This is a genomic window from Parapedobacter sp. ISTM3, from assembly GCF_016533505.1.
GTDB classification, from domain to species: domain Bacteria; phylum Bacteroidota; class Bacteroidia; order Sphingobacteriales; family Sphingobacteriaceae; genus Parapedobacter; species Parapedobacter luteus.
In genome coordinates, this window is sequence record NZ_JAENGN010000018.1 from 57,672 (window position 1) to 103,914 (window position 46,243).

The 46,243-nt window shown below is 48.4% G+C and carries 38 protein-coding genes (1 of these 38 running past the window's edge); 17 read left to right on the forward strand and 21 right to left on the reverse strand.

Annotated features, from left to right (window positions below; all coding sequences use genetic code 11):
- The 4 genes from JHJ32_RS19415 to dxs form a co-directional block, all read right to left on the reverse strand.
- On the reverse strand, positions 1–929 hold the start of the coding sequence (locus JHJ32_RS19415; protein WP_079718396.1) for a TonB-dependent receptor. The gene continues 2,062 nt to the left of window position 1, outside the view; the window shows 929 of its 2,991 coding nt (coding positions 1–929); its start codon is at positions 927–929; its stop codon lies beyond the left edge, outside the window.
- A 232-nt stretch (positions 930–1,161) separates the two neighbouring features.
- Positions 1,162–2,787 (reverse strand): DUF6377 domain-containing protein, encoded by a 1,626-nt coding sequence (locus JHJ32_RS19420; RefSeq protein ID WP_200122097.1) that lies wholly within the window; start codon positions 2,785–2,787, stop codon positions 1,162–1,164.
- 139 nt (positions 2,788–2,926) lie between these two features.
- Positions 2,927–4,576 (reverse strand): alkaline phosphatase PafA, encoded by a 1,650-nt coding sequence (gene pafA, locus JHJ32_RS19425; RefSeq protein WP_200122098.1) that lies wholly within the window; start codon positions 4,574–4,576, stop codon positions 2,927–2,929.
- A gap of 101 nt (positions 4,577–4,677) precedes the next feature.
- A complete protein-coding gene (gene dxs, locus JHJ32_RS19430) occupies positions 4,678–6,606 on the reverse strand; it encodes a 1-deoxy-D-xylulose-5-phosphate synthase (protein ID WP_079718393.1) in 1,929 nt (642 codons plus the stop codon).
- Between the two features lie 210 nt (positions 6,607–6,816).
- On the opposite strand from dxs, the gene JHJ32_RS19435 reads away from it, so the two are divergent.
- Entirely contained in the window at positions 6,817–7,560 is a 744-nt protein-coding gene (locus JHJ32_RS19435) for a ScpA family protein (protein ID WP_079718392.1), read from the forward strand.
- Positions 7,561–7,591: 31 nt separating this feature from the next.
- Here the strand turns inward: JHJ32_RS19435 and aat are convergent, their stop codons facing one another.
- The gene (aat, locus tag JHJ32_RS19440) at positions 7,592–8,221 is read right to left on the reverse strand and encodes a leucyl/phenylalanyl-tRNA--protein transferase (protein ID WP_079718391.1); all 630 of its coding nucleotides are present in this window, start codon (positions 8,219–8,221) and stop codon (positions 7,592–7,594) included.
- 5 nt (positions 8,222–8,226) lie between these two features.
- On the reverse strand, positions 8,227–8,598 hold the full coding sequence (gene rbfA / locus JHJ32_RS19445; RefSeq protein WP_079718390.1) for a 30S ribosome-binding factor RbfA: 372 nt from the start codon (positions 8,596–8,598) through the stop codon (positions 8,227–8,229).
- Positions 8,599–8,822: 224 nt separating this feature from the next.
- Between rbfA and rpmB the strand changes: the two genes are divergently transcribed.
- The 6 genes from rpmB to bshC all read left to right on the forward strand — a co-directional run bounded on the left by rpmB (position 8,823) and on the right by bshC (position 13,565).
- Positions 8,823–9,056, forward strand: coding sequence for a 50S ribosomal protein L28 (gene rpmB / locus JHJ32_RS19450; RefSeq protein ID WP_079718389.1), 234 nt, complete (start codon positions 8,823–8,825; stop codon positions 9,054–9,056).
- Between the two features lie 51 nt (positions 9,057–9,107).
- Positions 9,108–9,290: a 50S ribosomal protein L33 gene (gene rpmG, locus JHJ32_RS19455; protein WP_079718388.1), complete on the forward strand. Its 183-nt coding sequence runs from the start codon at positions 9,108–9,110 to the stop codon at positions 9,288–9,290.
- A 45-nt stretch (positions 9,291–9,335) separates the two neighbouring features.
- Positions 9,336–9,521, forward strand: a complete 186-nt coding sequence (locus tag JHJ32_RS19460; RefSeq protein ID WP_079718387.1) for a DUF4295 domain-containing protein — start codon at positions 9,336–9,338, stop codon at positions 9,519–9,521.
- 87 nt (positions 9,522–9,608) lie between these two features.
- Positions 9,609–10,571, forward strand: a complete 963-nt coding sequence (gene ftsY, locus JHJ32_RS19465) for a signal recognition particle-docking protein FtsY (RefSeq protein WP_079718386.1) — start codon at positions 9,609–9,611, stop codon at positions 10,569–10,571.
- Positions 10,572–10,592: 21 nt separating this feature from the next.
- Entirely contained in the window at positions 10,593–11,927 is a 1,335-nt protein-coding gene (gene rimO, locus JHJ32_RS19470; protein WP_079718385.1) for a 30S ribosomal protein S12 methylthiotransferase RimO, read from the forward strand.
- Positions 11,928–11,975: 48 nt separating this feature from the next.
- On the forward strand, positions 11,976–13,565 hold the full coding sequence (bshC, locus tag JHJ32_RS19475; protein ID WP_079718384.1) for a bacillithiol biosynthesis cysteine-adding enzyme BshC: 1,590 nt from the start codon (positions 11,976–11,978) through the stop codon (positions 13,563–13,565).
- A gap of 14 nt (positions 13,566–13,579) precedes the next feature.
- Here bshC and JHJ32_RS19480 read toward each other — a convergent pair whose 3' ends face one another.
- From JHJ32_RS19480 to JHJ32_RS19490, 3 genes are all read right to left on the reverse strand, one after another.
- Positions 13,580–14,899, reverse strand: a complete 1,320-nt coding sequence (locus JHJ32_RS19480; RefSeq protein WP_200122099.1) for a PepSY domain-containing protein — start codon at positions 14,897–14,899, stop codon at positions 13,580–13,582.
- A gap of 104 nt (positions 14,900–15,003) precedes the next feature.
- Positions 15,004–15,696, reverse strand: a complete 693-nt coding sequence (locus JHJ32_RS19485; RefSeq protein ID WP_079718382.1) for a protein-L-isoaspartate(D-aspartate) O-methyltransferase — start codon at positions 15,694–15,696, stop codon at positions 15,004–15,006.
- Positions 15,693–16,301 carry a DUF4833 domain-containing protein gene (locus JHJ32_RS19490; RefSeq protein WP_079718381.1) on the reverse strand — a complete coding sequence of 203 codons (609 nt, stop codon included), beginning with the start codon at positions 16,299–16,301 and terminating at the stop codon, positions 15,693–15,695. Before JHJ32_RS19490 ends, JHJ32_RS19485 begins: the two co-directional genes overlap by 4 nt.
- A 510-nt stretch (positions 16,302–16,811) precedes the next feature.
- On the opposite strand from JHJ32_RS19490, the gene JHJ32_RS19495 reads away from it, so the two are divergent.
- The 8 genes from JHJ32_RS19495 (at position 16,812) to JHJ32_RS19530 (ending at position 33,941) form a co-directional block, all read left to right on the forward strand.
- Complete coding sequence (locus tag JHJ32_RS19495; RefSeq protein WP_200122100.1) at positions 16,812–19,595, forward strand: M14 family zinc carboxypeptidase; 2,784 nt, start codon at positions 16,812–16,814, stop codon at positions 19,593–19,595.
- A 343-nt stretch (positions 19,596–19,938) separates the two neighbouring features.
- Positions 19,939–20,835, forward strand: coding sequence for a hydroxypyruvate isomerase family protein (locus JHJ32_RS19500; protein ID WP_200122101.1), 897 nt, complete (start codon positions 19,939–19,941; stop codon positions 20,833–20,835).
- 187 nt (positions 20,836–21,022) lie between these two features.
- Complete coding sequence (locus JHJ32_RS19505) at positions 21,023–25,135, forward strand: two-component regulator propeller domain-containing protein (protein WP_200122102.1); 4,113 nt, start codon at positions 21,023–21,025, stop codon at positions 25,133–25,135.
- A gap of 122 nt (positions 25,136–25,257) precedes the next feature.
- Positions 25,258–28,341 carry a TonB-dependent receptor gene (locus JHJ32_RS19510; protein ID WP_233632767.1) on the forward strand — a complete coding sequence of 1,028 codons (3,084 nt, stop codon included), beginning with the start codon at positions 25,258–25,260 and terminating at the stop codon, positions 28,339–28,341.
- A gap of 22 nt (positions 28,342–28,363) precedes the next feature.
- On the forward strand, positions 28,364–29,857 hold the full coding sequence (locus tag JHJ32_RS19515) for a RagB/SusD family nutrient uptake outer membrane protein (RefSeq protein ID WP_200122103.1): 1,494 nt from the start codon (positions 28,364–28,366) through the stop codon (positions 29,855–29,857).
- 5 nt (positions 29,858–29,862) lie between these two features.
- Positions 29,863–30,912, forward strand: a complete 1,050-nt coding sequence (locus JHJ32_RS19520; RefSeq protein ID WP_200122104.1) for a glycoside hydrolase family 130 protein — start codon at positions 29,863–29,865, stop codon at positions 30,910–30,912.
- Between the two features lie 19 nt (positions 30,913–30,931).
- Positions 30,932–32,188: an MFS transporter gene (locus JHJ32_RS19525; protein WP_079718377.1), complete on the forward strand. Its 1,257-nt coding sequence runs from the start codon at positions 30,932–30,934 to the stop codon at positions 32,186–32,188.
- A complete protein-coding gene (locus tag JHJ32_RS19530) occupies positions 32,181–33,941 on the forward strand; it encodes a hypothetical protein (RefSeq protein WP_233632768.1) in 1,761 nt (586 codons plus the stop codon). The genes JHJ32_RS19525 and JHJ32_RS19530 overlap by 8 nt, the downstream gene beginning before the upstream one ends.
- A gap of 130 nt (positions 33,942–34,071) precedes the next feature.
- Here the strand turns inward: JHJ32_RS19530 and JHJ32_RS19535 are convergent, their stop codons facing one another.
- A complete protein-coding gene (locus JHJ32_RS19535) occupies positions 34,072–34,398 on the reverse strand; it encodes a hypothetical protein (protein WP_079718376.1) in 327 nt (108 codons plus the stop codon).
- 202 nt (positions 34,399–34,600) lie between these two features.
- Here JHJ32_RS19535 and JHJ32_RS19540 point away from each other — a divergent pair, with 202 nt between their 5' ends.
- Together JHJ32_RS19540 and JHJ32_RS19545 are read left to right on the forward strand one after the other, a co-directional pair.
- On the forward strand, positions 34,601–35,101 hold the full coding sequence (locus JHJ32_RS19540; protein ID WP_079718375.1) for a GNAT family N-acetyltransferase: 501 nt from the start codon (positions 34,601–34,603) through the stop codon (positions 35,099–35,101).
- Positions 35,102–35,134: 33 nt separating this feature from the next.
- The gene (locus JHJ32_RS19545) at positions 35,135–35,581 is read left to right on the forward strand and encodes a hypothetical protein (RefSeq protein ID WP_139378777.1); all 447 of its coding nucleotides are present in this window, start codon (positions 35,135–35,137) and stop codon (positions 35,579–35,581) included.
- A gap of 9 nt (positions 35,582–35,590) precedes the next feature.
- Here JHJ32_RS19545 and JHJ32_RS19550 read toward each other — a convergent pair whose 3' ends face one another.
- The 11 genes from JHJ32_RS19550 to JHJ32_RS19600 all read right to left on the reverse strand — a co-directional run.
- A complete protein-coding gene (locus JHJ32_RS19550) occupies positions 35,591–36,487 on the reverse strand; it encodes a DMT family transporter (RefSeq protein ID WP_200122105.1) in 897 nt (298 codons plus the stop codon).
- A gap of 41 nt (positions 36,488–36,528) precedes the next feature.
- Positions 36,529–36,780 (reverse strand): hypothetical protein, encoded by a 252-nt coding sequence (locus tag JHJ32_RS19555; protein ID WP_079718372.1) that lies wholly within the window; start codon positions 36,778–36,780, stop codon positions 36,529–36,531.
- 343 nt (positions 36,781–37,123) lie between these two features.
- Positions 37,124–38,056, reverse strand: a complete 933-nt coding sequence (locus JHJ32_RS19560) for a DUF4097 family beta strand repeat-containing protein (protein ID WP_200122106.1) — start codon at positions 38,054–38,056, stop codon at positions 37,124–37,126.
- Positions 38,057–38,085: 29 nt separating this feature from the next.
- A complete protein-coding gene (locus JHJ32_RS19565; RefSeq protein WP_079718370.1) occupies positions 38,086–38,904 on the reverse strand; it encodes a hypothetical protein in 819 nt (272 codons plus the stop codon).
- Positions 38,901–39,458 carry an RNA polymerase sigma factor gene (locus tag JHJ32_RS19570; protein ID WP_176146262.1) on the reverse strand — a complete coding sequence of 186 codons (558 nt, stop codon included), beginning with the start codon at positions 39,456–39,458 and terminating at the stop codon, positions 38,901–38,903. Before JHJ32_RS19570 ends, JHJ32_RS19565 begins: the two co-directional genes overlap by 4 nt.
- A gap of 170 nt (positions 39,459–39,628) precedes the next feature.
- Positions 39,629–40,087, reverse strand: a complete 459-nt coding sequence (locus tag JHJ32_RS19575) for a VOC family protein (RefSeq protein ID WP_233632769.1) — start codon at positions 40,085–40,087, stop codon at positions 39,629–39,631.
- 53 nt (positions 40,088–40,140) lie between these two features.
- Positions 40,141–41,190 carry a type IX secretion system membrane protein PorP/SprF gene (locus tag JHJ32_RS19580; protein WP_370584550.1) on the reverse strand — a complete coding sequence of 350 codons (1,050 nt, stop codon included), beginning with the start codon at positions 41,188–41,190 and terminating at the stop codon, positions 40,141–40,143.
- Positions 41,166–42,752 (reverse strand): gliding motility-associated C-terminal domain-containing protein, encoded by a 1,587-nt coding sequence (locus JHJ32_RS19585; protein WP_200122107.1) that lies wholly within the window; start codon positions 42,750–42,752, stop codon positions 41,166–41,168. Before JHJ32_RS19585 ends, JHJ32_RS19580 begins: the two co-directional genes overlap by 25 nt.
- Positions 42,753–42,762: 10 nt before the next feature.
- A complete protein-coding gene (locus JHJ32_RS19590) occupies positions 42,763–44,670 on the reverse strand; it encodes a hypothetical protein (RefSeq protein ID WP_200122108.1) in 1,908 nt (635 codons plus the stop codon).
- Positions 44,651–45,631, reverse strand: coding sequence for a hypothetical protein (locus tag JHJ32_RS19595; protein WP_200122109.1), 981 nt, complete (start codon positions 45,629–45,631; stop codon positions 44,651–44,653). Before JHJ32_RS19595 ends, JHJ32_RS19590 begins: the two co-directional genes overlap by 20 nt.
- Positions 45,632–45,668: 37 nt before the next feature.
- Positions 45,669–46,243 (reverse strand): hypothetical protein (locus JHJ32_RS19600; protein ID WP_200122110.1); only part of this gene is annotated, 575 nt, incomplete at its 5' end.

Genomic DNA, 46,243 nt, shown 5'->3' on the forward strand with positions numbered 1-46,243 from the left:
CCGTCGGAGATGGACATTTGATAATTTTGGATATGCCCGGTGTTATATGCTTCGTCGAACCAGTTGGTTTGGTCGGTGAGTCCTTCCGGCAGGTTTATCAGGCCGATTTCGTTTTGTAGCTCACGGTATTGTTCAGTGTTTAGCGGCTCGATTTTATTCGTAACCCGGTTTTGTGTTGCCTGTGCACTTAAAGAAATTTTTGCGCCACCCTCAGCTCCTCTTTTGGTCGTGATGAGGACTACGCCATTGGCTGCTCGCGACCCATATATTGCCGCTGAAGATGCATCTTTCAAAATCTGCATGTCAGCGATGTCCTGCGGAGAGAGAAAGTTGATGTTGTCTACGGGTACGCCGTCTACGACGTAGAGGGGGTCGTTACTGCCGTTAAACGACGTCGTCCCCCGGATACGGATGGATGTTTCGCCTCCCGGTGCGCCATTAGGCTGGATAACTGACACACCGGCTGCCCTGCCTTGTATTGCCTGTGCCGCTGATACGATGGGCCGCTCGTTGAGGTCATCCATCGATACACTTGAGATGGCGGTTGTGACATCTTTCCGTTTCACCGAGCCGTAACCTATGACGACCACATCTTCCAGCATGTTCAACGACGGGCTTAATTGGACGTTCATTGGGTTGTCGGTTGCAGGTAGTTCTAATGGGTCATAGCCGATAAATGAAATAGCAACGATCGCTCCTTCCGGTACGTTGTTTAATACAAATTGTCCATTGTCATCTGTTGTAGTGCCATTGGATGCCCCCTTTTGGGACACTGATACCCCAAACATCGGCTCCCCATTGCTGGCGTCAGTCACCGTTCCTGTAACGCGCAGATTGATCTGGGCAAGACTTGGCGAAGCATTGAACCAGGTAAATAGTAGAAAGATAGGGAAAATACCCCTTTTTAGTTGGATAAAGAAAAATTCCATATCGTTGATTTTAATACAGGTTAAATTGGGTTTTTAATTGGCTATCCCAACCATGGCATAAGCGACCATCACTTATGTCTGACAAAATTAGAAACACGCAATGGCAGAAATCTATACTACCGCAGAAGTGAAGCGAAAAAGTAAAATCTGAAAATGAATATTTAGCTAATAATCAGTTATTTAATGTGATCGCGGAAGGTTGAAAAAGTAACTATTTATCCCATCAGTTGGCTTAGATAATCTGTCTTAAGGTGCCGATTTGCCTGACCTGAGCCTCAAATTCCTCACGTGAAACGGCCGCTTTATGCCGAATCTTGGTGCGGTAATTATACACGGTGCGTAAAGAATATCGCAGGAAACCGGCAATTTTTACGCTGTCTGTAATGCCCAAGCGCATTAACGCAAATATCCGTAGCTCGTTATTGAGCAACTCACCGGATTTCGGAAGTATGTGTTCGTTGGGTAAAAGAAGGCTATTAAACTCAGATACGAACGTAGGGTAGAGGTTGAGAAAGATGGTGTCAAAATTATGATACAGTTCTGCTAACTCATTTTCGGCGAGGTTTGTAGATTTCAGTTCTTTTAACAGCAAATCGTATTGGTTATTAACCGCCTTTTTGTGAAGGGATTTCCTATAGTTTTCCAGTTTCTCAATGTTGGCCGAGCAGATGTCGAAAAAATGAGCGATATATTCTTCTTTGATATGGTTGGCTTCAAACAAATTGTCGTTGGCTTTTTGAAGCGCTAGGTTTAGTTGGCTGAGTTGCTGGTTTGTCAGATAAAGTGCTTTTCGTGTCTTCGCGAGGCGCTTCATTTGTATATAACTATAAACAATGCCAATGATGAGTCCGATGGATAAAACGCTGATTAACACCAAATATAATCGGAGTTCAGCTTTCTGTTCGCGTTCCAGTTCTCTGAAGGAAGCATTGATGATGGGATAGTAAATCGTGCTTTCTACGGTGCGATACCGTGCGTTGCAGAAAATGGCATCATTGATAGCGGCTTCCATAAACTGATATGCTAGTGCTATGTTGCCCATGTCATAGTATGTAAGCGCCAAGCTTTGGAGGGAAGCGTTGTCCTTGATAGCATTTATCATGTCGGTAATGGCAGACATGGCAAAATAATGCAGTTGTTGTGCAATATCACCTCTGTTTTTACTGATGACACCAAGCAGGTAGGTAATGAGCGCCTGTTCGGGGTTTTGGTCGTCAGTCTGGCCAAGCAAGGCCAGTAACATCGCTTCTGCCTCCGTTTGTTTCCCTTCGTAGAGCGTTCGGGTAGCTGCTGTAATCTGATATTTTAGGGACGCTGTATCAAGAACAGCTAATAGCGAATCACGGTATTGTTCGCTTTTCTGGTAATATGCGTTGTTGCCGTTACTTTGCCCGTAGTGACTGCAGAAGGCAAGGTACGTTTCATAATACTCCGGCAAGAGCCGGTCCGGCAATGAAATACGGTCGATTCCTTCCAGCAGTTTTTTTGATTCGATATAAAGGCCTCCGGATGAGTATAACCAAGCCAACTGAATTGCTGTTTCATTCTTGAAAAATGAGTTAGCTAACTTTGTCGCAATCTGGTGGTTTTGCTTCGCATAGAATACAGCAGAATCCGCTCTGTATTTTTTATAGGCTTCAATAAGTTGCCGATTTACTTCGTATTGCTTGGCCAGGCTCAAGGAGCTATTTTGCAGGTGCTGCTTGATGGAGTTGATCTTGCGTTCTTTCGTGCTATCGTACAACGCCTTATTGCGCAATACTTGCTGAAGTTGCACCAATACCGTGTCGTTGGCTTTAGTGGGACACACAGCCAGGGCTATCAGGGATAGCAAAAACAGGGCGGGCCTGAGCTTCATCTTTGTAAAAGTATAAAAACGGCTGAGCTCTTAGGGGTTTGGCGATGCGCAATATTAAAAAACCCAGAACATTTGAGGTTTTCAATCGGCCGACGATTGTTAACTTTGATTACGATAACCGATGCCTTTCCCCTGGTTATTAGTCATTCAACAACTCGACCACTGGATTTCCGATGTTTCCGTTGGGCTCCTCAATGTGCAATAGCGCCGCCACAGTGGATGCGATATCGGTCATATGTGTTTCGCGGTTAGTCGTGCCGTGTTTGATACCCCAGCCCATCCATACCAATGGAATGTGGGCATCATAGGAGGCCCAGGTGCCATGGGTGGTGCCGCGCGAGCGGGGCGAGCCGCTATACCACTGCGGTTCGAGGATAATTTGGATACATCCACTTCGCTTGGGGTTGTATCCGTTGGCAATCCGTTCGCGTATACGTGCAGGGATGCTTGATGATCCTGCCTTCTCCATGTCGGTCACAAAAGCCACGCCGTCTAAGGTTCGTAGAAATTTAATGGCCACTTCTTTGATGTCTTCTTCGTCCAAATCGTTTGCTTCAATAACTTCGTAATTGAGGTGTACCTGATAATTCATCAGGCTGCGGACGATTTTCTCCTGCCCGAATTTTTCGGATAGGAGGGTATTGAGCCCTGTGAGTGCGTTGCGTTCGTCAAAATAACCGGCGTTGCCCCGCTTATCCATAAAAAACAGCGGGTTGTGCGATGCGCCGTGGTCGGCAGTAAGGAATAGGGTATACTCACCTGGTCCGACCTGCTCATCGAGATAGGCGAAAAACGCTTCCAGTTCCTTATCAAGCCGCAGGTAGGTGTCTTCGATTTCAATAGCATTCACGGAAAACTGGTGTCCGACATAATCGGTAGAAGAGAGGCTCAGGCAAAGGAAATCGGTAACTCGTTGGGGGTTGCGGCCCAACTGTTCGTTGGCAATGGCTGCCTTAGCCAAGTCAAGGGTCAGGGTGTTGCCGAATGGCGTGGTACGTATCAACCCCAGGCCATTGTCTTTCATCAAAGACGCGAGTCGCTTCGGAAATACGGGCGATGCTTCGCCGCGGTAAGTGGCTTCATAGGCGTTGTCATCTTCGATGCTCTGCTCATAGGTTTCAATGGGGTAAAGCGTATTCCAATCTTGCTGAAGATATTTTTCAGCTAGCTTTTGCGCATTGAATTGCTGCACCCATTCGGGCAATTCCTGCATATAAAAGGTGCTGGATACCCAATTGCCCGAATTGCCTTCAAACCAATAGGCCGCATCGGCGAAGTGCCCCGCCGGAAGGATACCGCCTCTATCTTTGATGGCGATGCCGATGACCTTGGAGCGAAAGTTGGTAGCCAGCTTGAGCTGGTCGGTGATTGTGGAAGTAAGCAGGTTGCGAGGTGATTGTTTGCCTTCGGCTTCATCGGTACCAACACCGCTTACATTATCGTCCTGGGTGCAATACATCCGCTGGCCGGTTTGCTGGATGATGAAATCATTGCCGGCTATGCCATGTATGGCTGGGACGCTGCCTGTGTACACCGTACTGTGGCCAATGGCTGTATATGTGGGTACATAGGGTATGTAGGTGTTTTCACAGGAAAATCCTTCGCTAAGTAAGCGCTTGAAGCCTCCTGCGCCATAGCGATCGTAAAAGCGGTAGAGATAATCCCAACGCATTTGATCAACCATAAGCCCGACCACCAGTTTTGGGCGTGGCACCGATTCTTGAGCGTTGGCTTGTACGGAAAATAAGGATATCGCTAAAAAAACAACGCGCAGCTTCGTTATATTCATGATGCTTTATTCTGAGAAATGGATGTCAAATACCAATGTGGTATGGGCGGCTAAATTAGTAAATCCTGAATCGAAACAAAAAGCTGGGCGTAACAAACGCGTTATCCAGCCAAGCTGTCCGTTTTACGGCTCACTGCTATCTTCCGTACGGTTTGGACAATGGATTCACTATCATAACCGCATAGTCGCCAGAGCTCTTGCTGTTCACCGTGTTCCACGACTTCATCGGGGATACCCAGCCGGACTACCGATGCCTGATAACCATGGTCTGCCATGAACTCAAGCACAGCGCTGCCCATGCCGCCCTGGATGCATCCGTCCTCTATTGTAACGACTTTTTTGAATTGACCGAATACTTCATGAAGAAGGGCCTCATCCAGTGGTTTTACAAAACGCAGGTCATAATGCGCAGGGAAAATACCTTCCTCATTTAGGGTAATACATGCTTTCGTAGCCTCATTGCCAATATGGCCGATGCTGAGCAAAGCAACGTCTTCGCCATCGCAGAGCTTGCGGCCCTTGCCCACGTCTATTGCCTTGAGCGGTCTACGCCAATCGGGCATAACACCCTGCCCACGTGGATACCGGATGGCAAAGGGCCCTATGCCGTCCTGCTGTGCGGTATACATGAGATTCCGTAACTCTTCCTCATTCATAGGAGCTGCCACAACAAGGTTAGGAATGCAGCGCATGTAAGCAAGATCATAAGCGCCATGGTGAGTAGGGCCATCTGCTCCGGCGATACCAGCACGATCAAGGCAAAAAACCACGTGGAGATTCTGGATGGCTACATCGTGTATAACTTGATCATAAGCGCGCTGCATGAAGCTGGAGTAGATGTTGCAAAAGGGGATCATACCTTGTGTCGCCAACCCGGCAGAAAACGTCACCGCATGCTGCTCGGCGATGCCAACGTCAAAGGCCCGGTTGGGCATGGCCTTCATCATGATGTTCATGGAAGAGCCTGAAGGCATAGCCGGGGTAATGCCCATGATTTTGTCATTCACTTCGGCTAACTCGACCAATGTGTGCCCAAAGACGTCCTGGTATTTCGGCGCAACAGGTTTATCTGCCTTGGATTTTTTGATTTCACCGGTGATCTTATCGAATAAGCCCGGGGCATGCCATGTTGTCTGGTCTTTTTCAGCCAGCGCATAACCTTTGCCTTTCACCGTGATGCAATGTAAGAGTTTAGGGCCAGGAATATCGCGTAAATCATCCAAGATGTGCACTAGGCGCTTGACGTCATGCCCGTCGACCGGCCCAAAATAGCGGAAGTTGAGCGACTCAAACAGGTTGCTGTTTTTGAGAAGCGTGCCTTTTATGCTTTTTTCAATTTTTTTTGCCACGCCTAATGCATCTGGCCCGATTTCCGATAACTTGGTGAGCACATAAGCAATATCATCGCGGAATCGGTTCCAAGACTTAGAGGTGGTAATGCTTGTGAGGTATTCCTTTAACGCCCCTACATTGGGGTCAATGGACATGCAATTGTCATTGAGGATGACCAGTAAGTTGGACTTCTCAATGCCGGCATGGTTGAGCGCTTCGAAAGCCATGCCGGCAGTCATGGCACCATCACCAATTACAGCGACGTGCTGGCGGTCGGTCTCGCCTTTGTAGTGGGAGGCTACAGCCATCCCCAATGCCGCCGAAATGGATGTTGACGAGTGACCCACGCCGAACGAATCATATTCGCTCTCACCCCGTTTGGGGAAACCGCTAATGCCTCCCAGCACGCGGTTGGTATGAAATACATGGCGCCTGCCCGTGAGGATCTTGTGACCATAAGCTTGATGGCCGACATCCCAGACGAGTTGGTCGTATGGTGTGTTGAGCACATAATGCAAGGCCACCGTGAGCTCTACAACGCCAAGGCTAGCCGCAAAATGCCCGCCGTGGACGGACACGGTGTCAATGATGTATTGGCGTAATTCGCCGCATAATTTGACCAAATCGGCTTGGCCAAGTCGTTTGAGGTCTGCGGGTGTATTTATCTTCCTGAGTAGTTCTCCGGCTTCAATCTCCATAGTGTCCGGTTTGGAAAAACGGTACAAAGTAACTAATAATTATTCAATGGTGGTGTATCAAATTGTCCATTGCTGCTGTTTAATTGGCAGGTGTCCTTTTTTAACAAATCCAGTCGAAACAAAAACAAGCAGCAAACCACATTGTTTGGCGGCACGGTTAAATTACCAACTTGCATAGCATGCGTAAGTTAAGTAAGTTTGCAAAGCAAGATGCAAGTGGAAGGATACGAAATAAAGCTCCCGCAGTTTGAGGGGCCATTTGACTTATTGTTGTTCTTTATTGAGCGCGATGAGTTGAATATCCATGATATACCGATTGCTAAAATTACGAACGATTTCCTGGATTATATCCTGCATATGCAGGCGCTTAACATGGAGTTGGCCAGCGAGTTTATTTTTGTAGCAGCAACGCTGATGCGTATCAAGGCCAAGATGTTGCTCCCCAGGCCCGAGCTGGACGAAGAAGGTAATGAAATCGATCCAAAGCAGGATTTAATACAAAAGCTGGTTCTTTATAAGCAGTTCAAAGAGGTGTCTGAGGAACTGCGCTTATTGGAAGAACAACGGTTTATGCAGGCCAAGCGCGGAAATATCTCGACAGATTTGCGTATCATCGGTGAATATGCAGGACAGGGGGAGGAGCTTACCTCCTTTGATCTCTATAAGCTTATGCTCGTATACGAGAAGTTGATGTATAATTACACCGCCAGAAGTAAGGAAGTACGGCACACTGTGGTAAAATATCCTTATACGATAGAACAGCAGAAGAAAGCCATCGCTTCCTTGCTAGCAATCAATAAAAAACTGGATTTTAGTGTTATCGTCAAAAACTCTGAAAACAAGGTGCAGTTCGTTTATAACTTCTTAGCTATCTTGGAGATGCTCCAACAGCAGCTGCTGGAGTTGCAGAGTGGACTCGGATTCAATAATTTCTGGGTGACTGAAAAAGGGTAACCCAACTAAGCACTAAGTGGTATGTGAAGTGCTATGAGAGCAACGCCACATATTCTTCCCGTGAGATCATTCTGGCGCCCATCGAAGCAAGATGCTCTGTATAGACCTGGCAGTCAATCAGCTTATATTCGCCGGATTGGCAGAGCGAAACCAATGCCACCTTGGAGGCATTTGCTTCCCGACTAAACATGCTTTCGCCACAAAAGACCTGACCTACGGCTACACCGTAAAGTCCGCCGACCAGTTTGCTGTCGCGCCACACTTCCACTGCATGGGCAATTCCGAGGTCATGCAGCCTGATATAGGCTCGCCGCATATCATCCGTAATCCAGGTGCCATCTTGCCCGCGACGCGGCTGCGAAGCACAGCTGGCGATTACATGTGCAAAAGCTTGGTCGTAGGTGACAGTAAACCGGGTGGAACGCAGCACTTGCCGCATACTCTTGCTGATCTTCAATTCGCTGGGGAACAGCACAAACCGTTCGTGTGGCGAATACCAAAGAATGGGGGTGTCATCGCTATACCAAGGGAATATACCCCTTCTGTACGCTGCTATGAGCCGTTCGGGGCGTAAGTCACCTCCGATAGCCAAGAGCCCATCTGGTTCAGCAAGTGCTGGATTGGGGAAGTGGATATCATTGGGGTTAAGCTCGAAAATCATCCGGTCTATTCCGGTTGTCGGGGTTCTTTACTGATTTCATCAAACAGCTTATCCATGTGTTCCACATACTCGTTGGTGTCGTCTAAGAAAAACTCAAGCTGCGGAACAATCCGTGCCTGGTTTTTGATGCGGGCACCTAACTTATAGCGAATCTCATTTACGTGGGATTTGATGCTGGCCAAATGCTCCTTAGCCTGTTTTGTGTTGAGGAAGCTGAGATATACCCGCGCAATTGCTAAATCGGGAGTTACCCGAACCCGGGTGACCGTAATGAACGCCCCAGGAGCCCATGCACTGCCTTCGCGCTGGAAGAGCTCTCCCAAATCCTGCTGGATTACTCCAGCAAACCGTTGTTGCCTTTTGCTTTCTGTGCTCATGGTATAGGTGCTTTACATTTAGAGGTAGTAACCAATACTCAACACAAAGGTAACAAATTTTATTGAACACTAATCCCCTCATCGTTCTCCGTCCGCAAAAAGCGGTCGGTGATTAATGTTAAACATGCAATTTAAAAAAAAAAATTGTATAATAAAAAACAAATACCGATATTTGCAAGCTCTTTGCAAAAAGGCGATTAATAAGATAAAAACAGCATACAATCATGTCAAGAGTTTGTGATTTAACAGGAAAAGGGGCGATGAACGGATACAACGTTTCCAATTCAAACGTGAAAACGAAACGTAAATTTTATCCTAATTTGCAAACCAAGCGGTTCTTCATCCCCGAAGAAAACCGTTGGATTACCCTGAAAGTATCCACCTCGGCGATAAAAACCATCAATAAAAACGGTATTACGGCCGTCATTAACAAGTTTATCAAAAAAGGATACGTTTAATTATACAAGTATACGCCCGCCTGATTTCAGCGGATAATAACATATAAAGCAATGGCTAAAAAAGGAAATAGGGTACAAGTGATTTTGGAGTGTACCGAGCACAAGGAAAGCGGTCTTCCTGGGATGTCGCGTTATATCACGACGAAAAACAAGAAGAACACGACTGAACGGTTGGAGTTGAAGAAATTCAATCCCGTTCTGCGGCGTGTGACCGTTCACAAGGAGATTAAGTAAATCCGCAATTGCTTTCCAAAGCAATTTGCATAACTCATTAACGATATGGCAAAGAAAGCAGTAGCATCACTCAAAACAGGTAAGGGCAAGGACTATACAAAGGTAATCACTGCCGTGCGGTCTCCGAAGACCGGTGCATACACCTTTAAGGAACTGATTGCGCACAATGACCACGTCAAAGAAGCCATAGAAGTGGCTCGCGAAACCGTAACAGAGACGGCCGCACAGTAGTCTTTGTGTTTGTAGCATTTTAGAAAGCCGTTTCGGGGGTCTACCGGAAGGGCTTTTTTTGTTATGTTTGTCACTTAGGTTAGAAGCATGGGACTATTTGATTTTTTCAAAAAAAAGCAGGAGACCCCTGAAGCACAGGAGGCCCTTGACAAGGGGTTGGAAAAGACCAAAGAAGGCTTTTTGTCGAAGATTACTAAGGCGATGGTGGGTAAATCCACTGTAGATGACCAAGTGCTGGATGAGCTGGAGGAGGTGTTGGTCACGTCTGATGTAGGGGTAAGTACGACGCTCAAAATCATTGAGCGTATCCAAGCGCGTGTAGCACGCGATAAATATGTAAACACGAGCGAGCTGAACGCTATCCTGCGTGAGGAAATCCAAGCACTTCTTGCCGAAAACAACAGCTCAGATTTTGAGCATTTCGAATACGGGGAACACAAGCCGTATGTCATCATGGTGGTGGGGGTCAATGGCGTAGGCAAAACGACGACTATCGGAAAACTAGCCCATCAACTTAAAGAAGCCGGCAATAGCGTGGTGCTGGGCGCCGCAGACACCTTTCGTGCTGCCGCGGTAGACCAAATCAGACTCTGGGGCGAACGGGTAGGGGTGCGGGTGGTGGCGCAAGCCATGGGTTCGGACCCGGCTTCCGTGGCCTTCGACACCGTAAAATCTGCCGTAGCAAACGGAGATGACGTGGCTATCATCGATACCGCTGGAAGGCTTCACAACAAAGTGGCCCTGATGAACGAGCTGACCAAGATCAAACAGGTCATGCAAAAGGTAGTGCCCGGTGCCCCGCACGAGATACTACTCGTGCTCGATGCTTCAACGGGGCAGAATGCCATTGAACAATGCAGACAATTTACCCAGGCTACCGATGTCAATGCGCTGGCACTGACTAAGCTGGATGGTACGGCCAAAGGTGGCGTGGTCATCGGGATCTCGGACCAATTCAAAATTCCTGTGAAGTATATCGGTGTGGGGGAGAAAGTAGGTGACCTGCAGTTATTCAACAAAAAGGAATTTGTCGATTCATTATTTAAGTAATTAAGGGGCGACGTATAGCGGATGAAGACAAAACTTGTTAAACCAGCCCCCCAAGCTGGTTCACCCCGTGTAAATGTGGTGACTTTGGGCTGTTCGAAGAATATCCATGATAGTGAAATCCTCATGGGGCAATTGCGAGGTAATCGCATGGAAGTGGTGCATGAAGCAACCAACATTCGGACAGATGATATCGTGGTCATCAACACCTGCGGCTTTATAGACAACGCCAAGCAGGAGTCCATTGATACCATTCTGCAATATAGCGCACTCAAGAGTGAAGGCCGGGTAGGCAAGGTCATCGTAACAGGATGCCTTTCCGAGCGGTACAAGCCCGAATTGCAAGCCGAAATTCCCAATGTGGACGCATACTTCGGAACTAATGACCTGCAAAATCTGCTTGGAACCATCGGGGCTGATTATAAACATGAGTTGTTGGGTGAACGTATGCTTACTACGCCTTCGCATTTTGCGTATTTTAAGATTGCCGAAGGCTGCAACCGGCCTTGCTCGTTTTGTGCCATCCCGCTTATGCGGGGAAAACACATATCCAAACCGATGGAGAGCTTGGTGGATGAAGCCCGGTACCTGGCTAAAAATGGTACGAAGGAGCTTATCCTTATTGCGCAGGACCTGACGTACTATGGACTGGATTTGTATGGCAAACGCAATTTGGCGGAACTCTTGCGTAGACTCTCAGATGTGGAAGGTATTGAATGGATACGGCTGCAATACGCTTACCCCTCAGGGTTCCCCATGGATATCCTTGATGTGATGAACGAACGTAGCAACATCTGTAACTACCTTGACATGCCGCTGCAACATATCAGCGACAACATGCTGCGTTCCATGCGCAGGGGTATCACGAAACAAAAGACCATTGACTTGGTCAACGCGATCCGTGATCGCGTGCCAGCGATCTCCCTACGCACAACGCTTATTTGCGGCTATCCGGGCGAAACGGAACAAGATTTTGAGGAGCTGCAACAGTGGGTGGCTGATACGCGATTCGACCGTTTGGGTTGCTTTACCTATTCGCATGAGGAAAAAACGCATGCGTATAATTTGCCGGACGATGTGCCGGATGATGAAAAAGCCGCACGCGTAGAACAGATCATGGAGATTCAGCAGGATATTTCATATACTATCAATCAAACGAAAGTAGGAAAGACTTATAAGGTGTTAATCGATAAAGTGGATGGGGCACACTTTGTAGGGCGTACTGAATACGACTCACCGGAAGTGGACAACGAGGTGCTTATTCCTACCGATGGCCACTACGTCGCTCCGGGAAGTTTTGCCCGTGTGCATATTGAGCATGCCGAAGACTTCGACTTGTATGGAGCGATTGTCAAATAATCGTTATTAGTCGTCGCTTTTACAGGCAAGCATTATCTTTGTTTACCAATGAAGGCGACTTACATAGACTATCGCGATACGAACAGCTTTTCTAAAACGCTGTTGGCTTATTTAGATAACGACTCTGCGCTGGAACCATTTACGGGCAATAGGCCAGATATCGCCGGCTTTGCTAACCAAATACAAGCCAAAGCGGGCAAGACCGACCGGATGTTGTTGGTGCAAAGTTTGAGGAGGCAGTACGGCACGTTGTTGGAAGAGGGATCCCAAGTCGCTTCCAGCATAGCGGCATTGCTGGATGAGCGAACCTTTACCGTCACTACGGGCCATCAACTCAATATTTTCACTGGGCCACTATATTTCATTTTTAAGATTGTCACCACCATCAAACTGGCTCGGGATCTTAAAGAGGCGTTTCCGGAATATACTTTCGTGCCGGTATATTGGATGGCCACGGAAGACCATGACTTTGCCGAAATTAACCACGTGCGGCTCCACGGCAAAAAAATTGCGTGGGACGCTCCGGCACAGGGTGCCACTGGCCGGTTAACGATTTCGGGAATGGCTGAAGCCGTGCGTCAATACCAAAGCTTCCTTGGCCTGTCGGTCAATTCTTCAAAGTTAGCGAAGCTAATGGAAGAGGCTTACCTACGCCAAGATAATTTGGCGACAGCTACCCGTTATTTGGTCCATGCGCTGTTCGGAAAGCATGGGCTTGTCGTTATGGACGCCGACGACACGTCGCTAAAGCGTTATTTCGCGCCGTTGGTTGAACAAGATATATTGAGTGAACATAGCCATGCGGCAATAACGCAAACTTCAAAGGCTCTTGAAGCGGCGGGCTTTAATACCCAGGTGCACGCACGTGAAATCAACTTTTTTTACCTAACTGAGGCTTTTCGGGAACGGATCGTCAAATTGGACGATGGACGCTACGAAGTACTCCATCAAAACATGTTTTTTACGGAAGAAGAGCTCAAAGTAGAGATACAAAACCATCCTGAGCGATTTAGCCCAAATGTGGTAATGCGTCCGCTATACCAAGAAGTCATTTTACCGAACCTCGCCTATGTTGGTGGTGGAGCCGAAATGGTGTATTGGATGCAACTAAAGGCCTGCTTCCAACATTACAAGGTAGACTATCCCATCCTTGTGCCTCGCAACTCGGCCATGGTGACCGACGACAATATGGCGGTGAAAGTGCTTCGCCTCGATTTGACGTTTAAGAGTATCTTCAAGGATACGGAAGAGCTAAAAAAAGAATATGTAAGGAGGCACACGAAACATCGACTCAATCTCAACGATGAGTGGATGGAGCTTAATGCCATATTCAGTAGGCTGCGGTTGCGGGCGCATAAAATTGACCCCAGCCTGGGCCCAAGTACCGATGCGGTAAAGGCCAGACTCAAAAAAGCCATCAACAACCTGGAAAAAAAATTATTGAAAGCAGATAAACGAAACCACGAGGACGCGTTGATTCAGATAGATCGCATTAAAGACAGGCTTTTTCCTGACGGAGCATTGCAGGAGCGGTCCGAAAACTTTGGGCTACTTTATGTCAAATATGGAGACCAATTGATCGACGAACTGTTGCGGCATTTCCGGCCATTGGACTTCAAGTTTACTATCATCTATTGATTAGTATTAATGCGCTATAAGGCCGAGCGCGTGGTTAACGGAGTGCTGGAAGCCCTTCCGGCGACGTGAACCTTCCTTGCGCGTTTTGACTTTTTCTTCATTTTATTAATCCAGATAAGCGTTCCGGTGACGGGCAGTGAAGTAGCAATCAGGCAAGCGAAGAAGTAAAGTATTTTCGAAAACGTCCCGTATACGTTGCCGACATGAAGCGCTTTGATGGAGCCCGCAATGCGTTCGTTGAAGGGCTTCTGGGAAAATATGTCCAACGAAAGGAGCGCGCCGGTCTGTGTGTCCAACGAAATCTTATCGCCAGCGGCTGGTGCAAAAAAGCCCACTTTGGTCTTGGTGATTTGGGTGGGAGCATCTGGGCTTGTTGGGAGGGAAATAGCGTAGTCTCCGGCATATGGCAAATGAGTGTCAGCCGAAGCGATCAACGCTGGTAAGGCCAAGGGCGGAGCCTGCTGCGCCGTATCTGCGGCTGCAAATTGGGCGGCGATATCCAATGAGCCATCGCGATGAGTCGCCGATCCGTGCTGTGACCTTGGCCCTCCGCCCGAGGAACCCCCTTCGGGCTTGTAAGTGCCGAGGGTCTTCTGTAATCCGGTGCGGTACCAGGGAAATGACCACTGTGGTCCCGTGATGCCCATTATCAAAAGCAATGCCAGCGCATAGAAAGCCAGCGAATTATGTAGGTCGTGGTTGGTGCGTTTCCAATTGCCGCTAACCTTTATTTTAAGCCCTTGTTTCCAGTTTTTCACTTTTGGAGGAAACCAGATGACCAGACCGGTGATGCATCCCAGCGTAAAGATGATGGTGGCCCAACCACTGATGATGCTGCCCAGCCGCCTGTTTTCAAGGCCGTCAATAATAGGCTGCTCAATTTTGTCCAATAGCAGCCACCGGTGAAGGCTGAACATCATACTCATGAAATCCTTGACTGTATTTTTGTCGTTGGACGATCCGAGGATCTCACCAGTGTAGGGATTTACCATGTAGGCTGTGCCAAAGCGGCTGTTGTCACCGGCTACTTTTACCATGTACGTATAACTTCTTTTTGGATCGTGCGGGACGTTTACAGACGTAATTTTTCCTCCGGAATGCGCTTCTACCTGCCGTAAAAAGGCATCGGGGGATTTTCGTTCGGCATCTGGCTGGATGTTGACGTTATAAAGATGGGGAGCGCCCCATTCCGTAAGCTCGCTGTTGAAGACATAAATGGTGCCGGATAGGCAGACTAAAAAAATGATTAAGCCGCTGGTTAAACCTAGCCAAAGATGGATGTCATTAAAAAGCTTTCTGATTTTTTGCCAGGTGTTTGGGGTTGCGCTTGCCATGGAAAGGTGTTATTCTCGCTGAAGCCATTAATATTGAAACAATCTAAATAAAGATGCAAATAAAAGATATTTAGATTAAAAAAAAGAAATCTGTCGTGTACTTTTTACTTTTCCCGGGTGAAAGGGACAAACCGTACTGCAGAGAGCTCCGTCCGAATAACCTTGCCGCGCTTCTTTTCGATTAATACCAATGTTTGTACGGCGGTAGGGGGGCCTACAGGCACAATCATTTTTCCGCCGTCCTTTAATTGTTCAATTAATGCAGGAGGTATTTCTTCTGGCGCGGCTGTAACTACAATGGCATCAAATGGGGCTTTGGGTTCAAGCCCCTTGTAACCGTCGCCAATGATGACCGTTACATTGTCGTAACCCTGTTGCTGCAGCAGGTTTTTGGCTCGATTGCCCAACTCAGGGACAATTTCTATGGTATAAACTTCCCTCACAATTTCTGCTAGCACCGCTGCTTGGTAGCCAGAGCCTGTGCCGATTTCAAGTACCCGATCGCTAGCCTTTGGGGCTAGTAACTGTGTCATGTAGGCAACGATGTACGGTTGGGAAATCGTTTGGTTATATCCGATGGGTAGCGGCGTATCGTCGTAAGCGTGTTTTCGAAGTGACATTGGCACGAATAGGTGCCTTTCGACGGTTTGCATGGCTTTTAAGGTGGCCGGGTGACTGATCCCGCGTGTGGTAAGCTGGTTGCCCACCATGTGGTAGCGTAAGTCTGTATAATTTGAAGAAAGTTGGCCATGGCAAGCCACCTGCATGATGGATAATATGGCGGTTAGTACCTTCATGGTTTAATCCGTTCGGTTACCTTGGCCATGGTCGCGGTATCACGTCCAACGAGTTCGAAATAAGCTATATCGGGCTTAAACATGCTGCCGCCATTGATGCGGACGAAGATTCGCTCTAGAATCGCTTCCCGATTATTGATAGGGGCGTAGACAACATATGCTTTGCTTTTACTGCAGTATGACAGGCGTAAAGGAAGATTCTTATATGCAGTTAGACGCAACTCGAAGTCCCCGTTGTCGAGCGCTTTGTGGATAATGCCATAGGCCATCGTACGTTGTACGAAATTCAGGTCTTTGCGTACGCCTCCTTCTGCGTATCGTATCCAATAGACATTTACCGGCTCATCAGCATCCACCATGTTGCCTTTCATGTTGAGTTGATATACGACCGTATTTTCGTCCGGGTCGCGTTGCAGGTAAAAAAGCTGTTTCTTTTCCTTGGGTACAGGCAGATTTTCTAAGACAACCTTTTTTTCAAATTTGTTTTCTTGCGCTATAAGGCCCAGCGCGGAAAAAAGGAAAGCAATGCTAATCTTGCTCTTGAGCCAGATGTACTGTTTCGCGTTTTTCAGTGTATGTTGTTTAAGAAACAAACTTGATAGCATAGTACACCTCTTTTTTCAAAAATAATGAAAATTTCTTTAATCGCTCTTACCTATACGAACCATCTTGCCGGTTCTGGGAGTAGCATGGGCGCGATAGCGGGCTATGCATTAGCCTTTAATGATTAACTAAGATGACGGAAATATGTTTTTCTTTAAACTTATGTAACTTAGTTTGTTGGGACGCTTGGAGTACGGAAGCCACTTTGTATGACCGTCCATGAGTCACGTTAAGCGGAAGGTTGGGCGGCCTAAAAAATGAAAGGTTTCCAAACGGGGAGAATGGAAACCTTTACTAACCAATTATAAACCTAAATTATGATGTAACAAAGATAGTGTATTTTTTACACTAACCAAAGAAAAATTGAAAATTTATCATTGATGGCATGACCGAAATATTTGTCGCTTTTTATCTCTTTGTTTGAAGTCAATGCAAACGCAAATGCCCTGTAAAACGAAGCGTATAAAAATGAGCGGTGTAATGTGTATATTGCTCCCAAATTTCCCAAAATTATGAAAAGGCCATTTATTCTATTAACCTCTGGCATGTTGCTGGCGTACATCGTTGGCTATGCGCAACCGATCGATGAGGTTTACAATCAAAAAATTAAGGAGTATACGACTGATGGGCGTTTTTTGCCTTCATCAGTGCTCAACCTGCTTGATGATCCTAGGGTGCCGTCGCCTTTGAAGCACTTCGGCGAAATTATCGGAGCGCCTGGCATCATGTATAATACAACACAGATTTATGGTTATTTCGATAAGCTTGCACAGACCTCTGGGCGAGTGAATATGATGCAAATCGGCATGACGGAAGAGGGCCGCCCATTACATTTGGTGGTTATTGCCGACGAGCATACAATGGAAAACCTGGATCAATATAAAGCCTTGCTCGCCAAATTGGCTGATCCCCGAAAAGTACAGGCTGGGGAAGCTGCCGCCATTATCAGTCAAGCCAAGCCGGTTTATTTCCTCAACGGCGGCTTGCACTCTCCCGAAACGGGATCCCCGCATATGCTCATGGAACTGGCCTATCGCTTGGCTACCGATACCGCTGCATACATAAAGGACATCCGTGAGCGGGTCATCACTATCATCAATCCAGTTTCTGAACCGGATGGCTGGGATAAGCAGACCGACTGGTACAACCGTTACACCAAATCCCGTACCGATTGGGATGACGGGATGCCGTCGCGGCCACCGTATTGGGGGAAATATACCGTGCATGACAACAATCGAGACGGCTTACAAATTTCCCAAGAACTCACTAAAGCTGCTTACCGAGTATATTATGAGTGGCATCCCACCGTGTTGCTCGACCTCCATGAATCCGTGCCTTTGCTTTATATTTCGGTCGGCACAGGGCCGTATAACGCTGATCTTGACCCAACGACGATCAATGAGTGGTCGTTGCTGGCTCAATATGAGATGACCCAGCTCGCGGCCCAAGGCCTTCCTGGCGTGTTTACGTGGGGTTTTTACGATGGATGGTATCCGGGATATCTCTTCTGGATAGCTAATAATCATAATAGTATTGGTCGCTTTTATGAGACATTTGGCAATGCTGGGTCAAATACCTTCTTGAGGGATATTGCCACAAGTAACTACGCCGGCAAGCCGGCAACGAGCCGTGAATGGTACCGACCTGAGCCCGCCACGGCAAAGGTCATCTGGTCCTTGCGGAACAACGTTAATTATATGCAGGCTGGCGTACTTGCTGGCCTGCGGTTTGCATCAATTAATGGAAAGACTTTGCTCGAAAATTTCTATCAAAAAGGAGTGAAAGCTATAGAAAAAGGTAAAACGGATACCTTAAAGGCGTTTATAATCCCTAAGACGCAGCGCGATCCGGGCATGGCTGCTTACTTGGTAAACCAATTGCGGGCGCAAGCTATTGAGGTGCATGAAGCCATATCCGGTGCAAACCGAGGGGATTACGTGGTAAAGCTGGACCAACCTTATCGCAACTTGGCTGTCTCGCTGTTGACCGAACAGCGATTTCCGAAAGACGCTGAATTTCCACCATATGATGATATTGCCTGGACGTTTGGTCTGTTGTACGGCGTGGATGTGCTGCAGACCAACGATGCAGATTTTTATCCGGACAACACGCTTAGGCTGTTGACGGAAAACGTGGTCTACAGAGGTAGTGTGCGCGGCACTGGATCGACTTATCTGATCCCTTACAGGGCTCAGCAAACTGTGCTTTCAAGCCTGTTCTGGCTTAAGGCAAACGACCCGAAGGTGGGCGTCGAGGTGCTGGACGCCGACGTGGTGCTGGGTGCAGACACCCTTGGTCGCGGTAGTGTGCTATTTAGCGGCTTAAATGCTTCGCGGGCGAGAGAACTTGCCGCCACGTTTGGCCTGGACCTGTTGGCTACCGATGAAACGATAAGCGCCGATAAACACCCCGTAAGTTTGCCGCGCATCGCAGTTTACCATAGCTGGTCATACACCCAGGATGAAGGATGGACACGTTTCACGTTTGAGCAACGGGGTATCCCCTACACGTCCATTGATAAGGATGATCTCAAACAAGGCCAGCTGAATGATCGCTTTGATGTTATTTTGGTGCCCCGCTTGCGCGGGGCGGGCAAGGATTTTATTCATGACGTCGATAGGAAGCTCGGCCCTATGCCATTTACCAAGACTAAGGACTATCCGTCCCACGGTTATCCCGATTCCACAGATGACATGACCGGCGGTCCTGGTTTTGACGGAGTAGCTAACCTGCATGCTTTTGTCAATAATGGAGGTGCTCTCATTGCTTTCGACAATTCTACCGCGATGTTGGCTGAGGTAGGGGTAGCTGAAGGGTTGAGCCAAAAATCCACGGCAAATATGCTACACCCCGGTTCGGTCGTGCAGGCACGTGCACGGGTTCCCTCTAGCCCCATTCTTTATGGTTATCCCGAATTGTTCCCTATCTTCCGTGGCAATGGACCGGTATTGCAGGTTGAAAGGCAACACAGGGATAGACTAGTCTTGCAATACGGCGCTCCTACCGCCAAGCAGGATATCGAATACACAGGTCCTATCTTGGGCTTGCAAGGAGCGCCAACGAAGCAGGCCGAAAAACCGAAAAATTATTCACCGAAGGATTATCCGTATGTGTTATCAGGTATGGTGCGTAATGAAGAGCTTATTCTCGGAGAAGGAGCCATCTTCAATGTGCCGGTCGGAAAAGGGCGTGTTGTGGGATTTACGTTTGATCCGCTACACCGCTACTTAAATCACCACGATGCGCCGATGGTATGGAATTCAATTATCAACTGGAACCATTTAGATAAAGAATAGATGTGCCATGAACACACATCCGCTAAGCAATGTGATCGAAAGAATCTGTAGCCCTCAGCCAATGACGACTGATTGGTTGTGAAAGGCGGCGGATAGAAAAAACGAAAGGTTTCCAAACGGGGAGAATGGAAACCTTTACTAACCAATTATAAACCTAAATTATGATACTGCAAAGGTAGTGTATTTTTTACACTATGCAAAATAAAATTTATTTTTTTGAAGTAGGCGTGGGTGGCTTAGAAAGATAATAACCATCACTGGGAAGCGATGACGGCAAACCGGCGAGAATTGCATTTCTGTATAACTTTCATTAAGTTTGGCACACATTGTAAAAAGACTGACCATGAAACCAGCAGCGCAAATATTGTCTAGGAGAAGTGCGCTAAAGACAGTGACGGTCTCGGGGGCTACAATATTGGCAAGCGGGGTGCTTCCTCACATCGCTGCTTCCAATGCAGCCCTTCCTCCGGTGTTGAAAGGTAAAATCAATCATTCGGTTTGTCGGTGGTGTTATCCGTCTATCCCTCTGCCAGATTTATGCCAAGCGGCAAAGGAAATAGGCATATCGGGCATTGATTTGGTAGGACCAGACGAGTGGCCCGTATTGCAGCAGTATGGCCTACACGCGGCCCTGCCACATGGAGCAGGACGAGGTATCACTGAAGGATTCAATGACACAAGACTCCATGACGAACTCGTAGCGAGTTATGAAGCGATGATTCCGAAGGTCGCTGCCGCTGGCTACAATCAGCTTATCTGTTTTTCGGGCAATCGTAATGGGCTAGATGACGAGCAAGGTATTAAAAACTGCGTCGCCGGTCTGAAACGGGTGATGGATACCGCTGAAAAATATGGCGTCACCCTGGTGATGGAATTGCTGAACAGCAAAGTTGACCACCCTGACTACCAATGCGACCATACGGCTTGGGGTGTAGCGGTATGTGACGAAATAGGGTCCAATCATTTTAAGCTACTTTATGATATTTACCATATGCAGATTATGGAAGGTAATATCATCGATACCATACAAAAGTATAATGCATACATCGCCCATTTTCATACCGCCGGCGTGCCTGGCAGAAATGAAATTGATAGCACGCAAGAACTCAATTACCCTGCGATAATGAGAGCTATTCAAGAGACGGGATTCAAAGGCTATGTAGCGCAAGAATTCATTCCAAAGCGGCCAAACGCACTAGCATCGCTAAAGCAGGCGATACAGATTTGCGACGGGGCATAAAAAAGTCTCCAAACGGGGAGGATGGAGACTTTTTAACTAACCAATTATAAACCTAAATTATGATGCCACAAAGATAGTGTAAAATGTACACTAAGCAAAAAAAATTTAAAAAAAAATTGTTTTCGGCGGTCTTGACATAAACAGGTTTTCTAGGTGTGATTCCGGTAAAGATCCTTATTTTTGAAATATGGGCGGTAGACTAACCTTTTCGGTTTTAGTAGTGTTGGGGGCGATCCTGGGGCATACTACTTACGCCCAGCATTTGAAGCCGGCCTATAACATTCATCAATTTGACAACCGATATGGGTTATCGAATAGCGCGGTTAACTGCCTACTTCATGATGCTGATGGAATGTTATGGATAGGTACATGGGACGGATTGAACCGTTATGACGGTAAAGACTTTCACGTTTTCAACTACCAGATCAAAGCTCGTTCACAAGGGTTAATTAGCAATATTGTGCAAGGGCTGGCTCAGGATCGTCAACGCCGGATATGGATCAGCACCGTCGAGGGGATTTCAAGTTATGACAAGTCGTCCGGCAGGTTCAAACATTATTTTTATCAGCCAGTTGCAAAGGGTATTCGGGAAGATGAGTTTGAGGTTGCCGTAGACACCGCCGGAGTGGTTTATGCCCGTACTCCACAGCACGGATTGGCGCGCTATGATGCGGGGCGCGATACATTTTTGGCATGCACCTTGCCCAGTGCTTCCGTACCGCTTACAAAAATCCAGATAGACTCATCTAATCGGCTTTGGACGCTTACGCAAACTGGCGAAGCTTTCGTCTATGAATTGGCTTCAACTGATACGTTTCGTTTGGTTTACCAGTTTCCCGTAAAACAGTACCCCATTACCGGGCTGCACGAGGCCAATGGTGCGATCTTCCTGAGCGATCGATTGGGCAATCTTTACCGTATCACCCCCGGTATGCTCAACTATCAGCATATCGCATCATTGGGGCACTCGGTTGGTACCATGGTATGGTATGATGATCGGTATTACATTGCGTTGGCGACCCAAGGTATACTGGCGTTGGACGCTTCGTTTGCTCCTCAGCCGCTGGATGCTGGCATTGGTGTGCTTAGGGCAATGAACGTGCGCGACTGGGCTGTCGGCAAGGATCAATTACTTTGGGTAGCCACTGATGGTAACGGGTTTGTCCGTGTGTCCCCGCGCAACAACCCTTTTTATACAATCTCGCCCGAGAGCATGGCTTCACGTGCCCCAGTGAGGGCGATATTGGAAGTAGACGGAGATCTCTGGGTAGGAACTAAGGGAGGTGGTATTGCTATCCTTCGCGATTTTGTGCCACAGCGTTCACATCAAGACAATTGGAGGCAGGTATCAACGACCAACAATTTGGTAAATAACGACGTTTTTGCCATTGTTGGCAGCCAAACGAAGGGCCTCGTATACATTGGTACCGATGGGCGTGGGATGGCCGTGTATGACCGCCGCCGACAAAAGCTATATAATTGGGATGCGTTGGAAGGGCACGAAAACTTTCCTGAATTCGGATCGGTTTATGCCATTGTCGAAGATCATGATGGGACATTATGGGTGGGGACAAGCGGTTACGGCCTGCTCCACCTCCGCGTGGATGAAACCGCGGCTGGTAGGATGCATGTCACCTTTATTCGGCAATATCAGAATGTTCCTCAAGGGGAAGGGCTTGCCAATGACATCGTGTACTCACTTTGCCTGGGATTGGATAACCAGCTCTGGGTGGCTTGTCGCTATGGGGGGCTGAGCTTGTTGGACAAAGCTACCGGTCACATTACCAATTTTAAGGCCTTCACCTATGTGGGCAGTCTGTCAAATAACGACGTATTGTCGCTGTATCGCGATCAGCGCGATCGGCTGTGGGTAGGGACCAGTTTTGGGCTTAATTGGATATCGTTGCATGATGTAAACGACAGCGTTCCTGCATTTCAGCGAATTACTGCAGCAGATGGCCTCCCCAACAATACTATTCACGCAATTACTTCAGATGAGGAGGGGCACATCTGGATTAGCACGAATAAAGGGTTGGCACGTATTCAGCCTGAAAGCGGCTTGGTTGTGCAGTTTCAGCAAAACGACGGCCTGCAGAGCGCCGAATTCAGCGACGGGGCGGTTTGGAAAGATCCCCTTGGCTTCCTTTATTTCGGGGGCATTTACGGGCTCAACTATTTCCAGCCGCAGCAAATTCCTAATGATACGGATCTCCCCAATTTGGTCATCCAGCGTCTTCAACTTGGTGGTTGGCGTATGGGAGATGCTGAATATCAGGTGTTACAACCGAATGGTGGCACGCCACCATTGTTTACGTTGTCTCGCAATCAGAACTATTTTTCGGCAGAAATCCATGCATTGAGCCACCTTCAAGCTGATAAGTGTGCCTATGCCTGGTTACTGGAGGGCCACGATATCGAATGGCAATATCATGGTGCAGACGGGAAGATTAGCTACAGCAATGTGCCGCCAGGCAGCTATCGGCTATTGGTCAAGTGGTCAAACGGTAGTGGGGTGTGGACGGCCGCTACGCCGATGCTCGATGTGCATATTTCTCCATATTGGTGGCTGACATGGCCCGCACTCTTGACGGCAGCTTTTGTTTTGGTATCCATCGGTTATTGGCTGTACAACAACCACAAGAACAGGTTGGAAATTCAGCATCGCCTGCAATTGGAGCTCAGCTTGCGGGAGAAAGACGAAGCGTTGCACGAAAACCAGCTAAACTTTTTTACCAACATCGCACATGAATTACAAACGCCGCTCACGCTGGTTATGGGAGTCGCCGAACAACTGGAGAATGCCCCGTCCGTATCCCAGCCTGCCAAGCGTCAGGCGCTCATCGCTATGTTGCGGCAGCAGGCTTCGCGCCTCACCTATTTGGTGCAGCAATTGCTCGAATTCCGTAAAGCCGAGGCCGGTCACCTACAAACAGATTATCGTCAGCTCGACGTGACGGCACTGCTGACCAACCTTTGCCAGCTTTTCGAGCCGATGAGTGAGCAGCAGCATATTACTTACGAGTACCATGTGCCAGACGGACTGCAGTTGGCCACAGATAGCGACAAACTGGAAAAAATCACATTTAACCTCCTGTCTAATGCATTCAAGCATGCCGGTTCGCATGAGCACATCGTGTTTTCGGCCTCGCTGAATAAATCGCTACGGATCCTCCAGTTGCAGGTATCCAATTCTGGCTGCCAGTTGGCACCCGGCGAAGCCCTACGCATCTTCGAAAAATTCCAGACCGGAAAGACACACAATGCCGGGCATTATAGTACAGGTATTGGCCTAGCGTTTACCAAAGAATTGGTGAGTTTGCTCGCCGGTGAAATCAAAGCGACAATTGCGGAGGGGTGGATTACCTTCCGCGTTGCATTACCCATTCCTGCGGCGAATGACCATCAGGCCGCTGACGAGCCTTCGCGCTACCTTCCATCGATCTATGCCGAAATGGCAACGCCTGCTGCACCGTCTTTACTCAACGCCGCCGACTACAATAAAGTAGCGCTGTTGGAGAAGCTGACCGAAGCACATAAACGAACAGTTCTTGTTGTTGAGGACGAGCAGGATATCCGCTATCTGATTCGGGAGGTGCTCAAGCCTTATTACATTATTTATGAGGCTACTGATGGCATGGAGGCAATCGGGGTCATCCGCAATCATCCGCCGGACCTCATCATTAGTGATGTGATGATGCCTGGCATGGACGGCCTTTCCCTCTGCCAGAAAGTTAAGAACGCTCCGTCCACCTGTCATATTCCCTTTGTTATCCTATCGGCGAAGGGCGCTCTTGAGCAACGTAATGAGGGCTACGAGGTAGGCGCTGACGCCTATATTGCCAAGCCGTTTCATGGCAGCCATCTACTTATACGCATCAAAAATTTGTTTGAGCAACAACATCGCTTACACCAACGGCTCCGGCATGCTGACTCAGTTGAAAACCTCGTCCATACGGGTAATCCCGAACAAGATGATTTTCTGGAAGCGCTGGTTGCACAAATTATGAAACACCTGGAGAATCCAGCGTTGAATGCAGGCATCTTGGAAGAAGCGTTGTCCATGAGTAAGATGCAACTTTATCGCAAGCTAAAGACCATTAGCGGAATGACTCCTTCGGAGTTTATCCGCCATGTTCGGCTCAAGCAGGCCACGCACCTGCTGGCTACTACCGAACTTACTGTTACTGAAATCTTCTACCAAATAGGCTTCAACAACCAGTCGTATTTTTTCCGTGAATTCAAGAAGCACTACGGCTGCTCGCCAAATGAATACCGTTCTAGGCTTCAAATCAATTCTTAACTATTTGTTCATCAGCATTTTGCTTGAAAGTACATAAAAATGCAACTATAGTGTAATACACGTGTTGTATTCCGCTGTTACATTTGCCCTTGCCAGTTATACATATATTAAATTTATGACGAATGGAACCAATTAAACGATTATTCCGCAAGCCCATGCTGCTTGTTTGCATGCTGTACAGTATGGTATTTCAGCCTGCTTTGGCTCAGCCATCTATTAGTGGCCGGGTCGCCGATGAAAGCGGTATGCCCCTTGCCGGTGCAACAGTGGAGATAAAAGGGGGGGAGCAGAAAACCAGCACGGGCGAAGACGGCCGCTTCACGATTCCCGCGTCGCCGGGACAAGTTCTGGTCGTTAGCTACATTGGCTACACGCCCCAGGAAATAACAGTAGGAAATCAGACTACAATCAACGCAACGTTACAGCCCTCCGCCAATGACTTGGATGAAGTAGTCATTGTAGGGTATACGAGCCAGCGCCGTACGGACATTTCCGGAGCTATTGGAAGTGTGGATATGGCAGCTGCATCCAAACGGCGTGTTCCAGACATCGGTCAGATGTTGCAAGGACAGGTCGCGGGGGTGCAGGTGAGCCAATCTACCGGTGCACCAGGGGATCCTATCGATATTCGCATCCGCGGCGTAGGAACAATTGGCAGCAACGACCCATTATACATCATCGACGGGGTGCCTTCTACCAACTTCACCTTTATCAACCCCCAAGACATTGAGTCTATGAATGTCTTGAAAGATGCTTCTGCTGCCGCCATGTACGGTGCGCGGGCCGCTGCCGGTGTGGTAGTCATCACAACGAAGCAAGGTAAAGCTGGTAAGACGACCTTGGATATCAATTATTTCAACGGCATACAACGTGTTGCCGAACTCCCCACTATGCTTAATACGCAACAATATCTCGGTAAATTGGAAGAGGCTTGGAATAATGCTGGATATAGCGGGACTAATCCTTACACTGCCGATAGGGCCCGTACGGATCTGGCGAACACAAATTGGCTGGATGAGCTCTTTGAGACGGGACATTCGCAGAACATCCAGGTTACAGCAAGCGGTGGTACTGATAAGACACGATATCTCCTCTCCGGGGGATATTACCGCCAGAACGGCATCGTTGTATTTGACAATGATAAGTATCAGCGGTTTAATTTCCGCACCAACGTTAACAGCGATTTATCTGAGCGCTTGCGCATCGGAACGAATGTACAGTTATCTTATGAGCAGCGGAGCCCGCTCTCCTCGCGAGGAGATGCTCCCGGTATCATCCGGCATGCCTTGCTCCGCCCGCCGGTACTCAGCGTATATAAAGATCCCTCGGACCCGAATTATAGAGCGGATGATCCGTTTACTGATCTGCCTTTCTATGAGGGTGTTGGTGCCGACCAGCGTAGTAAATACGAACTTACCTCCAATCCCGTAGCGTTGGCTTATTTTACCGACAATACCCGCACACAGTTTAAGACGTTCGGCAATGTGTTTGCTGAGTTTGATGTGTTGCGCGATAAATCGTTGACGTTTAAAACCAATTTTGGGGTAGATATTAACTTCAACCACAATAAGGCGTTCTTCCGTAATTTCGGTGACGACGACGGAGGAGGTAACGAGGTGGATAAAGGGCTGGGACGTCAGAATCGGCCAAATACGCTCAACGAGGATCGTGGCGACGACTTTACATTTACATGGAACAACACACTCGCCTATAATAAGACATTTGGTGGCAGGCATGTGTTCAGTGCATTGGCGGGAACAGAGTTTATTCGGTTTACGGGATCATCCATCAATGCGTCGCGTAGCCGGTTTGAATATGAAGACAATGCCTTTCGGTACATAGACCTTGGCGGTACTGAGCTTGATCTTTGGAACGGTGGTATCGGCTCGGAGTGGGCGCTATTCTCACTGTTTGGAACCGCTACTTACGTGTTTGATGGGCGCTATCTGCTGACAGCCAACCTCCGTGCCGACGCTTCATCCCGCTTTGGCCAAAATAATCAGTGGGGGTATTTTCCATCGGTATCGGCGGGCTGGGTTATTTCACGCGAAGCATTTATGCAGGATGTGAATTGGCTAGCTAACCTTAAACTTCGTCTAAGTACCGGTTCGTTAGGTAATCAGGCTTCGTTGGGCAACTACGACTACATGACCTTGTACCGTAGAGACGGGGAAAACTTTGTCGTTGCCCGTTATGGAAATCCCGACCTACGATGGGAAAGTACTACCCAGCATAACGTCGGGTTGGATGTTGGTCTATTAAACAACAGGTTGACTTTTACGGCAGACTATTTCATCAAGCAGACTAAGGACATCTTGCTTCCCATCAGCTTGCCTAGTCTTGGCGGCGATGTCGATCCCACGGTCGTCAATGCCGGTGAGGTACGTAATGCCGGTTTGGAATTTGGAGTCGGTTACCGGGGAGCCACATCCGGCGGGTTCAGCTACGCTGTAAATGCCAACCTCGCTACGCTGACTAACGAAGTGAGGAAGCTGCATACCAACTTACCTTATATTTCCGGCACGGTCAGCCGTACGCAGGTGGGCCAGCCGCTAAACGCTTATTACGGCTTCGTCATGGAAGGTATTTACCAGAATACGGCTGAAATCGGCCAGCACTTGCATGGCACTGCCAATCCTGCGGCCGTGCCGGGCGATATTCGCTTTCAGGATCTAAACGGTGATGGGATTATCAATGATATGGATCGCACTTTTATCGGTAGTCCTATTCCGGATCTCACCTATGGTGTCAACCTGTCCGCTGCCTGGAAAGGATTTGACTTGTCCGTGTTGGTGCAGGGCGTGGCCGGAGTAGACCGCTACAACGATGCAAAAAAGATCCTCGATTATGATACGCGTCCTTTCAATTATACGACCGCCGTGCTGGGCAGCTGGAATGGCGAAGGAAGCACGAACAGCATTCCACGGGTGAGTTTTACCGACAACGGCAGTAGTCGCATTTCCAGCATCTTCGTGGAAGATGCATCGTATATGAGGCTGAAAAACGTAGAATTGGGTTACTCTTTTGGTAACCTGCTACAGCAAACTCGATGGGGAGTGCAGAACATCCGGCTGTACGCATCGGGTCAAAACCTCTTTACGCATACCAACTACACGGGTTTGGACCCAGAATCGACTGATTTAATGGATATGGGCACTTACCCAGTATCCCGGGCATTCCTGTTTGGCATTAATGTAACGTTTTAACGAATTCTAAAGGCAGAAGAAAATGAAACTGACATTCCCTATACGCATTGCCACGGCCTGTATGGTCGTAGTGCTTAGTAGCTGCGATAAATATCTCGACCGTCCGCCTATTGGGCAGATAAACGAGGACATGATTACAACCGATCCGTCTGTTACGACAGTAACCGCATTAGCCGATGCAGCCTATGTGCCGCTTTCAAGTACGCTTAACCTGTTGGGCGATTGGGCTTGGAACGACGGGCTTGTCATCCGCAACGATTTTATCATTGAAGACATCGCTTCTGGCGACATGTTGAAAAAATGGGCGCCGGACGGGGACCAGGCATGGATGGATGAGGTGAGTTCTTTTAATTTTACCGCGCAGAACCCGGCCTTCAACGGTACGTGGGCATATGCATTTGAGGGTATCACGAGGGCCAATCGTGCCATTGCGCAGTTAGAAAACCAAGAACTCATGGCACAGATAGGTATGGATGCCGCGCTGCGAAACCGGCTTTTAGGTGAACTGTATTTCCTCAGGGCCTTCAACTATTTCGATTTGGTAGTCAACTTCGGGGACACGCCGTTGCTGCTCCAGCCATTTACTGATTTTAATGAAATCTACGAAGCTGCCAAGCGTGTGCCCAAAGAAGAGATCTGGCAGCAGATACAGACGGATTTGGTCAATGCGGAAGGGTTGCTGCCCGCTGGTAAATATGCAGATGCAAACGCTCCGTGGCGCGTATCGCAGGGAGCGGTGCTGGCCTTGCAGGCCAAAGTAGCCCTTTACAATGGACGGTGGCAGCAGGTCGTAGACAAGGTAGCTGAACTTGAGCAACTCGGGTATTATCACCTCAATGCTAATTATTTTGATAACTTCGACGTGGGCAAGGAATTTGCCGAAAATGAAGTTGTCTTTGCCTACGATCATCGGCAGGGCGTGGTGCCGCGCCGGGGCAACGGCCTCACAGCATTGATGGGTTGGGGCTTTGTGGCGCCATCGGCAGATTTCTTAGCCGAATTTGAGCCAAACGACCCGCGGCTCGCTTATACCGTGGACACCGAAAACCAAAACATTTATAAACTACTAGGTGCCACCAATGGCGGAAACAAAGGCAACGAGGATGCTCCTAACAACCGGATTTTCATACGTTGGGCCGATATTTTACTCTGGAAAGCCGAAGCCCTCAACGAATTGGGCAACTATCCAGCGTCCATATCCATTATCAATGAAGTGCGCGCACGCGCGCGTACCACGCCGACAATCGATGGGGGCCAAGCGCCCGCAGGTACGTTGCCCGCCCGTAGTACGGCTGTGACTGATCCGGCACAAATCAAGCAATGGCTTATCCATGAACGCCGGGTAGAACTTGGCTTTGAGTCGCACCGGCTAAGCGACCTGCGCCGCTGGCAATTGGCCGAAGTGGTACTCACGGCCCTTGGCAAAAATTTCAGGCCGTACAATTACCTATATCCCATTCCTCAGAATGAAGTAGATAAATCTGGCGGAACCATTGTACAAAACGAAGGTTATTGATCAATATGCAGACATACGACATTTCCAACCGATTTGAACAAAATCCCCTGCTGTCGCCGGCGGACCTCCAGCCCTCCATGGCGGGGCTGGAGATTGCCTGCTTGCTCAACCCTGGCGTATTCCGGTACGGCGGCAAAATCTGGCTGGTCGTGCGGGTAGCTGAGCGGCCTCCGCAGCAAGCCGGTATCATCTCCTTCCCCGTGCTAAAGCCTAACGGTGATATGGAGATTATTAAACTCGATGAAGCAGACCCAGAACTGGACGCTGCTGACCCGCGCGTCATTAACTTCCGTGGCACCGACTACCTGACTACATTGTCGCACCTACGTTTATTGAGTAGTGAAGACGGTATCCATTTTAAGGAAGAGCCTGGCTATGGGCCGCTTTGGGGGCAGGGTGTGTACGAGACCTTCGGTATAGAGGACTGCCGCGTGAGCCAGCTTGCCGATGAATACTACCTCACTTTTACCGCTGTATCACCCAATGGTGTGTCCGTGGGTCTACGTACCACGCGCGATTGGCGCTCGTTTCACCGCCACGGGCTAATTTTTCCACCTCACAATAAAGACTGCGCGATTTTCGAAGAAAAAATTGGCGGACGGTATTATGCCTTCCATCGCCCCAGCAGTGTGGACATTGGAGGTAATTACATCTGGTTGGCTAGCTCACCCGATGGTATCCATTGGGGTGGCCATCGGCTGCTGGCTCGCACGCGTAGCGGATATTGGGATAGCCAACGGGTCGGTGCTGGGGCGGCTCCCATCCGCACCGATCGGGGCTGGCTGGCTATCTATCACGGTGCTGATGCCAATCATCGGTATTGCCTTGGGGCGCTGTTGCTCGGTCTGGAAGACCCTTCCACGGTCATTGGCCGCACCGAGCACCCCATTATGGAACCCACGGCGCCATATGAAACTACTGGCTTTTTTGGGCATGTGGTGTTTACAAACGGCCATGTGGTGGATGGCGACAGGCTCACGATCTATTATGGAGCGGCAGACGAGCATGTTTGCGGTGCCAGCTTCTCCATCCGTGAAATCTTATCACAGCTTTGACGACCCAATACAGACATTCATGTTAAAAAAACTTAGGGCAGAAGTAGCCCATTTCCGGCAGCAGCCGCTCAATTTTCGAGTGTTGGTGCTTACTAACCTTATTTATGCATTCGTGCTACCGGTGATTGATATTTTCGTGGCCGCTTATGTAATGCGGAATTCCAATGACCCAGTTAAAGTGGTGGTATACCAGCTAACGATTTATACGGGCATTCCGCTCACCTTCTTGCTTAATGGTTACCTGCTTAACCGTTTTAATATCAAGACGCTTTATTCTGTGGGAATGATGCTCAGCGCCGTTTCAATGACCATCATGATGTCACTAAAAACGCTTGACCTAGCCGGTATCGCTATAGCTGGCCTTACAATGGGTATGTCCTTTGGTTTTTACTGGGCAAACCGTGATTACCTTGCGCTGGCGATTACTCATGATGGTAATCGTAACTACTATTATGGTCTTGAGACTTTTTTCTACACGATAATAGCCGTACTGGTGCCTGTGGGTATCGGTTGGTTTATCGAATTTGTTGGGCTTTCCGGGGGTGAGGCCAATGTGGCCTACCGTATAGTTACTGGTGCCGTGTTTGTCACTACCGTATTGGCCTCGGTCATGTGTTTCCGCGGCACATTTGCCAATCCCGTTCAACGACGGTTTATTTATTTCAGGTTTCATCCGCAGTGGAATAGGTTACTCATCTTAGCAGCGCTTAAGGGGCTTGCCCAAGGATTTCTTGTCACGGCACCAGCGATGCTCATCATGCGGCTTGTAGGGCAGGAGGGTGCACTGGGAACCGTGCAATCTGCGGGGGCCGTTGTGGCCGCCATCATCATGTATGTATTGGGGCGGCGTGCTCAGCCTTCACACCGGCTGGCTATATTCGCGTTTGGCCTGGTCTGCTTTGCGCTGGCGGCTATAATCAACGGAATCATGTATAACGCATTTGGTGTGTTGCTGTTTATGCTGTTCCTTCTTATTGCCAAGCCATTGCTCGATCTCGCCTATTTCCCCATCCAGTTCAGCGTCATTGATATTGTCAAGCGAATCGAAAACCGTAGTGAATTTGCTTATATTCTCAATCACGAGGCTGGTTTGTATATCGGACGCTTCATAGGGGCCTTCACCTTTATCTTGCTGGCATGGTATTTCAGTGAGGAAGCCGCTCTACGGTATGCCATCATTTTGATCGCCTTGTTACAATTATGCTCTATTTTTGTAGCTAAGCAGTTGCTGAAAGGCAATGCCCAGCTCCGTAAACAATTATCAACTCATGAATAAATCGATTATGTACAGATACGCCTGTTATATAGCCGTTATTGGCTTACTGCTGTTTTCTTGTAAGCACCAATCCGATATTCAAGGTATTCCGGCTGTGCAACAAGGCATTGCGCAAGTGGACTCCATGGCTGCTGTGCCACAGCCTCTCCAGATCATTGATTGGTACCGATTGGCGAAGGCTTACGACAGCACGGTCTATGATTTCGCCGCAGCGGACCCATACTGGCCACTGGTTTGGTGGGACAGCACCGCTCGGAATTTTGATCAACCGGTAATTGGGCTTTATACAGCCATGGGCGATGTCAGGCAGGGGGCGCATGCCCACCAAGGGATGTTTCACGAATCGCTGGCCACTATGGGCGGCGTACTTGGGGCCACGCTGATAGGTATTGACAAGAGTAATCAGGATGGGCTCAATTATGTAAGTATGCTGAAAAATTACTTTAATCGTGAGACCGGTTGGAATATTATGATGAACAACACAGCACCGGAAGTGGCGCTGTTAGGTGGCGGCTATGGCCGCGACTGGTGGTACGATGTATATCCCAATGTGCTGTTTTATGCCATCTATGACCGATATCCGGATGAGCCAGGCTTCGATACCCTTGCTCGGCAGGTGGCTGAACAATTCTATAAGGCAGACTCAGTGCTGGCCGGAAATTACAGCCATACTTTTTTTGACTATGCCAAGCTTACACCTCAGACCAATTGGATCTGCGCCCAGGAAGATGCAGCCGCTGGCCATGCTTGGGTGCTTTATGCTGCCTATCGGAAGTTCGGTGACGAGCGCTATCTTCAGGCAGCAAAGCGTGCGCAACAGGCCCTTGAGTCGCAAACTGAAAATCGCTTTTACGAAATCCTGATGCCCTATGGCGCTTATACCGCTGCACGTATGAATGCCGAAGCTGGCACGCAGTTCGATGTAGGCAAAATCCTCGATTGGACATTTAGCGGCACCTCGGTATGCCGTCAAGGGTGGGGCGTGTTAGTAGGCCAGTGGAATGGCTTTGATATTTCAGGTATTGTGGGCAGCACCGTAGACCATGGGGGCTATGGTTTTCTGATGAATACATTTGATACGGCCATTCCCTTGGTGCCGCTAGTCCGTTATGATCAGTCGTATGCCGCCGCCATTGGCAAATGGATGCTGCACGCCGCTAATGCTTCGCGATTGTTTTATCCGCAGTATATACCTGCAAAACACCAGACCATACCCCAGCTTGCTGAGGCGACAAAAGGCGTCATCGGTTATGAGGGGTTGGTTAAGGAATCCACTTTTGACCGTTATAAACATATTCCTGCGCCTGTTGCGCAAGGCGATGGCCCTAATTGGGTGCCGGGTGAAAATCCCGAAGTGTCGCAGTTCAGCGTTTACGGAAGTGCCCATGTGGGGATATTTGGAAGCATTATCCGGCCTACGGATGTATCCGGTATTTTACAGCTTGATTTGCTGGCGACCGATTTTTTCCGGGACAAGGCTTACCCCAGTTACCTTTATTACAACCCCTATGACGAAGTAAAGGAAGTCACGGTAAACATTCCGTCTACTGGTGGCCACGTAGACCTGTATGATGCCGTGCAAGGCCGGTTTATCACACGTGGAGTGTCGGGCACTGCAGGCCTGTCACTTACGCCGAAGGGTGCGGCGGTGTTGGTAGCCGTTCCTGCTGGAGCGACCATCCAGCAAAAGGATGGTAAATTGCTTGCTGATGGCGTGGTGATAGACTATCAATTCAGGGCAGAGGGGCAATAAGGCTGTTACGGCAGCTAGCAGCTGTCAATGCAATAACGTGCCCGGCATACTTCACAAACCATGAGCCCGGCGCTCGATACGCTAACGTATTACAAATTTGTGTATACTATTTGGTAGGACGGTATCTGTTTTAGATGTCGTCCACCCTCCCGCTGTGTGGCCTTGTCACCTTGGCGAGATTAAAACGACGGGAACGCTCACTACCTATGCCATTGATCAAACCCTTTTCATAAAGCGCCGTGAGTATACGTTTGCTTTGCTCCAAGCAAAAATCAGTGGATAGACTTCCATCCAAAGACGCCCAGTGTTTGGCCACTTCCTCTGCGGTACCTTCACCCAGATCGGCCAGCGAAAACACGACCTGCCGATCGATACGGTCATCCCGATCGTAATTGGCCGGAACTTGTAACGGCTGAGCGAAGAAATATTCCTCCGAGTTTGTTTCCTGTTTTTTCATTTCGATGAACAAATGCTTTTTTTTAGAACGGTAAATAGTGAAAAAGGTTTGGTTTCTCTTTATGTTGGAATCGGTTCACTGCCCCGTTTGCTTCGGTACTATCGGTAAGGCCGTATATACGCCTGTCTTTGGCGATGCCTCTAAAATTTTACATCCTTACACGAAGTTTCTTTAGATTTGTGTTTTAAATCAAGCGTCCGGTATGAAATCAACACCGATCCTAAGGCTGTTCGACGAAGCAGACTTTTCTTGGTTGAAAAGATGGGTGACCTCGGCCGAATTGCTGGTACAATTTGCAGGTACCGAATTTGAATATCCGCTTACACTTAACCAGCTTACCGCGTATCAGTCCATGTATCCCACCAGGCGGTTCTATGTCGCGATGTTGGAGGATACCCCATTTGCCTTCGGCGAAATCATACCTCAGGAAAGCGGACACCCAAGGCTTGGTCGTATACTTGTAGGCGAAATTTCAATGCGTGGTTTGGGGTTAGGAAGCAAATTTGTGGCGGCGTTACTGGAAGAATGCCGGCGACTGTACTATTGCCATAGTGTAGATTTGAATGTGTGGGATGAAAACACGGCCGCAATACGGTGTTATGAAAAAGTAGGTTTCGTATTCAGCCCGGACGAGCGGTTTGTTCTGCATGCTTTAGGGAGAACTTATAACATTCGTAAGATGACTTGGCACCATTGTGATTAAACGAAGAACATGCAGCTGAAAAACAAGTATACGTTGGAGTTTGGCAAGGGTAGAATTGATGAATGGTGTGTGTTTTTGACACGGGCTGACGGCAATAGGTATGCGCCATTAGATAGAGAGTACTTTTCGATATTGCTCGCTTGGGCACGTAAATACGGCGCAGATCGAGTATATAACGACTTCGTTTCCATATATAACCGTACGTCGAATCAACTTGATCCCGTTTGTTTGATGTTGATTAAAAAATTAGCAGCACGTTACGGCGAAGATAGCGAAGAAGTTGAGCTGTGGTTTACTGTTTTATACTATGGCATGATCGCAGAAGAAAATAAACGCAATACTAAGCTTGGCAAACGTATCAAACGGCTAGGCATTTATCAATTGTTCTATGAAGGGTTGGACCCGGCCATAGCCGCTGATTTTTCGAAAGGCAAAACATGGAAGCAACTTGACAAGCTAATGCTCGCATACGGTTTTTAAATGCAAAACCTATCTCTCCTTGGGTTTTCGCTGGATAAGATATACCCCTAAAAGGATCATTGCTCCGCCTGCCGCGTGGCCCCAGACCAGTTCTTCACCATCCAACACGCCCCACATTACCGCCACAATAGGCATAAGGTAAGTGACCATGGAAGCAAATATTGCAGACGTTATTTGCAAAAGTTTATAGAACAACATCATCGCTAGTGCCGTACCGACCAATCCAAGAACAGCTACATAACCCAATCCCTGCCATTGCGCCGATGTGCCCTCGAAATGCCCGAAAAACCCTGAAAAGCCCAAAATAACCAATGACGGACCAAACCAGATAGTGAAGACGACAGCAGATAGCTTGAAGGAAGGAATGCCGGATAAATACCGACTAATTATGAGGCCATTCAGGCCATAGCAGGCGGTAGCTAACACGATGAGAAACGCGTGGAACATGTCGTTTCTGCCCTCATTGCCTTCTGCTCCCATGAGCATGGCCGCGCCCACAAATCCAATCACAGCACCGATGACTTGCGTCAATCGGCTTTTTATTCCAAAAAATAGATAACCAAATATCAAGATGAAGATAGGAACCAATGAGTCCAAGATACCAGCCGTCGAGCTGCTGACTTTTTCCTGCGCGAGCGGAAACAGAAACATAGGAATAAAATTGCCCATTCCGCCGCCGGCAATCACCCATGGCATCAACTTTTTAGGAATATGTTTAAAGTTTAAGATACCAAATACAACCAAAACCACTCCCGCTGCACACAGGCGTAACGCACCAACCTGGATGGGAGTATACACACCAAGGCTTTGTTTAATTAAAATGAAGGAACTACCCCACGTTAACGTAAGGATTCCCAATAGTAGCCATTTCAAATATGCCGGATACAAGGTTAAAAATTTTGGCAAATCTCATGTTTTCCGGCTATAACTGGAAATATTTATTGGTACTACTCGTCGTTGTCCGTATCCGGGAGATCGTCAGGTTCTAAATTGCCGGAAGCCGTGCCTGCGAGGTCACTTGCCCCGGTGTCGGTTTTTTTTACATCGTCCGTCTCACGAATGCTTGGATCATCCTTTTCCTTGTCCGGATTTTCTTCGTCCGCAGGGAAGCCACTGTAATTTGCCCGCTCATTCTCTGCGATTCCACGTTCCTGCTTATCTTGGTCTACGGGTGTTTTCTTTTGTTCGTTATTGTCCATGTCACCTCCTAATTGTTTAAGAAAAGAACAACGCGAGGCTCGAAAAGTTTATACGTTTTTGTTCGCACACGAACAACCGATTGTTCGTTATCGAACAGTGCTGTCATGTGTTGATGTTTTTATTTTATTGAAAATCAGTTTGTTTTGGTTTTGGTGTGGAAATGTGATGCACTGGCACAGACACGGCGGTAGGCCAAATCTGTAGAGCACTATCTTGCCCAATCCATTAAACGTGCGGATGACCTGGCTGTAGATAGTATTAAGATTACCGTTGCCGCCCGCTGATAAAAAGCCTTTGGGTAAAAAGAAGGCGTCCTTTCAATCAAAGACGCCTTCGTTCGTTTCACTTTGTCCGCAAGTAAATGTTTTTATACGTAGATTTGAGAATAATATCGATGCCACCACCATTGATCGTGCCTTCAACATTTTGCTGCTGCCCACTGCGGTAAACAAATCCTGTCGCAGAAATAGCTTCCGGCGCAGCCGGGGGCATGGGGGGTTGCGATACGTTGACTACCCGTGCGGGTGACAACGTTATAGCTCCCGAGCCCGAAGTTACAGCGGCGATGGAACGTGAGCCATCTTGCTTATCCTCATCGTTATTGTTTTTTGGCGTAATGGCAATATTAAAGTCGTCCGCAGCATAAAGCTTGCCATATGCAGTGCCTAACGTGACGTTGGCCTTAGTCGTTGCCGGCAACGCAACATCGACGTGGCCGTATACGGAAATAATCGATACCGGACCTTTAATGTCGTTAACGAAGGAGGCGTCAATGTTCCCGTGCACGGTCTTAATATTCATCGGGCCACTGTTGTTTTCCAACAGAATATTATTATACGTTGCCGATAATTCGATTTCGCCCTTGATATTTTTGATGACAACCGAATCAGCAAAAAAGGTGTTACCGTAGCTGAACACGATGGCGACTTCCTTCGGGACCCGAACAGTCAAAGACTCCTTTTCAATGCCATGGTTGCCGACGATATTGACATGGATATCCGAACCCTCTTGGGATACATTGATGCCCAGGCCGGTATTGTCTCGATAGCCTGACGGACTAATGACTTGCAGGCCTTTTGCGCGATTGTCTTCTTCCTCATCGGATGTCTCCATGCCGGAAAAGACAATTTCATTTCCATCGTAGCCTTCTACAAAAGCACTATTCAGGTTTAGATAAAGTTTGCCCGCCGGTTTTCCGATTTTGTATGTTTTCTGCGCCCATGCCGAACAGCACAGGGAAAGAAAGATTGCCAAGATGATTGTTTGCTTTTTCATGTTATTCTCCTTATTCGTTACTCATTTTGTTATAGTTTGTTCTGATTCAATAATACAGCATAGACTTCGTCTTTTACGGCGGCAAAGGTGTACGGACTGCGTGCCAAGGCAAAGAGTGCCTCTTCAATGCCTACATGGTCTATCTGAGCAGCCACCTTGACGATGCCGAGTTGTACCAGTGGATCGTCTTGTGTAGCCAGCGACGAGGCGAAGACAGCTGCCACATCGGCGTCTTGTAGATAGCGGCTAAGTACATCTAGCGCAGCTAGCCGGACATTCGTGTTGGCGTCCTTGTTCATGGTTGTCGAAAGCATTGTTCTGATTTTGTCGTCCATCTTTCCCGACTGTTCGATTTCTAAAATTGCTGCCAGCCGTATACTTGCCGAACTGCTATCAGCTAGCCGTACCGCCAATGAAACCGGTGCCGGTTTAGTGCGTTTCATGTCTGCTACATGGAGGTTTTCTCTTTTTTTAGGGAGGGCACTGCCCTCATTGGCCGCAGGGTGGCTTTTTGTCCTCGTTGCCAATGAATCCGCCGCGGTCGGAAGCACTACGATGGGCTCAGCAGTCGCGGCTGGTATAGGCTGTTTCGCGGCCGCTAATGAATTGTCCGGAGGAGTCTCCCCTTGCCCTTGCCGTTCAGTCAACAGATAAATACATATCATCCCAACGAGTAGAGAAGCTGCCGCCAGCCAATTCGTCCGCTGGTACCGCTTGAAGAAACTTTTCTTTACAACCGGCGTAGGCCGGAGTTGGGCTTTCAAGCGCTCCAATACATCGGCTGACGGCTCGAGGTTATCGAAGGCTTCACGATGTTCTTGAATAAATTTTTTTATCGGGTCATTCATGATAATGTCTTGTCTTTCAACGATTGGATTATTCTTTTCTTCGCGCGATGATATTGCGAGCGCACCGTGGTGTGGGAAATACCAAGCATTTTGCCGATTTCCTCCTGCGGAATATCTTCAAAAAGGTACAGGCTCAATATTGTTTTATATCCTTGAGGCAATTGCTCAATGGCATTCTTCACATCATCCACTTTACAGTCAAACAACGTATTTGCCTCTTCATCATAGCCTTCTTCGTCAGCAATGTCCATCTCTTCTGCATCAGTAAAAAAGACTTTCTGTTTCCGTAGATAGGTAATCGAACGATTGAGTGCAATACGATTCACCCAGGCGCCAAAGCTTGCAGCATTATGCAAACGATGGATATCCGCAAAGGCATGGTAAAAAGATTCCTGTAAGATATCTTCCGCTTCGCCGGTATGCGATATGATGCGGCAAATAGAATTGTATACCGACCTGGCATATTTATTATACAATTCCGTAAAGCCAACCTCATGCCCCTCCCGGCATAAAGCAATCAATTCGATTTCATCTTTCTTTTCTACTGGTTGCAAGTGACCTAACTTATGTGATTCAATGGTTAGTCGTCAATTGCTCCATAATGTTGCATGGAAAAATGGTTATTATAAAAAAAACATGCGATCAGCCGCTACATGCTGCTTGCTATCATGAATGCGGGCGGTAGGGTAATTGGAAGATTTGCTTAAAAATAGAGGGCGATTAGTTAGTAGTCGTCATTGACTTCTATCCAATGTCCGTCCGGATCTTGGATGTAGAGCTGTTTGATGCCATCGACCCGGACTGTCACCTGCTGTTTCTCACCTTGCCAGTTAATGTATGGTATGTTGTAATCATTCAGGCGGTTAATAAATGCCGTGATAGACGGTACACTGAAGCATAAATGCGTAGCGATGTCATGTGTGGTAATTTCCTTGGCGCCTTCAATCAAATGTAATTGACTATGAGGGCCGATTTTCAACCAGGTATGTTTGCCATCACGGAAGGGTTCGGGTATAGTGTCCAGTTGAAGCACGTCGCGGTAAAATATCGTGCTTTTTTCAAGGTTGTAAACGGACAGCGCCATGTGGTTAAGTACAGGATGCCGATCCTGTGCCAGTACAAGACACGATGAGCCAACGAAGCTTATGCAGATAAGTGAACCGACCAACAGGATGTGTTTCATAGCACAAACTTACATAAATCGATGGGATATACAAATCATGCCAGCCATCGCTGTCAGAAGTAACACCTAACCCGGTCTAGTGGCCTACCGAGCGTAAGCCCGAGTGTGATTTCATGCGAACCATTCTGCAAACCACTGAGTCGACTCAGCATGTAATCATAGGAATACCCGATGCGGAGTCGTTCGGTAGCAAAAACCTGCGTCACAACCGACACCGAGTTAAGTCCATTCAAGCGGTCTCCCGTGAACCGTTTATAATCGCGCCGAAATGCTGAGACGCCAGTGCGTATCCCACCTCCCAGCCAGAGGCGGTCGTTGAAGATGAACATGGCATTGAGATCTAAGCTCGGTGGGCCAGATAGGTCATCTTTGTATAGCAAACTGGGTCGCAATACGGTATTTTCATCCAAATCGAACAATAGCCCGCCAATTATGTAAAGATGAGTCCTGCGTCTGATGTGATCTATCGTCGTTTGATCCCAACGGAAAAGGTTGTCAGCTCCCGTTGCAGCAAGCAGGTCCATGACAGAAATGCCTGCATACCATTTGGCGTTGTGGTAGTAAATGCCAAAGCGGATATCGGGCACGAAACTACTCACCTTACCGGGCGGGAGTACGGCATCGCCATCCTCCAATACGACTATTTTGGTGCCATCCAGGCTATATTGGGTTACTCCGGCACCAAGTCCGAAACTCAGGCGTTCGGTATCCTCGCGGTTTAGCTGGATGCGGAATGCATAGTTGAGGTATGCTGACGTAGCGAGTTGCGGACCGAGTTCGTCAGCAATAATTTGTACGCCGGCACCGTGGCGGCGCCTTCCATACAGGTCGAGCAGACCGTCGAATGACAGCAGGCCTGTCTGGGGAGCACCATCTAAATCCACCCATTGGCTCCGAAGACCCAATTGAGCAAAGAGTTCCTCCTTATAACCGGCGTAGGCGGGATTTACACTCATTGAATTAAACACATATTGTGTAAACTGGATGTTTTGTTGGCCGTGCACGCCACATGTTATTCCCAAGGGAATCAATAGCAACCAAATTTTCCATCCTGTCCTCATCGTTATTGTTGTCGCGTTTATTGCCGTTTTACCAATACCCATCCTTTATGAATGGTTTCTATGCCATCCTTCCTCAATACCAGCCGATAGTAATATGTACCATCACTCACGCCCGCAGCGCCCCAATCTTGTTGGTAGTTGCGGCTCCGGTAAACTTCGTTGCCCCAACGGTTGAAAATCGTAAGATCCGCCGCGTCGTAGTTTTCCAGCCCCTGGATGGCAAACAGGTCGTTTTTACCATCTCCATTGGGCGTTACCGCATTTGGTATAAGTAGTTCGGCGTATGTAATCGTCATCCGTACAGTGGCGATATCTCGCTGCCCGTTTTCGTCAGTTACTTCATACACGAAATCGTCCGATCCAAGATAATGGAGGTTGGATGTATAGGTGATGCTACCATCGGTATTGACTGCTACCGTACCGTTACGGGGCTGGATCACCACGCGGACACTGGCCACATCCAGCGGACTATCCCCAGGGCGATCGTTTTCTAATACGACCACGGTCAGCCGTCTACCGGAGGGGCCGGTCATCATATCATCGACAGCTTGCGGCCCACGGCTATTCGACACCAATTTGGTGAGCCAACTGTCATCGGCGGATGGATGCGCTGCCGCTATCCAGTCGCGTGCATGTATTCCTTGAGCAAGTCGCTGCGTATTGCCACCTATCCAGTTGCCGCTACCAGCATATTGCATCAGTTGTGCCTGAGCATCCACATAAGCGCTGCCGTTGGTGACGCTGTTGTGCTGGAGGGTATAAGCCATATACACCGCCTTGTCGGCATAGATATGCCACATGCGGTCCATTCCAGTTTCAGGTTGTGCAATACGGTTATTGCCCGCCCCATAGTCTTGCACGCTTACGTGCAAGGTGATGGAGGCGTTGGCCGGAGATAAGGTCGCCGGTGTATAGTCGCCTGCTGCTATGCCCACAGGAAACGTGAAGGGGTTGGCGGCAGCATAAGTCTTGACAACATGCCCGGCCACACTATTGCCGGTGACGATCATGCGCTCCCGGGAGTAGCCCGCTAAGAGACCTTGAGTACCGATGAAGAGGTCGTTGCCGTTGAGCAACACATTGCCACCGTCTACAGCAAAGTTGAGTTGGCTGTTGATATGCAAAGCGGCGGCTAACGGGCCATCAGGGTTGTCGGTGTTGTAGCCCGGATCCGCTAGGTCCTCCAAGATAAGATCATTCGGGTTGCGTAGCTCTATGGGTACAATAATGGGCTTGCCATTGTTCCCGTCAATTCGTGTAGGGCCGGTTGGCATGTCTTCATAAAAAGGATTGGTACCAGGATCATGAATGATGATTTTGCCCGTACCGCTAAAGGTCGCTGTAGGAGCAATCCAGATGTTGCTGCTCCAGATTTCAAGTGTACCGTTGATGATCCAATGGGAGTTGGGGCCAAAGTAGCTGGTTTCGGCATAGCGCAGTTCCACGGTCTCGGGGTCAATGACCACGGTAGAATTGTCGGCCGTGGTGCTGCCGGCGCCGGTTTGGGCGAGGGATGAATATGAAGTAACCAGCGATACGCCCCAAGCGCATAGCATATAGGCTATGGCACGCTTTCTGGGTAATATTGCTGTTATCCGCTTCATCTATCTGTATTTACCATCTCACCCGTTGGTAAATCATCGGGTTGGATGTGACGGTGCAATTGTGTAATGATGCCTCGCTGATGTTATTTTCGTCGTTTTGGTCGTCCTCGTCATTAAATTGAGCCACTGTCGCGCTGACTGTATAGGCCGATCGGTTGGGGATGTCCGTTATTTCTGGTGTCAACCGGAAACGAATGGCGTCTGGATGGGTGAAGCCTCGTGGTAAAAGGTCTTCTGAGGGATTCGTGAGCCGATAGGTATGGCTCGTAGGACTATTGTTCGTTAACTCCCATCTTATGAGTGATGGATGCAATGGTGTAAGTCTAATTCCTTCAGGATGGGTGATCGTGACGGTAATTCTTCTGTTTGGGTCATCAACATATAGGTCATCCGTCCCCATATTGGATACCTGTACGGTGAATGTATTGCCATTTACATAATCAATGCATCTTCCGTCGGGGATGATATCGCCCAAGATGAGATCTATCCCTTGAGCATAGACGGGGGTTCGCACGGAGGAGACGTTGTTGAGCGTATCTTGGTCTGTCCCTTCCGGCACATGCAATTTCACAGTATTGACGACGTGATTGCCCGGTGGGGTTTGCTTTAAGATACCCGTCACTCGTATGCGCCCTGTCCTATTGGCGGCAACGGATACGGTACCTCTAATTATATTGGGTGTTGTTGTACTTTCTTCGATTGTCGGTGTTCCTATCCAAACGCCGGGCTCATCAATGGGAGTAATGTCCGTAATCTCGAAAGTCCCTGCAGTCAATATGTTGCCATAAGCGTCTTTGACAGTATCCCTTAATTCGATGTCTTCGATGGGCGCAGGAGTATCATTAACTACCTCAATGGTATAGGTGATGTCCTTGTTGTTTTCCCCCCCCGTAGCATTTTCAGGAATTAGGTAATCTCGATTCGGCTGTTTGACGGTTCGCAGGTTACCCAAGGTAGTTACGAGGATATTGCGAATTTCATGGTAGTTAAAGCCGCCTCCAGTAGACGCAGCAAAACCTACTTTCATGGTTGGAGGCGGCGGATCTGTGGTTGAATAGGCTATCAAGTCAATAAACGCTTCACCTGGTTCTTTAGCCCAACGCACGGTAATGTCATATAGCTCGGTCTCTTCATTAAACATGATGGTGATTTGGACCCGCCGGTAAAAATCATCGCTTGAGGGGCGTGTAGTAGTAACGTTATCGTAATCGACTTCATTGGATGTTCGGCTCGTACTTAGTTGTCTGCCAGCGAGATATCTATTGGTTGTGCTGGGAGAATTGGTCGTCGGCCCTCGGAGGGCGACCGAATTTGGTCGCTCTCCAGGCCCATCGATACGGCCTTCGGTTGGGTTTGAAAAATTACCATACGCATCGAAGCCTACACCGACATACCCGCCCGCTAAGCCGGTTGCGGAACCTCCTTGGGTATTTGGTGCATAGCCAAGTGATCCGCCATATCCGCCTAAACTGAATGGTACCGTCGCATCAAAAAGAAACACACTAAGGCCATCAGCACCTTGGTAAGTGTTATCGTCGAGACTTCTCCACATTTTGTATTCGAAGTCAACCAGTACACCCATACCGGATGGAAAAGAGCGATCGATGTAAGCAAAACCCCGTTGATTGGTTAGGTCTCGAGTGAGCCGGAGCCAACCACTGCCTATTGGGTCATTAATGCCAGATGTAAAGTAGGCTTCTCCGCCTTGCCCACCAGGCCCGCCGACCACGATATGGGGATAGTTATTTCCCCTTAGGTCATCGATGATGGTAAATTGAGCCTTGCTGGTTTGGCAAATTGTGATGATGGCCGCCACTAATGCGATGATGCGGTAGCAAATCATTGAATTAACCCTGTTGGTATGTACCTTCATATGCTTGAGCTTATCCAATAATTCGTTAATCTTGGTTTTCTTCACCTTTAATGACAAATACGATGTTCATGAATGATGTAGGGGTGCCGGGACCAATTACACGGTAGCGAAGTTCTCCATCTGCAGAGATCTCCAAATCGTCAAACACGTCTGTATCGTAATAAGTGACATAATAATAAAGATCTGTGGCGTTGGGCAGATAGGGGATCTCTCTGGGGGCTCCGTCACTTCGCACCGGGATTGGATTGGGAGTTGGGGTTACAGGGTTTCTGAACTGCTTAATATATTCATCGTACAGATTTTTAGTATATCGCGGCCCAGTCGGGTTTGGGGTAGACGTATCAAACGCTATCGATGGCATATAAAAGAACCGCACAAATTTGTTGGATGAGACAGTTTTCAGTACGCCGTCTTCATTGACCGTCACGATGCGGTCATCATCTGGATTTCCGGGTTCCAGACCAGTAATGGCTAAGGTGTTGGTGGCATCCGTTTCGATTTCGGTAGGTTTGGTAAGTGGGCCGCCAAGCTTTACATGCCCTTCGGTGGCTTCATAGTCTTCGTCGTTTTCGATATGCAAGCCATTGGAAGCTTCCGAAATACTGATATCTGCGAGTGGCACTTGAACAGTATTTCCCTCGCTGTCGGTGAGTACGAGGTCATCGCCGTCTACGGCCAGCGTCACGTTGGTGGTGTTGATGTCTATGCGTATCCACTGCGTACCGTCATTGCTGTAATATCCCGGTCTCACTGCGGTCGGAGTACCTGTGCCGTTTGTGGCTGTGTTATAGACCAGCATCCCTGCCACGTGTGCGCCCAAAGGAGCGGCCTGATTGGTAGCTTGCAGGGCAAGCCGCGGCAAGAGCAGCCCTTTATCAGTAGCCGTCAGGTCGATGACCGAGTTAGGGTTGGGGTTTGCCGTACCAAACCCTTGTTGGGCGTGGGCGGCATGAAGCGCCCCTATAAAGAAGAGAAAGGTGCCAAAAAACCTGATTGCTACTTTCATTGTATGTCTATTTGCATTCATCGTGATAGATAGCTTTTTAAATTCTACTGATAACCCACCACCTTGTTCCATCAAACTGTACCGTCCAACCTTGGTAGGGGAGTGTTCCTGTAATGGTATTTTGCCCATCGATATTGCTGCCATTTCCATCAAGGATGACCTCGTTGCTGGAGATATCTATTTTCTTGATGGTGTATTTTTTGCCTGTATCGACATTGTTGGGCAAGGTGATGGTGACGGCACGATGTTCGGCGTCTACCAATATCGTTTCGTCGGTTGCTAAAGCGGCGTAATCTGAATTTTCCTCTCTGATGGCACTGGGGATAATAGCTGGAATGGTTTTCAGTACCCCGTCGCCATCCACGACGACGATGCGGTCTTCGGTTTCGTCGCCGGGTTGTAGGCCAGCGATGGCGAGGGTGTTGGTGGCAGTTGTGGTAATGACTGTTTTTTCGTCTACTAAGGTTCCACCGAGTTTAATTGCGCCCGAGATTTCATCGATGTGGAGGCCGTTGGTGGCAGTAATGTCTATTTCCTGTTCGTCTCCATTTTCGTCAGTGTAGGTTATGCGGTAAACGGCCTCGTCATCGTCGTTGGTGGCGACCTCGCCGC

Excerpts from the sequence above, each read along its gene's own strand:
- JHJ32_RS19420 (WP_200122097.1), bottom strand. The coding sequence starts at position 2,787 with ATGAAGCTCAGGCCCGCCCTGTTTTTGCTATCCCTGATAGCCCTGGCT.
- pafA (WP_200122098.1), bottom strand. The coding sequence starts at position 4,576 with ATGAATATAACGAAGCTGCGCGTTGTTTTTTTAGCGATATCCTTATTT.
- dxs (WP_079718393.1), bottom strand. The coding sequence starts at position 6,606 with ATGGAGATTGAAGCCGGAGAACTACTCAGGAAGATAAATACACCCGCA.
- JHJ32_RS19435 (WP_079718392.1), top strand. The coding sequence starts at position 6,817 with ATGCAAGTGGAAGGATACGAAATAAAGCTCCCGCAGTTTGAGGGGCCA.
- aat (WP_079718391.1), bottom strand. The coding sequence starts at position 8,221 with ATGATTTTCGAGCTTAACCCCAATGATATCCACTTCCCCAATCCAGCA.
- rbfA (WP_079718390.1), bottom strand. The coding sequence starts at position 8,598 with ATGAGCACAGAAAGCAAAAGGCAACAACGGTTTGCTGGAGTAATCCAG.
- rpmB (WP_079718389.1), top strand. The coding sequence starts at position 8,823 with ATGTCAAGAGTTTGTGATTTAACAGGAAAAGGGGCGATGAACGGATAC.
- rpmG (WP_079718388.1), top strand. The coding sequence starts at position 9,108 with ATGGCTAAAAAAGGAAATAGGGTACAAGTGATTTTGGAGTGTACCGAG.
- JHJ32_RS19460 (WP_079718387.1), top strand. The coding sequence starts at position 9,336 with ATGGCAAAGAAAGCAGTAGCATCACTCAAAACAGGTAAGGGCAAGGAC.
- ftsY (WP_079718386.1), top strand. The coding sequence starts at position 9,609 with ATGGGACTATTTGATTTTTTCAAAAAAAAGCAGGAGACCCCTGAAGCA.
- rimO (WP_079718385.1), top strand. The coding sequence starts at position 10,593 with ATGAAGACAAAACTTGTTAAACCAGCCCCCCAAGCTGGTTCACCCCGT.
- bshC (WP_079718384.1), top strand. The coding sequence starts at position 11,976 with ATGAAGGCGACTTACATAGACTATCGCGATACGAACAGCTTTTCTAAA.
- JHJ32_RS19480 (WP_200122099.1), bottom strand. The coding sequence starts at position 14,899 with ATGGCAAGCGCAACCCCAAACACCTGGCAAAAAATCAGAAAGCTTTTT.
- JHJ32_RS19485 (WP_079718382.1), bottom strand. The coding sequence starts at position 15,696 with ATGAAGGTACTAACCGCCATATTATCCATCATGCAGGTGGCTTGCCAT.
- JHJ32_RS19490 (WP_079718381.1), bottom strand. The coding sequence starts at position 16,301 with ATGCTATCAAGTTTGTTTCTTAAACAACATACACTGAAAAACGCGAAA.
- JHJ32_RS19495 (WP_200122100.1), top strand. The coding sequence starts at position 16,812 with ATGAAAAGGCCATTTATTCTATTAACCTCTGGCATGTTGCTGGCGTAC.
- JHJ32_RS19500 (WP_200122101.1), top strand. The coding sequence starts at position 19,939 with ATGAAACCAGCAGCGCAAATATTGTCTAGGAGAAGTGCGCTAAAGACA.
- JHJ32_RS19505 (WP_200122102.1), top strand. The coding sequence starts at position 21,023 with ATGGGCGGTAGACTAACCTTTTCGGTTTTAGTAGTGTTGGGGGCGATC.
- JHJ32_RS19510 (WP_233632767.1), top strand. The coding sequence starts at position 25,258 with ATGGAACCAATTAAACGATTATTCCGCAAGCCCATGCTGCTTGTTTGC.
- JHJ32_RS19515 (WP_200122103.1), top strand. The coding sequence starts at position 28,364 with ATGAAACTGACATTCCCTATACGCATTGCCACGGCCTGTATGGTCGTA.
- JHJ32_RS19520 (WP_200122104.1), top strand. The coding sequence starts at position 29,863 with ATGCAGACATACGACATTTCCAACCGATTTGAACAAAATCCCCTGCTG.
- JHJ32_RS19525 (WP_079718377.1), top strand. The coding sequence starts at position 30,932 with ATGTTAAAAAAACTTAGGGCAGAAGTAGCCCATTTCCGGCAGCAGCCG.
- JHJ32_RS19530 (WP_233632768.1), top strand. The coding sequence starts at position 32,181 with ATGAATAAATCGATTATGTACAGATACGCCTGTTATATAGCCGTTATT.
- JHJ32_RS19535 (WP_079718376.1), bottom strand. The coding sequence starts at position 34,398 with ATGAAAAAACAGGAAACAAACTCGGAGGAATATTTCTTCGCTCAGCCG.
- JHJ32_RS19540 (WP_079718375.1), top strand. The coding sequence starts at position 34,601 with ATGAAATCAACACCGATCCTAAGGCTGTTCGACGAAGCAGACTTTTCT.
- JHJ32_RS19555 (WP_079718372.1), bottom strand. The coding sequence starts at position 36,780 with ATGGACAATAACGAACAAAAGAAAACACCCGTAGACCAAGATAAGCAG.
- JHJ32_RS19560 (WP_200122106.1), bottom strand. The coding sequence starts at position 38,056 with ATGAAAAAGCAAACAATCATCTTGGCAATCTTTCTTTCCCTGTGCTGT.
- JHJ32_RS19565 (WP_079718370.1), bottom strand. The coding sequence starts at position 38,904 with ATGAATGACCCGATAAAAAAATTTATTCAAGAACATCGTGAAGCCTTC.
- JHJ32_RS19575 (WP_233632769.1), bottom strand. The coding sequence starts at position 40,087 with ATGAAACACATCCTGTTGGTCGGTTCACTTATCTGCATAAGCTTCGTT.
- JHJ32_RS19580 (WP_370584550.1), bottom strand. The coding sequence starts at position 41,190 with ATGGGTATTGGTAAAACGGCAATAAACGCGACAACAATAACGATGAGG.
- JHJ32_RS19585 (WP_200122107.1), bottom strand. The coding sequence starts at position 42,752 with ATGAAGCGGATAACAGCAATATTACCCAGAAAGCGTGCCATAGCCTAT.
- JHJ32_RS19595 (WP_200122109.1), bottom strand. The coding sequence starts at position 45,631 with ATGAAAGTAGCAATCAGGTTTTTTGGCACCTTTCTCTTCTTTATAGGG.